This is a genomic window from Ruegeria sp. 6PALISEP08, from assembly GCF_001238295.1.
Classification (GTDB): domain Bacteria; phylum Pseudomonadota; class Alphaproteobacteria; order Rhodobacterales; family Rhodobacteraceae; genus Ruegeria.
Genome location: NZ_LGXZ01000010.1, coordinates 1 through 56,098 on the forward strand (window position 1 = coordinate 1; position 56,098 = coordinate 56,098).

The window sequence follows — 56,098 nt, forward strand, 5'->3', positions numbered from 1 at the left end:
ACCACCTTCGGTTTCGCCACCGCCTTCGGTTTCGCCGCCGCCTTCGGTTTCGCCGCTACCTTCGGCTTCTTGAGCATATGCTGCATCTACTGTCGCTATGGACAGAATGGCTACAGCAGGTACTCCGGCCAGCGCGATCACGCTCGCTGTTGTCGTCATTAATTTGGACAGAACACTCATCTTAATTCTCCGGTAAAATGACTTATGCAGTGGCTCAAGCGTAGAGCGCGCACCACAAAACAATTTTGAATTAAGAACGCGGCGCTGAGGTCAGCAGAAACTGGCCCAAAATGAGGAAAAAATGTGGCATTAATGTGCCGGATTCAGCTCATGAGTTTGCGCTTCAAAACGCCTCAACCAAAAGTCGAAATCGGAAATGAAGTTTGGTGAGTCGTTTGTTGTTATGCCTTGATCGGATAGCGGTCCGGTTCTTCAAATACATCTATGACACGTGTACCGGCCTTTATCTTGCCACCGTGTTCGACGCCTGAGGGGATCGAATAGCTGTCGCCGGGGCCGAATGTTCTGGTCTCAGTGCCGATGGTCAGTTCAACCTCGCCCTCGATTACTGTACCCCATTGAGCCCTGTGAGAGTGTGCTGGCAACTCAAAGTCTTCGAGAAACGTAAAGAACGCAACCAAACCCGCATCCGACCGGATTACGGCGGTCTGAACCACTTCTTCCGGGAACGGGACGTCGAGGCTGGGAAAGGCTGTGATGAAATCGGGATAGGTCATGAAATGGTCCTGTGTCGTCTTGGATCGGTTTTCTCCCGGCACTATGGCCTCTGGATTACCTGTCTGCAATTCCCGGCTGCTTGACCGTGGGCGGGCGCACGGCTATGGCCCCATGCATGGAAAAGCAAAAGAAACCCTCGCGTCAGCAAGTTTATACCCTTCTGGTTCAGATCGGTCGCAAGGATGGCGACGGGTTGCCCGAGGGGGCAACGGGTGCAGCGCTTATCTGTTATGCCAGCGGTGTAGATGAGGCCGAGGCCGTGCGCGAGACGGTGGCTATTTTGAAACAAGCCGATACTGCGCCTCTGGACGTCACCGGGTACGGCACCTTGGCCGAGCGAGAAGCACAGGGGCACGATATCGAGCCAGACGAACGCGCCCTGATGCAGCGTGCACTGGATGAAAACGCCGTAATTGTCGCGCAGATGACGCCGTTTTTCGGAGACGAGGCGCAAGCCTAGTTCCGGGCGCCGAACCACTTGCGGTAAATCTCGTCATAGGTTCCGTCTTCGCGCAGCGAAAGCAGAGCCTGGTTGACATCCTCGACCAGGGGCGAACCGGTCGGAAATGCGATACCGTAGTTCTCGCGCAGGAAAACACCGCCTGTCATAGACGCAATACGCCGCCCTTCATGGGATGCATAGTAGGACAGGATGGGTGCATCGAACACCACCGCGTCCAAATCCTTGGCCTGGAAGGCGTCAAGCATCTGTTCCAGCCCCGTATAGCCAGTGAATTCGATCTCGCGCCGGTTCAGAAAGCTCGCTGCGGTCGAATTCGAAATGGTGCCGACAGTCTTACCGTACAAGTCGTTCACCGAATTCACGCTGCCAGTGATCGCGTCCACGGTCATGACCGACGTAATACGGGCGGTGAAAACCGATACGATGAACAATGATGAAACGACCAGAACCACACCCAGAAGCCGGCCAAAGGGGGTGCGGGGCATCCTTTCTTCAAATCCGCCATTCACAACAAGGTTCAGCGCCCACCAGAACGAAGGAAACCAGGCCTCGTTCAGCTTGCGGTCGAAATAGGGTTGGGCGCGCCGCTCAAAGCTCCACATCAACATGCCGCCACCCAGGAGGATGGCAAAAGCCAGACCAATGGCGATGAACAACTCTCTGGAAAGCAGTGCATGCAGAAGGGACGGCTGGCGGGCGGCCTCTGATGGTACCATGATCTGTAACCCCGCCTCAAAAATCGGCTGGGTGAAATCCATCTGCGTTTCCCGCTGGGCGGTGATCGAGATATTGGCGATGGCAAGATCCGCAGACCCATCCTGCACTGCATCAAGCATATCCGGAAAGGATTCGACGCGATTGACCGTGTAATCCCAATTCAATGACTCCGCCAATGCGGACAGCAGATCCATCGAAAAGCCGGTTTCAGTGCCGTCCTCGACATAGGAAAACGGCGGGCGGGTCACCGTAGTGACCGTAAGGGACTGTGCCATGCTCTGCTGTGCTAGAACGGCGAAAGTCAGGCTGATCAGTGCGAAGAATGCGCGCTTCATATTCAATTCACCTGTTTCGCGGCCCTGTAACGCGATTGTGCTGTGCACGGCAAGATGGTCGCCGGGTAAACTGCTTTGATTTATTGGGGTGTCGTTTTGAAATCTTGTCATTCGGATGAAGGGTTTTTTTGCGGATTGGGGTTGGAAAACCGGCCAATTCGTTGAATCTGTGCGCGAACCCGCGAAAGACACTGTTCCAGAGGCCAATGCATGACCGACCCCGTTCAATTGACAGCCGATCTGATCCGTTGCCCATCGGTCACACCCGAAGAAGGCGGCGCGCTTGTTTTGCTCGAGTCGGTTCTGTCGGACGCGGGGTTCGACTGCACGCGTGTTGATCGTGGAAGCATCTGCAACCTGTTCGCCAGATGGGGCCAGAAAGGCCACGCGCGCAGTTTCGGCTTCAACGGTCACACCGATGTTGTTCCGGTCGGGGACGAGGTGGCGTGGACGATGCCGCCTTTCGGAGCAGAGGTGCGGGACGGCGTGATGTATGGGCGGGGCACCACAGATATGAAGTCCGGGGTCGCGGCTTTTGCGGCTGCGGCGATGGACTTTGTCCGCGACACGCCGCCGGACGGAGCCATCATCCTGACGATCACAGGTGATGAAGAAGGCGATGCTGTGGATGGCACCACCGCCTTGCTCGACTACATGTACAGTGCGGATGAACGCATGTCAGTCTGTCTGGTGGGAGAACCCACATGCCCGAACAAGATGGGTGAGATGATCAAGATCGGCCGGCGGGGCTCGATGACCGCGTGGTTTACAGTCACGGGCGTTCAGGGGCATTCGGCCTATCCGCATCGGGCCAAGAACCCCTTGCCTGCCATTGCGCGGCTGATGGACCGTTTGGCTAGCCACGAACTGGATCAAGGAACGGACCATTTCGATGCTTCTACATTGGCGGTGGTCACCATAGACACCGGGAACGCCGCCACCAACGTGATCCCGGCGCAATGCAGCGGAGCGGTCAACATCCGCTTCAATGACCTGCACTCAGGTGCCAGCTTGAGTGACTGGTTGAAGTCAGAGGCGGATCAGGTTTCTGCTGAGTATGGCGTTGAAGTTGACGTTAAAATCAAGATTTCAGGGGAAAGCTTTTTGACCCCGCCCGGAGCCTTGTCGGATTTGGTCGCCGATGCGGTTGAAGCTGAAACCGGAGTCACGCCAGAGCTGTCCACAACCGGTGGTACGTCGGATGCACGGTTCGTCAAGAACCATTGTCCTGTTGTCGAGTTCGGGCTGGTCGGGCGCACAATGCATCAGGTGGATGAATGCGTTGAGGTGGCGCAGATCGAGCAGCTCAAGGCGGTCTATACACGCATCCTGACGGACTTTTTTGCATGAATTTTGACATTGAAGTTACGCAAGACTTACCATCTTGTTTTGCTCTGCGGCATCAGGTTTTCGTTCTCGAGCAGGGGGTCCCCGTATCGGAAGAGCAGGACGCGCTGGACAATGCAGCGATCCATCTTTTGGCGCGGGACGTGCAAGGGCCGTTAGGAACAGCACGCATTGTCTGCGACAGGGGCACGGCCAAGATCGGTCGAGTCTGTGTTCTGGCTCGGGCTCGGGGGCAGGGATTGGGGGCTGACCTGATACGCAAAGCGGTCGACCTTGCCCGAGCCGATCCAGAGATCAATAAAGTAAAGCTCGGTGCACAAACACACGCCGTTAGGTTTTATGAAAAACTCGGCTTTACTCCTTTGGGGCCGGTGTATCTGGATGCCGGGATTGAGCATCGCGACATGGTACGGGACTTGCCGTGAGGCGTACTTTGGTGATCATGGTGAAGGAACCTCATCCAGGTCGTGTGAAAACCCGTTTGGGTCGCGACATCGGTATGGTGGGTGCGGCATGGTGGTTCCGGCACCAGACCCGGTCCTTGATCCGGCGGTTGCGTGATCCGCGTTGGCAGATTGTGCTGGCGGTGTCACCGGATGCAGAGGGTCTGAACAGCCGGGTCTGGCCTGCTGATTTGCCACGCGCGCCACAGGGGCGCGGTGACTTGGGCGACCGGATGGGACGAATGCTGCGGGGCATGCCCAAAGGTCCGGTTTGCCTAATCGGCGCCGATATTCCGGGAATTTCACGCGTTCACATTGCCCGGGCTTTTGATGGGCTGGGTCGATCTCAGATGGTGTTCGGCCCTGCGCCGGATGGTGGCTATTGGCTGGTTGGGGCGCAGCGCTACGCGACTTTGCCCACAGGTCTGTTTCGGGATGTACGCTGGTCGACGGAACACGCTTTGGCCGACACGCTGGCCTCGATTCCCGGCTGCCGTGTGTCCTTTCTGGACCACCTGCACGACGTCGATACGATCGCCGATCTGAAACCCTGAGGTTTTTTGGTCATGACGCGGTCGCAAACGCGTGATAGGCCGAAAGTATGACTCGCATTCCCACCAAGCAGGAGGTCCTCGACTGGATCTCAGCGAACCCCACCCTCACGTCAAAACGCGATATTGCCAAAGCCTTTGGCATCAAGGGCGCGGATCGGATTGATCTGAAGCGCATCCTCAAAGAGCTTGAGGCGGAAGGGCATCTGGAAAAGCGCAATCGCAGCTATCGCGATCCGGATCGCTTGCCGCCTGTCAGTGTGTTGCAGGTGAAAGCGCCGAACGCCGATGGCGATTTGTTCGCGCGTCCGCTGGAATGGCATGGCGAGGGGGTTGAACCCACCGTCCTGATCATAGCCCGCGCCAGTGATCCGGCACTGGGCGAGGGCGACCGTATTCTGGCCCGCCTGACTGTGGTGCATGAAGAAGACCACAACTACGAGGCCCGCCTGATCCGTCGCATTGGGACCAACCCGCGCAAAATCGTCGGCATCTTTCGCAAAGGAGCCGAGGGCGGGCGTATTGTGCCCATCGACAAGGCAGGTTCCACCGAGTGGCTGGTCCATGATGGCGCGGTTTTGGGGGCAAAGGACGGTGAACTGGTCGAGGCTGAACAGGCAGGACCCAAGAACCGTATGGGACTGCCCCGTGCGCGTATTGTTGAACGGTTGGGTGATCCGACTGCGCCCAAGGCGGTGTCATTAATCGCGATCCATCAACACGGTATTCCGGATGATTTCCCCGACAAGGTGATTGCAGAGGCGGACAAGGCCAAGCCAGTTGGTTTGAATGGTCGCGAAGACCTTCGGGATATGCCTTTGTTGACCATCGACCCTTCGGATGCGCGCGATCACGACGACGCCTGCTATGCGCATGCTGATGACGACCCCAAGAACCCCGGCGGTCATGTGATCTGGGTCGCCATCGCTGATGTCGCTGCCTACGTGCAGCCAGGCACGGCATTGGATCGCGAGGCGCGCAAGCGTGGCAATTCCAGCTATTTCCCTGACCGGGTTGTGCCGATGCTGCCGGATCGTCTGTCGGGCGATCTGTGTTCTCTGCACGAAGGCGTGCCGCGCGCCTGTATCGCCGTGCGGATGCAGATCGACGCGGATGGGAACAAGATTGGCCATCGCTTTGTCCGCGGTCTGATGCGGTCGGCTGCCTCGCTGAATTATACCGAGGTGCAAGAGGCTATCGACGGCAATCCGAACGACCGAACCGGGCCGTTGCTAGAGCCGGTTCTGAATCCGCTTTACGCCGCTTATGCCGCGTTGAAGAAGGCGCGTACGGTGCGGCAGCCCCTGGAGCTGGATCTGCCAGAGCGTAAGATCGTTCTGTCCGACACAGGTGAAGTGACGAGCGTCGCTTTCCGAGACCGGCTGGACGCCCATAAGCTGATCGAGGAATTTATGATCCTCGCTAATGTTGCCGCAGCTGAGACCCTGATCGCCAAGCGTCGGCCCCTGCTGTTCCGCGTGCACGAAGAACCCGCGCCGGAGAAACTGGAAAGTCTTCGGGAAACAGCGCAGGCGGCGGGCTTGAATCTCGCCAAGGGGCAGGTTTTGCAAACCCGTCACCTGAACGCGCTGCTGAACGCGGCTGCTGGGAACGAGGATGCCGAACTGATCAACCTGACCACCCTACGGTCGATGGCGCAGGCTTATTACAACTCTGAGAATTTCGGTCATTTCGGGTTGGCGCTGCGGAACTATGCGCATTTCACCTCGCCCATCCGCCGCTATGCCGACCTGATCGTACACCGGGCGCTGATCTCGGCCCATGGCTGGGGCAAGGACGGTCTGACCGAAGATGAAATTATGCGACTGGACGAGACAGCCACGCATATCTCGGATACCGAGCGCCGATCCATGATGGCCGAGCGGGACACGACCGATCGTTATCTGGCCGCCTATCTGAGCGAGCGGGTGGGCAATGAGTTCTCTGGCCGGATCAGCGGCATCGCCCGGTTCGGGGCCTTTGTGAAGATGGACGAAACCGGAGCGGACGGGTTGGTGCCAGTGCGATCTTTGGGGCGCGAGTTCTTTCATTTCGACCGCGAGGCCGGGACGCTGATGGGATCGGACTCCGGGCTGATCATCGCCATAGGCCAGCGCGTCACCGTGCGCCTGACCGAAGCGACGCCTGTTACCGGTGGTTTGGAACTGGAGCTTTTGTCAATCGATGATCAGGCGCTGCCGCGCGGGCGGGGATCTGCAAAACGGGGGACCCGCCGAAAGGCCGTCAGCACCAAGCGCAAGAAGGACAAGATCAAGCGCAAGGTGGAGCGCAAGCGCCGTCAGAGGTGATAGGTAAGCGCCCGGGCAATCAGCCAGCCATGGCGGGTTACGTCGATCTGGCTTGGGTCATCGAACAGGATGGCCCGGTTCCCGTCAATCCGATCCTCACCTGGAAAGGCCGAGGTGAAATCGCCCATCAATCGGCTCTGACAATGCACGAACAGCGCGAAGCGTGCCGACTTGTGAGCCCCAAGCCGGATCGTTGATCCTTTGGGCGCAAGGTAGGCGGGCTGGCCCCAACGCAGTTCCTCACGCAGAGGATTGGCGGCGGGCAGAGATGTCGCCGTGTCAAAAACCAGCTCTCGTAACCCCAAAACCCCCGCACGCGTGAGCGGGGGGAGGGCCTCGAATACCGCGGCGACTTGAGGATCATCAAAGGGTTTCAAACGGGTATCGCCTTTTCCATCTGGTCCACGTAGCTGTTCAACAGGTTATCCTGTTTGATGCGGCGGGTCAGCGGGGTATCTGCTGGCGTCGCGCGCATTGCAGCCAGCATTGGGCCGACACTCATGTCCGCGGAAGTTGGTCGGTCCCCCAACAGGAACGAAGATTGCCAAAGATAGGCCGAGATCGCCTCGAGATCGCGTTCAACCCGGTCCAGCCGCTCAGAGAGTGAGAACCGCCCTATCCCTTGTGATGTGATCCCTTTCAGAACAGATTTTCGGATCGCATTGGACGCCGGTTTGCGGATCAGGGCGGGTATCCCGGTAAAGAAGGTTTCCCGCAAGATCGGCCATACGTCGTCATTGCCCCAGCGATCCAGAACGATATGAAAATACAGATGCTCTTCGGCCATGCGCACCAAAGCGCGGGATTGCGCCCTTTCCACATCTGTCAGGCCCTGATCGAAATCTGCGCCATTGGTTTCCAGCCAATCTCGGATCAGGTCGCTGTCGGGGATCAGACGTTCGGGCGTGCGCAGCACAGGCAGTTTCTGATGCGGCATCTTTCGGGGATCCAGCATGTCAGAGCGCTGCCAATCCTGACCGGAGTGTTGCAGCATCAAAGCCGTTTTGACGCAGAATGGGCTGGCACTGAACAGGCCGAAGGCAGAAGGATAGGTGAGAAGGGTCAGCATCACTGTGCTCCGTTTTTGGCGATGCAAAATGTGTAATCGGGGCTAATGACAGTTTCTGTCATCAGGTTTAAGCTAGAATGCATCATGTCCCGTACCGCCCGATTGTTCCAACTGATGCAGGCCCTGCGTTCGGGCCCGTCGCCCAAAACTTCTGCGCAACTGGCGCAGGATCTGGATGTGTCTGCCCGGACCGTCCACCGCGATATCGATGCGCTGCGTGGTCTGGGGGCTGTTATCGACGGCGAAGCTGGGTTTGGGTTTACACTGATTGAGGATGCGACACTGCCCCCGCTGGGTTTCACCGACGATGAGCTTGAGGCGCTGGTTCTGGGCCTGCGCGAAGTTCAGGTCATTGGTGATCCGTCTTTGGCGGATGCCGCCGGTGCGGCCCTTCGAAAGCTTCAGGGCCGTTTGCCCCCGCGTCAGTCGCACCGGCTGAGCCACGCAATCTTGGCGGCTACCCGGTTTGACCGCCCCCCGGCGCCGACGATTGACGCGGCAACGTTGCGGCAGGCGGCTTGGGACGAGCGCGCGGTGGAGTTTTCGTATACGGATGCAAAGGGTCAGGCTACGCTTCGGCGCGTAAATCCGCTTAGCATCGTCTATATGGACCGTTCGAACGTGTTGCTAAGCTGGTGTTATCTGAGACAGGATTTCCGTGTTTTTCGCCTGGACCGGATGCAGGATATGCGTGTGACGGATCAAAGCTTTAGACCAAACCGCGTGCCGATGCTGCGCGACGTTCTGGCCCGCATCCGCGCGGACCGGGAAGCACAAGAGCGCGAAACAGGGGGCTGAGTGCTTTGTGATTTGCTGATTTTGCGCTACCCTGGGGTTGAGCAGTGATCAGGAAAATTCGGTATGCATAAATGCGTAGGCGGCGTCATGACCGTCGTATTATGGGCATCCATGGTGCAGGCGGACACAACAGAAACAGGAAATTGGTCGAGCGGCGATACGCTTGGTAAAACGGTACAACTGGCTTCGGCAGATTTGGCTGTTTCGCTTCGACCCGTTCCACGCCCATCGATTGAGGCGCTGCACGTGTCGGCAGCAGCGGTCGCGCGGTTTCAGGTCTGGCTGAGCGCGTTTCAGGGTCGTGCGCAACAGCAGGGAATTACGAAAGGAACGCTGTCTCAGGTGTTCTCGGACATTACCTTTGACGAAGACATCATAGAGCGAGACCGAAATCAGGCAGAATTCTCGAAACCGATCTGGGAGTATCTTGAGTCCGCAGTTTCAGATACGCGCTTGTCTAATGGTCGTGCAGCCATGCAACGGCATCGGCAGGTGCTGAACCGGATCGAGGCCGAATATGGCGTCGAAAAAGAAGTGGTCACGGCCATTTGGGGTTTGGAAACTTCGTTTGGATCGTATCGTGGCAGCAGCCGGACGCTCAGGTCGTTGGCGACACTGGCCTTTGATGCAAGACGGGCTCAGTTCTTTGAAACGCAGTTGATTGCCGCCCTGCAGATCGTGCAGGCAGGTGATGTAAGCGCCGCAAACATGTTGGGCAGCTGGGCGGGTGCGATGGGCCACACCCAATTCATGCCGACCTCGTATCTGGATCATGCGGTCGACTTTGATGGGGATGGCCGTCGTGATATCTGGTCAGACGATCCAACGGATGCATTGGCCTCGGCGGCGTCGTATCTGGCGCAACATGGCTGGACCAAGGGGCAACCCTGGGGTGTTGAGGTGCGATTGCCCGCAGATTTCGACTACGCTTCGGCCCGGCGAGACTTTACCCGGATGCCGTCCGAATGGGCCGCGCGCGGTGTGTTAGGGCGCGACGGAACGCCAGTCCCAGATCACGGTCGGGCCGCGATCCTGCTTCCTGCTGGAGGGCAGGGCGTTGCGCTGATGATCTTCGACAATTTCAGCGTGATCGAGGCGTATAACGGGGCCGATGCATACGTCATAGGCATCGGGCATTTGTCCGACCGGCTTACGGGTGGCGCACCGTTTCTTTCCGACTGGCCACGTGCTGAGCGGGTGTTGAGTTTCAGCGAGCAAAAGGAACTGCAATTCCGTTTGACCGAGGCTGGGTTCGACACAAAGGGTATCGATGGGCGCACCGGGCCAAACACGATCAACGCGGTGCGGGCGTATCAATTGGCACAGGGGTTGCGGCCGGACGGGTATCCGACAGTGAGGCTATTGGATCAGCTGCGATAAGAAGGAAGTAAGCTCTGATATCACTTAAATCTACAACGCATCACTCATTCAGACATTTACAAGCCAGGGCTGCGAAGCCTCCTGTCTATCGCCACTCACTTCGATAGACAGGAGGCAGACCCAGAGTAACAGCGGGCCGCGACACAGGCCGAGGTAATATGAGACCTGATTCGCATTCGAATACTTGAATCCAAAAAGAGCTAAATCAAGTTATTTGCCGCGCGGAAAATTTTTAATTTATGCGAGAATGCTTTTACTTGTTCGCATCGGACGAAAGATTTCTCGACAGCGACAATACGTTGATTCTATCTTGTTGTTTTAAAACAGTAAAATAGAATATCGAAACCAAACTGAATAAGGGACGCTTTTATGGCGTCCCTTACCTGCGTGTTTTCACGAAAGGCTTACGATGCAGCTTTCATTAGCCCCTGTGCGATGATCTCCGCCTGGGCTTCGTCCAATGACTTGTAAATCCGCACGAACATCTCGTCGATTTCCGCAGGGGTCAGGATCAGTGGCGGTGAGATGATCATCCGATCGCCGACATGGCGCATGATCAGGTTTTTGGCAAAGCATCGGTCGCGGCAGATATAGCCGACGGTGCCAGGCTCAGACGCGAATTTGGCGCGGCTGGCCTTGTCTGGTGTCAGCGCGATCGAGGCCATCATGCCGACGATCTTGGCCTCACCCACCAGCGGGTGATCGGCCAATGCCTCCCACTTTTCCTTCAGGTAAGGGGCGGCAACGTCGCGCACATGTTCAACGATCTTCTCTTCTTCAAGGATGCGCAGGTTCTCCAGCGCCACGGCAGCGGCGACCGGATGGCCGGAATAGGTGTAGCCGTGGTTGAATTCGGTACCGCCGATCACTTCGGCAATCTCGTCATTCACGATTGATCCGCCGATAGGCGCATAGCCCGAGCTGAGGCCCTTGGCGATGGTCATGATATGTGGCTTGATCCCAACGGTTTGCGAGCCAAACCAGTTTCCGGTACGGCCAAATCCGCAGATAACCTCGTCTGCGATCAACAGGATGTCGTACTTGTCACAGATGCGTTGGACTTCCGGCCAATACGTATCCGGCGCGACGATCACGCCACCTGCGCCCTGCACGGGTTCAGCGATGAAGGCGGCGACGCGGTCTTCGCCCAGTTCCAGAATGGCCTCTTCCAGTTCACGTGCGCGGGCCAGTCCGAACTCTTCCGGCGACATGTCCCCACCTTCAGCCCACCAATTTGGCTGGTTGATGTGGTGAATGTTTGGAATCGGGATGCCACCCTGAGCGTGCATGCCTGCCATACCGCCCAGGGACGCCGACCCGACCGATGAACCGTGATACGCGTTGTGGCGGCTGATGATGATGTTCTTGTCCGGCTGGCCTTTTTCAGCCCAGTAGGTGCGCACCAGACGGATATTGGTATCGTTGGCCTCGGACCCGCCCGCAGCAAAGAAGACGTGATTCAGATCGCCCGGCGCCAGCTCGGCAATTTTTGCCGCCAGCGCGATGGCCGGAACGTGGGTCGTTTTGAAAAAGGTGTTGTAGTAGGGCAGTTCACGCATCTGACGCGCGGCCACATCCGCCAGTTCATCCCGGCCGTAACCGATATTGACGCACCACAGACCTGCCATCGCATCCAGGATCTCTTCACCTTCGCTGTCTGTCAGGTAAACCCCTTTGGCCCGGGTGATCACGCGCGCGCCTTCCTGACCCAGCGCGCCATTGGCGGAAAACGGATGTATGTGATGGGCCGCATCCAGCGCCTGTAATTCGGCGGTCGGCATATGGTTGGTGATGGTAGACATCTGCGACTCTCCCATAAAAGCAGTTGATGGGTACAATATGATCAAATTTTGCACTGTCAATCAAATCGATCTGTTTTAGGCCGATGAGATGGCCTCGGATATCAGTTCCATGCCCTGTTCAATATCCTGAGCCGTGGCTTTTGCCACCTTTTCCGCGTTTCCATTGCGCAATGCGGTGATGATGTCCTTGTGCCGATCAGGAAGGCTTTGCGTCCCAAAACGACCGCACACAACACGTAGAGATGGGCCAAACCGCAACCACAATCGTTCAGCAAGATCATTGAGAATCGGAGCGTTGGCATAGGAATACAACGTTTCATGGAACGCTTGATTCAAGCGTAAGTAACCCCCTACGTCTCCATCGGCGATCATGCGGTCCAGATTCTTGTCGATACCTTCGAGATGATCAATATCATCCGCCTGCAAATTTGCAGCCGCCCGCCGAGAAAGCTCTGATTCAATTGATATTCTTGCGAATATCATCTGCTGAATATCGCCGGAGTTCAAAAGCGGGACACTGACGCGCCGATTGCCTTGGAACACCAAAGCTCCGTCTGAAATCAGTCGACGGATTGCCTCGCGCACCGGGGTCATTCCGACACCCAGCGAATCAGTCAATCCCTGGATGGTAACGGGCTGTCCTGGGACGAGTTCACCGAAAAGGATCTGTGATCTGAGGGTTTGGTAAACCTGCTCGTGCACGGGTTGTTTGCCGCCGTCGGCCAACGACAAAGATGCCTTATTTTTGATCAAATCCAATTGGTTCTTCCCATTTCGACTAACCCTGACTTGTCAGGGGACAGACCTCGTGGAACCATACGCTGGATCGAGGTAAAACGCAAAACTTGATCAAATCCAAAAAAACGGGAAAATAGCCGTACATTTGCAGGGAGAAGAAAATGACAATCAAAACGCTGACCATGACAGCGGTCATCGCATTGGGGACTTCGGCGGCCTTCGCCGAAGAGGTGCGTGTTTATAATTGGTCTGACTATATCGACGAAGAATTGCTGAGCAAGTTCGAGGAAGAAACCGGTCTGACCTTGATCTACGACGTGTTCGACAGCAATGAGGTTCTGGAAACCAAGATGCTGGCCGGCGGTTCGGGATACGACGTGGTGGTGCCATCGGGCACATTCCTTCAGCGTCAGATTCAGGCTGGCGCTTTTCAGGAGCTGGACTCTTCCAAACTTTCGAATACGGGAAATCTGTGGGACGTCATTCAGGAACGTACTGCGGGATATGATCCGAATAATGCCTATTCGATCAACTACATGTGGGGCACGACTGGCATCGGTGTGAACGTAGACAAGGTCAAAGAAGCCCTGGGCGATGACGTGGCCCTGAACAGCATGGACTTGGTTCTGAAACCAGAGAACATGGAAAAGCTGGCATCCTGTGGCGTTCACTTCCTTGATGCGCCAGCCGAAATGATTCCGATGGCCTTGCAGTACATCGGTGAGGACCCCGACAGCCATGACCCGGATGTGATCAAGAAGGTCGAAGATGTTCTGACAAGCGTTCGTCCGCACATTCAGAAGTTCCACAGTTCAGAATATATCAACGCGTTGGCGAACGGTGATATTTGCGTAGCTGTGGGCTGGTCCGGAGATATTCTGCAGGCGCGGGACCGCGCAGCCGAAGCTGAAAATGGTGTAAACATCGAGTACCATCCGTTCGCGGAAGGCTCGTTGATGTGGTTTGACCAGATGGCGATCCCAGGGGATGCGCCGAATCCGGAAGGCGCGCATAAGTTCCTGAATTTCATTCTGGATGCCAACAACATGGCTGCTGCTTCCAATTACGTCTATTACGCGAACGGCAACAAAGCCTCGCAAGAGTTCCTTGAGGAAGACGTGATTGGCGATCCGGCAATTTACCCGGATGATGCCACCATGCAGAACCTGTACATCACGACGCCATATCCCGCGAAAACGCAGCGTGTCGTGACCCGTCTTTGGACCAAGATCAAGTCAGGTACCTGATCATGTTAACGGCGCGGGGCGGTCGGATGACCGCCCCGTCGCACTCTTGTCCAAACTGACCAAGCGGGGGCTGCTTTGAATACTGACGTCTTTACGCCGTGGGATGACCCACAGGCGAAACCCTTGATCCAGTTCCAGAACGTGACCAAGCGCTTTGGCGAGTTCACGGCGATCGACAACCTGTCGCTGGGTATTTTCGAACGTGAGTTCTTTGCTCTGCTTGGCCCGTCAGGATGCGGCAAGACAACGATGATGCGGATGCTTGCCGGATTCGAGACGCCGACCGAAGGACATATCCTGCTGGGCGGTCAGGATATCGACCCGATCCCGCCGAACAAGCGGGCTGTGAACATGATGTTCCAGTCCTATGCCCTTTTCCCCCATCTCAGCGTCTGGGAAAACATCGCTTTTGGTCTGCGCCGGGACAACATTCCCAAGCACGATCTGGAAGATCGGGTTGAAGAGATGCTACGCCTGACCCGTCTGGAACAATTTGCCCGCCGCAAACCACACCAGATTTCGGGCGGTCAAAGGCAGCGTGTGGCACTAGCCCGTTCACTGGCCAAAGCACCCAAGCTTCTGTTGCTGGATGAACCGCTGGGTGCTTTGGACAAAAAGCTGCGGCAGGACACGCAGTTTGAATTGATGGATATTCAGGAGAAGACCGGCACCACCTTCGTCATCGTCACCCACGATCAGGAAGAGGCCATGACCGTCGCCAGCCGTGTAGCGGTGATGGATCAGGGGCAATTGATGCAGGTTGCCACCCCGGATCGGATCTATGAAAACCCTGCTTCTATTTATGTCGCTGATTTCATTGGAGATGTGAACATCATTGAAGGTCGGGCCACATCATCCGGAGAGGACGCCTATCAGGTTGACTGGGCCGAAGGTCAGGCCCCTTTGACGGCTTCATCGTCAACCGGATTCGCAAACGGTCAGTCTTGCCACCTTGCGATCCGCCCCGAGAAAGTGACAATCTCTGCCGAGCGACCCGCCGATGCGGTCAACGTTGTTCAGGGCAAGGTTCATGACATTGCCTATCTGGGCAATCTGTCCACCTATCACGTCGAGTTGGCAAACGGCACGATCATCAAGGCACAGACGGCCAACACCCGCCGCATCTCGCGTCGCTCCTTCACCTGGGAAGACTCAGTCTGGCTGTCTTGGACAGCGACGGCTGCTGTTCTGCTGGCCAACTGATGCGCCGCGCCGTCCTGATCGCCATACCTTATGTTTGGCTGCTGGCACTGTTTCTGGTGCCGTTCTTCATTGTTCTGAAGATTTCGCTGTCGGATACCGCGCTAGCTATTCCGCCCTATACTCCGACTTTGGACCTGTCTGCCGGTTGGGCCGGGATCAAGGACTTCTTCAGCCAGCTGGATCTTGAGAACTATGTCTGGCTGACCGAAGATGACCTGTATTGGAAAGCCTATCTGTCCAGCGTCAAAATCGCTCTGATCTCGACCTTCTTTACCCTTCTGGTCGGCTACCCCATTGCTTATGGCATGGCCAGGGCACCCCAGGAATGGCGACCAACACTGATGATGCTGGTGATCCTGCCGTTCTGGACCTCATTTCTAATCCGGGTTTACGCGTGGATGGGTATTCTGTCGAATGAAGGGTACCTGAACCAGATTTTGCTGTGGACAGGTATCATCTCGACCCCGCTGACGATCCTGAACACCTCGACCGCTGTCTATATCGGCATCGTTTACACCTATCTGCCCTTCATGATCCTGCCCATCTATTCGGCGTTGGAACGCATGGACGGGTCGCTGATCGAGGCGGCCGAAGATTTGGGTTGTTCCCGTTTGCAAGCCTTCTGGCTCGTGACCATCCCGCTTTCCAAACCCGGCATCATCGCGGGTTGCTTCCTTGTGATGATCCCCGTGATCGGTGAGTTCGTGATTCCTTCGCTTCTGGGCGGTTCGGGTACGCTGATGATCGGCAAGGTTCTGTGGGAGGAGTTCTTCTCGAATCGTGACTGGCCGGTGGCCAGTGCTGTGGCCATCGTGTTGCTGTTGATCCTGGTGATTCCGATTGTGCTGTTCCAGCGCAACCAGCAGAAACAAGCGGAGGCCGAGGGATGAACAGACTAAGCTGGTTCAATACGGTTTCGCTGACGCTGGGCTTTGCGTTCCTGTATATCCCGATGATCATCCTGATCATTTTCAGCTTTAACGAAAGCAAACTGGTCACGGTCTGGGCCGGGTTTTCTACCAAATGGTACGGAGAGCTGCTGCAGAACGAGGCGTTTCTGGATGCCGCCTGGGTCACGATTCGGGTCGCGGTCTTTTCGTCGACACTGGCGACCATTTTAGGAACAGCCGCCGCCTATGTGCTGGTCCGCAGCGGGCGGTTCTTTGGCCGGACGTTGTTTTCAGGCATGATATACGCACCGCTGGTGATGCCCGAAGTGATCACCGGTCTTTCGCTGTTGTTGCTGTTTATCGGCATCGGTCTGGATCGCGGTATTCTGACCATCGTTCTGGCTCACACGACCTTTTCGATGTGTTTCGTTTCGGTTGTTGTATCCTCGCGCCTCATCACCTTTGACCGGTCACTGGAAGAAGCGGCTTTGGACCTTGGATGCTCGCCCGCGCAAGCCTTCCGCCTTGTCACCCTGCCGATCATTGCACCCGCAGTGATCTCGGGCTGGTTGCTGGCCTTCACCTTGTCGTTGGACGATCTGGTGATTGCGTCCTTCACTTCGGGGCCGTCGGCAACGACCTTGCCGATCAAGATCTTCTCGGCGGTGCGCCTCGGCGTCAGTCCGGAAATCAACGCGTTGTCTACGATCATGATTGCCGTGGTGACGGTTGGGGTCATCGCAGCTTCGCTTGTGACCAAACGTGCGATGGTGCGTCAGCGGCAGGATGAATTGGCCGCAGCGCGCACCGAATGAAGCGGATTTTTCCTGACTACGCTTATAGCGACGCGCCACGCGACAGCTGTTGGTGGGATGAAACAATTTTCCATCCGACCTGGCCCAAGTTTCAGGGTGACTTGAAGGTTGACGTCGCCATTATTGGCGGCGGATTTACGGGGGTTTCTGCCGCTTTGCACCTGGCGGAGAACACCACCTCTGTCGCGGTGTTCGAGGCCGGTCCACCGGGATGGGGTGCGTCAGGGCGCAATGGCGGCTTCTGCTGTCTTGGTGGGTCCAAACTGAGCTCAGCTATGATGGAGCGTCGCCACGGGCGCGCTGCGGCGCGGGCCTATGCCGCAGCGGAAGAAGATGCGGTGAACTTGGTCGCCAATCTTCTTGATCAGCATGGGATAGAAGTGGACAGACATTCCAGCGGAGAAACCCGGTTGGCGCATTCGAAACACGCGATGGATGTGTTACGCAGAAATCAAGATGAGATTGGGGTGCTACATGATGTCACTGACTTACCTGGGCTCGGTATGGGCGGTTCCTTTTTCGGTGGGTACACACATCCCGTTGGTTTTGGCCTGAACCCTCGTAAGTACTTGTTTGGAATTGCCAAAGCAGCAGAAGATTCCGGAGCACAACTGTTTCAAAATAGTCCGGTACTGGGTATCGAAAAAACCGAGTCAGGATTTGTGTTGAGAACCCATACTGGGCGGGTCAACGCACAAGCGGTACTGGTCTGCACCAACGGCTATTCCAGCGAAGACATCCCGGATTGGATGTCGGGGCGTTACATGCCTGCCCAGTCGACGATTATGGTCACGCGCCCGCTTAGTCATGGCGAGCAATTGGCGCAGGGATGGACTTCGGGCCAGATGTGTTACGACGCGCGAAATCTTTTGCATTATTTCCGCTTGATGCCGGATGGGCGGCTTTTGTTTGGAATGCGAGGTGGGCTGCGGTCCTCTGTGCAGTCAGAAGTATCCATTCGGGCAAAGGTTCAGCGGGATTTCAAAAAGATGTTTCCGGCCTGGTCAGCGGTCGAGGCCACGCATCTCTGGTCCGGTATGGTGTGTATGTCGCGTGCGTTGACGCCCTTTGTCGGGCCAATACCCGAGCAACCGGGCGTGTTTGCGGGTTTCGCGTATCACGGAAACGGTGTTGCGATGGGAACTTACAGCGGGCGCGCCCTTGCTAGGCTAGCTCTGGGGCAGGACGCCGAATTGCCTTTGCCAATGACGCAAACACCGAAACGCTTTCCTTTAGGGCGCTGGCGTCGCGCGCTCATGCCGCCGGCCTACGCCCTGATGGCGCTTGCGGATCTAAGGTGAGGCCAAGGATTACAGAGCCGCAATTTCCAGCCTCAAGCCTTCTGCATAATCCGGCGCACCGTTTTCCGCGCGCCACAGGCAATAGGCTGCCATTCGCCAGGCGTACCAAGGTTGTAAGTGCCGATAACGGGCCGCGATTTCGGGATCCCCGTAGGCATTTAAAAACTGCTCTTCCTCGGCTTTTGTCAAAGGCGTCCCGCGGTACAGGCTTTGCATGGCCGGAGATAGAAACAGCGCCAAATCCTCGGTTGGGTCGCCATGGGCCGGGCACTGCCAGTCGATCAGAGTCAGGTTTTTTCCTGCAACCAGAATGTTCCCGGCTACGGGATCGCCATGAATCAGGCATGTCTGTTCCGCAGGCGCAACCGTTTGTAAGGGTTGCCGTTCCAACAACCTGTCTCGCGCCTCAGAAGAGCAGCCCTGCAGAATACGAAGCCCGTGGGCTTTTAGATCCTCACTGCCGTTGCATCCAGCGGGAGCCGGAACGGAAAGCGTGAGGTCATGCAACCTGCGCAACAACGAACCAACCTTGCCGGCTTCTTCCTGCCAGGGTGTTCCAGGGGCGTGGTCATAAAAGACCCAATGTGCATCCTTGTAGCGCCCTGCGGCGCGCAGTCTCGGCACGAACCCTTCTGGCCCGAGGGCTTTGAGGCATTGCGCCTCCAATCCCGCGTCGTTGCGAAACAAAGGATTGCGCAGGGCCGTGCTGTATAGCTTCAGCACTTTGTCGCCGTCGTCTTCCAGAACCTTCCAAACCTTATTGGTACGGCCACCATAAAGCGTTTCAAACCGCGGGTGTATGCTGACCAACCCTTCAATGTGGAGTTGGTCAACCAGATCGCGAGGAGGGAAAGGCTGATCGGACAGGGGTTTCGTCACTTCTTTTGGCGAGTCGATTTGCCAAGCTTTGGACGGTCCTGCGCGGCAGATCAAGCACCAGTTCGGACGGCGCTTACATCGCCTGCAGAAATCACCTGGCCGCCGCTTAAGGTCAACATCACAGTGTCGCCCCCAACTTGCGCCTCAACGACGCGGTTATAGGCAGCCGCAGGTGTTTGAGACAGCAAATCTCCGCCCTTGTAGTTTTCCAGCGTCGCCGTGTAGTTTCCGGCACTCATCGGATCGCCCGACGAGGTTACGCCAGCCCACACAAACTCGGATTTTGTCGAGGGCACTGTGATCCGGTCGAGAACAGTGCCGCTTTTGTCCCGGATCACCAGCTTGGTGGTGTCGGCTTGGGGGTCAGGTTGGGCAAACAGTGTTTTGGGATTGCCGGCAAAATGAAACGCGGATGTTGATCGAACATCCATGCCCACCCAACCTGCAAGCTCGTTCAGGTTGACGCTGCCCAGCGTGCTGGCCAGATTCGACAAAAGACCGTTGGTCTGAACTTGTTGTTCCACCATCGAGAATTGTGCCAACTGTGATGCATATTGGGTCGAGGCCATAGGCTCCAACGGATCCTGATTCTGGGCCTGCGCCGTGAGCATCTGCAAAAATGTCTCAAAATCCGATGTGATTGCCGATGTCTGCGAGGCTGCTGTGGATTGCTGCGCCCCAGAAGTCGGCGTGGTGGTGACGGGAGTAATCATGTGTCAAAACCTCATGTCGATGCCCCGGAGCGAGCCCGGAGTTTGCGGAAGTGAAATGGCTTGAGGGTCTGGTTCGCCCTGTCGAGGTTCGAAGGCAGGTCCGTCCTCGGTCTTATCGGTGCCGGCCCCGTGCGTGCCGGCATCGGAGGATGTACCCAGATCAAGGCTCAACTCACCGTAACCCAGATTCTGAAACTCTTCGGTAAGTACGGATAAATGGCGTCGCATAAGGTCCAGAGTTTCCGGGCGTTCCGTCGTAATGGTCAAATGCACTCCATCATCACGCCCATTCAAAATTATTGAAACACGCCCCAGCTCTTCGGGATTTAAAGCGATTTCCATTGCCCCGGATCCCGGGCGCGTCTGGACTGACATTGCAAGTTGACTGGCGATTGCACGGGCGATTTCAACACGGGCAGCTGTAGTTGGTGCCGTCGATTGTGGTGTTGGTTCTCGTGTTGCCTGATGCAATGGTTCGTCCTTGGTGATTGCCACGGCTTCAACGTCCTGACCGAGGGTCCCCTGTTCGTTCTCAACCATGGCTGCCATCAATTGAAGCTGCGCAACCGGAGGTGCACGATCCGGTACTGTCGGCTTGATCGGTGCAAGTGTGGCTTCTGGCCAAGGTGCTTTCTCGCCGCTGTTTGAGGCTGGTCCGTTTTCCAGCATGGCCACTTTGCCTTCAGGCAAGGTCATGTCCTTCACCGACAAACCATTTTCAGCAACTTTTGTTGATTGAACCTGTCGGGCGATTACGGCCTGCAATTGTCCTTCCACCGGTCGCACAACAATGGGCACGTGCGGGTTGGTGTGAGTGTCTGGATCAACAGGTATCGAAGCAAGCGCCTGTTCCGGCGCAGCGTTGGCGAATAAACTTGGAAGACCGGGTTGCGCGGACGCAGTTGGGTTCGATTCTCCTTCAGGCATTTGCACCACGCCCCCATGCGTGGGGAAATCGGCGGGATTGCTGGCCAGTTTCGAAAGAGAAAGCGGTTCGGCCATCGGGGCCGCTTCGAGTGAATCAACTTCTACAATCTCGGTTTCAGCACCCGTGTCCTCAATCTCGGGGGCTCTGGCGGACAGTTGGGCATCGGGTTGATCCTTGGCGTTCTCCTCCTGTTTCAGGATATCTTCAAAGCTTGTTCCATCGCTTGCCTGCTCCGCCTCGTGTCGGGATGACGCGGGTTTCGCAGTGGCTGGTGATGGTGTGGTGGCCAGCATAAGTGGGTTGGGCATTTTGCTCCGGCTCCGTGTGGTTGTCCGGAACTCTGCCCGCAGGAAGTTACGTTTATTTTAACCGCTTTCGCCTTTGATCAGGAAAGTTCGAAGCAAATTTCGGAGAATTCCATGCAGATTCCCACCAATCCGCAAGGGGGGCAAATACCCCCGACGCCTACCCGCCTAAAAGATGCCGCTGTTGAATTGGAGGCTGCGTTCTTAAGCGAAATGTTGAAATCTGCCGGGCTGGGAAAGACCCGCCAAAGCTTCGGGGGTGGTGCAGGCGAAGACCAGTTTTCGTCGTTTCTTATTCAGCATCAGGCGCAACAGTTAGCTCGGTCCGGGGGGGTGGGGCTGTCTGAAATTCTGCTGAAGTCACTGATGGAGAAAGCCAATGACATCTGAGACGAACATAACGCTGATCAAATCCCTGGAAGAGGTTCTGGATCTTGAGCGTGCGGCGCTTGTACAGGGCGACCTAGATCGTCTGACGCATATGGTTCCGGAAAAAGAGAAACTGATCGGCGCGATCAACGATCTTCAGGTGATGGACAGCGAGGCGTTGATTCGGGTTCAGCAGAAGGTCGAGCGCAATCAGGCATTGTTAAACAGTGCGGCCGACGGCATCCGCTCCGTGGCCAGCCGCATGGCAGAACTACGTCGGGTTCGGCAGGAATTCAGTACCTATGGCGCGGACGGACAGCGAAGTGGATTTGCCGTGCGCAGCAATGTGAAGCTGGAAAAAAGAGCATAGCCAGGAGTTTGATTCAAATCCGAAGTTTCCGGTTCGGGTGTTTTAGCACTCCGTTAGGGGATCTGGTTCAAGAGTGGTGGCGCACCTGGAAACGGCAGGTGGCGCGAACTGCCAAGCGGCGCATCGCACAGGTCAGAAAGACACCAATGCCCGCAGATCGTGTGGGTTGAACATGGGCGAAAACGACCCGAACGAAAAAGGATGAAACTATGCCAGTATTCTGACAAACAACGGCGCGATGGTTGCGCTGCAAACACTGAAGTCGGTGAACAAGAACCTGGCGATGACGCAGAACGCGATTTCGACTGGTAAGGATGTTGCGACGGCCAAGGACAACTCGGCGGTTTGGGCGATCTCCAAAGTGATGGAATCGGATGTCAAAGGCTTCAATGCCATCAAGGACAGCCTGGCGCTGGGTGAATCGACGGTTGCTGTGGCTCGGAACGCGTCGGAAACCGTGACCGATTTGCTGACCCAGATGAAAGAAAAGATCGTTGCGGCGCAGGAAGACAACGTTGACCGCGGCAAAATCAACGACGACGTGACTGCCCTGAAAGGTCAGATCAACTCGGTCGTCAGTGCGGCGCAGTTCAACGGTCTGAATCTGGTGGACGGGTCCGCAGGTTCTGCCTCGATCCTCGCTTCTCTGGATCGGGACAACCTTGGCAACGTCACGGCATCATCAATCACCGTGACCGGACAAGACTTGTCTACCGGTGGTTACACTGCGGCTCAGGTCTTTGACGGTTCGACCGGAGCGTCGACTGGCAACGACCGTGTAGGCGCGACCATCGATAACGGTGCGACATCGGCAACGGCGCTGGTTACGGATGAATCCAGCGGGGCCTTCGCAGCGGGAGACAAGGTAGTTGTCGCAATTGACGATCAGGTTGTGTCGTACACAGTGTCCGCAGCCGATGCAGCAGCGACCACGACGGGCGATCTGGTTGCCGTAGGACTGAAGGCAAAGATCGAGGAGTTGGGGATTACCGGCCTGACCGTTGACTACGATTCCGGCACTCAAGGCACCCTGTCTGTCACCAATGCGACCGGCGACGACATCTCGTTCTCGGCTCAGTATGTGAACGCTGGCTCGGGTGGTCTGGGTGCTTTGACCGGCATTGACGTCTCGACCGGCGCTGGCGCAACCGCCGCTTTGGCAACGATCGAAACGTTGATCGACACCTCGATTGACGCATCGGCTGCTTTCGGGTCGTCGCAGGGCCGGATCGAGACCCAGAAAGAGTTCATCTCGAACCTGGCTGACTCGTTCAAATCAGGTATCGGCTCACTGGTGGATGCCGACATGGAAGAGACCTCGGCGCGTCTGCAGGCGCTGCAGGTACAGCAGCAGCTGGCAACCCAGTCGCTGTCGATCGCCAATCAGGCACCGCAGTCAATCCTGTCGCTGTTCCGCCAAATCACAAAGCTGGTCGGGGCATGGTTTTCGTGCCCCGGCCTTGACCGCCTGACAACGGCCTTTTGGAAGGATTTCAAGTGACACCGCAAACGCTAGCCCAGCGCCCCTATGCGCAATCCGCCGCGCCCACCCGAACACCTCGCGATACGGAATATGAAGCGATTTCCAGAATCACGCGACGGCTCAAAGCGGCAACGGCCCAAAAAGCAACTGACTTCTCGGGATTCGTTCAGGCTGTGCATGAAAACCGTCGTCTTTGGGGTGTGCTGGCAACGGGCGTTGCAGATTCCGCCAATGCCCTTCCGAACGACCTGCGGGCACGTATCTTTTATCTTGCCGAGTTTACAGAACAACACAGCAGCCGCATTTTGGGTGACGGTGCCGCTGTTGAACCGCTGTTGGAAATCAACACTGCAGTGCTGCGCGGCTTGCGTCAGATGGGGGCAAGCTGATGAGTGGTCTGGTCCTGAAACTTGCCCCAAAAGAAAGGGTTTTGATAAACGGCGTGGTGATCGAAAACGGAGATCGCAGAAGCAGGTTTTCCATAATGACACCGCAAGCCAACGTTCTGCGGTTGCGGGATGCGATCCATCCTGACGAAGCCAATACACCAGTAAGGCGGGTCTGCTACGCTGCGCAGCTTGTCCTGTCGGGTGACTTGGAACCAGGGCAGGCACGCCAACAGCTGCTGCGCCGGGTCGAAGAGCTGAGTCAGGTCTTCACCGATACAGACAGCCGCCGAGTTCTGTCTGAGGCCACGGATGCTTTGGTGGCAGAACATTACTACAAATTCCTTAAATCTCTGCGCTCACTTCTGCCGCGAGAGGAACGGTTGATGGCCTATCAGCAATGATTTTCCAACCTGTCATTCCAACCGGCGGGATCGTGGGCTGGCGATTTCTGCAGCGAACCTATGAGGGGCAGTTTCAAAGTTATTCATCGTCGGCAGTGAATGAGAGAGAGACGAAGTATTTTCTGGAGAACATCGGCAAAGTTCAATCCGCCGAACAACTGGTTTCAGATCGCAGATTGTTGCAGGTCGCTTTGGGCGTATTTGGGTTGGAAGGCGATTTGGACAACCGGTTTTTTATCCAGAAGATCCTGGAAGACGGCACGCAGGCCAATGACGCCTTGTCCAATCGTCTGGCGGACAAACGGTATCGCGACTTCTCTGACGCGTTCGGGTTTGGACCTGGGGCCGTCTGGAAAACAGCGCTGAAAACCAACATGGAAGAGATTGCCCAGGCCAATCTGACCGCGCGTTTTGAAATCGCTGTTGGCGACTCGGAAGAAACGATGCGTATCTCGCTTTACGCACAGCGGGAGCTTGCGGAATTGGCGAACAGTGCCTCGAGCGCAGATACCAAGTGGTTTGATCTGATGGGGCTTCCGCCCCTGCGTAGCATGATGGAAATGGCGCTTGGTTTGCCCTCGTCGTTTGCTCTACTGGATATCGATAAACAACTGATCGAATACAAAGACAGGATGTTTCAGTTGACCGGGTCGGCGGATCTGGCACAGTTTTCAGATCAGGATGCTATCGAAAAACTAACCGATACATACCTTGCCAGAAGCCAGATCGCCCAACTGCAGAACACAGTCTCACCGGCGCAAACCGCGTTGATCTTGCTTGGAGCTATTTGAAACGTAAGCAGCCTGCATGTTGCCGGTTACGGGCGGCTCTTTACTCTGGATGGATGACGTGCCTTTGGTCAATCAAGGACCTCATCTGTCCAATATCTCGTCCGCTTCGGTGCGCAAAGCAAATGAAACAACGGGTTTAGACACATTGTGCAGCTCGACCGCGCCTAAAGGCAGGGCATTGGAGCAGGCCGGTTCGATGTCTTCAGACACGACAATCCGATGCCCCTTGGTCTTCCCAAACTCTCCAAGGCGCGCGGCAATATTAGCGGCCTGACCAATGACTGTGAAATCAAGGCGCTCTTGAGAACCCACATTGCCATAGGTCACACGCCCATACGCAACCCCGATCGAACAGTCGCAATGCACATCTGTTCCGCCTTTGCGCAGTTCCCCCAGAGTTTCCACGATTTGAATTGCCGAACGTTGGGCGTTCTTGCGGGCTGTACTGGCATTCTCACCTGACGCGGGGAAAACGGCCAATACAGCGTCGCCAATAAACTTCAAAACTTCCCCATCATTGTCATGAACGATGCCCGAGACCGTTTCAAAAAACGCGTTCAGCACCTGGATATAGTCGTGACGCCCCAATTTCTCTTCAAGGCTTGTCGAATTGCGGAGGTCGCAGAACATGATCGCAGCATCAATCTCATCCCCATCTCCGCGGCGGATTTCACCCCCAAGCACACGTGCGCCCGTGCGTTTTCCCACGTAAGTTTCCAGTAATACTTGCGCGTTTTCACGCTGCATGAACACTTCGTAGTACCGCGCGATAACCGATGAACACTCGAATACAAGCCCCAGGTTTTCGGTGGTGAACCCATCCGGGTGATCGCAGGTCAGGGTCAGAACATTGGTGCGTCCATCGGAAAAGGGCAGCGGCATTGCGACGTAGTCGGTCGCACCCTTGGCCCGTAAATCCTCGATGATCGGGAAGCTGTTTTGCGGGTTGTCTTCGTTCAGCCTTTGCCGCACGCCGCCCAATCCGTTCGAAACGTGCCGCAGCGGGCTGTTGATGAAGGCTGGGTGATCGTGGATTTCGTAAGTCGGAGCGTGGGTCAGAATCTCGCCTTCATCCTTTTCCCAGATATAGTGTTTGCCTGCGATCAGAGGGTGCAGGGACCAGACCAGAATGCTCAGGCGTTGGATAGCGATACCATGCTCCAGCATCTTTTCGGCCAGTGCTTTGGTAAAGGTTTCTGGTGTTGTCGCTGTTGACGCACCACGCATAAGCCAGTCGATCAGCGGTCCACTGATATTGCCGTCATCAGGCGCGCGCAGGTGATTGTCGCCCAGATCAATTCGGGTGTAGGCATTCGGCAGAAACCCGATGCAGCCTTGAATGGCTTTGCTTTCCGGCAGGGCGTCTTCATAGGCCCAGACAGAGCTTGCCAGTGTTTCGCCGGGCAGGCTGATGTCATGATAAGTGGCGGTGCCCTTGAACGGACAAAAGGTTTGAAGGGCGGTCTCTGAACTCAGATCAACGCAAATATCCTCACGCGGGACATAAATCGTGGGCGGAAGGCGCGTTTCATACATCACCTTGGCGTCGGTGCTTTCTGCCAAAAGGACGTCATCGCGGTAAATGGCTATTTTGCCGGCGAGTGGCTCAACCGAAATTCCATATCCATTCGTTTTTTTTGGTGCGGCGTGGACGTTCATAAGCGACCTCCCTTGCCTTCAATGTTTTCAGAATGGGCGTTCGCATCCAACATTCCAAGAGGCTGCAACGAGAATTTACCGCACGCGAGCGAGGAGCCGGGTAGTTAGATCATCTGAATGACGTCTTTTTCGATCGACAGCATATAGCCTTTTTTCGCGATATTCTTGACCAATAATTCGCTGACCATTTGATTTCCAAGCGCATCGCGCAACCGTTTGATCCGCGTCGCGCCCGCGGCTTCGTCGCAATCGGCGGCATTGCGACCGGAAATCATGCCCTCGATCTGGGCACCGGAAAGAACCTCGTCATCAAGCCGGGATTCCGCCAGAACGGACAGGGTTTCCATGGCCGCGGGTGTCAGCTTGAAATCCATGTTGTTGAGGTAGACTGTGTTTTCCTCGCGGCTGATCAGCAGGGACGTCACCTGAATGCCGGCGCGTTCGATCTGTGCCATGCGGCGGTTCAGCAGCACCAGCATAACCAGAAACACCAGCGCCGAAATCATCATCGCACTGGCAAAAACCAGCAGCACATAAATGACCATCCGATAGCTGGACAAGGTGTCGGCAAAGGCTGTGCCGGACTGGGCCAGAATCTCAAGCAACCGGATTTCTGTTTGCGAGGTCAGGTCGGCCTCGACAAACAGCCGCTCGACCCGCGCGTTGAACGCGTTGGCGTCCGGCAGGGTCCAGAAAAGGAAAACGGCAGCGGTGATCAGAATAACGACGATGGCGGCTATGCCCAGCACAACCAGCCGGACACCCGACCGGCGCGCATCAGAAACGGAGATAGAATTGTCCGGCATTGCCTTTCCTCTGATCCAACCCTTCCGGTCCAAAAATGGACTGAACCTCAAGCAGGGTCCAGCCTGACGCGCTCAGGCGCTGGGCGATTTCTGTTCGGGCCTTGCCCTTATCGCAGGCCGAGACCTGAATGACCCCATAATGCAGACGCAGCGGGTTGTCTTTCTTGGCCTTGTAATCCGCATAGCAATCCGCCGCAGACGCGGCAGAGCCAAGCGATATCAGGGCTGCAAAGGTCAGAGAAGATAGGATCTGTTTCATAGGCCGCATCCTGCGCATGAGTTGCCGCGATATTCAATAACCCAAGGGGTTTGCGGGTTCTGATATCCGATAACACCGGGCCGTTATTGCTTGTCTGGACCGCTCGCCCCCAGTGTCAGGGCAATTAGGACGCGGTCTGTCACACGGTCGCCCATACAATCAGAAGGACACGCATCATGCACAAGAAATTCATCGCTCTGATCATTGCGACCGCTGTTGCAATAACCGGCGTCTCGGCCTCTCAGGCGAAGGCGGCAGATGCCAAGGACATTCTGGGTGGTCTGGCGGCCATCGCAATTATCGGCGCCGGAGTTCACTACTATAACAAGGAAAAGAACAAGGATCGGGCAACACGTCATCAGACGTATAATCCGAAACCTTACAAGCCGCAGCCGGTGCGTCCGTTGCCGCCGCGCGTGGCGCGATACGATCTGCCCCAGCGCTGCCTTCGTACATTCAACGGGTATTCACAGGATCATTTGTTGCTGGGTCCGAATTGCCTCAAGAAACACTACAAACATGCCAATAGCCTGCCGAAAGAGTGCAAGGTTGGTTTCTGGAACGGCAAAAAGGTCAAGCGGGCGTATGAACCTGCGTGCCTGCGCCAGAAAGGATACCGCGTCGTTTATCAGTAACATCGGCTGAGCAGGAGCGGTGCCAAAGAAGCGCCGCGAGAGAGAGGGGGGTGTGGGCCGCCCTCTCTTTTTTCTTGCGGTGTCGCGTGAAAAACGTTTTTCCAGTGCAATGACAATGCCGAATTTCGAACTTGAGCAGGCGCTGCAGCAGCGGGGCCATATCCGTATCGCCGGAGTGGATGAGGTCGGGCGCGGTCCGCTGGCAGGGCCGGTTGTGGCCGCTGCCGCGATTCTGAACCCGCATGATATTCCCGAGGGGTTGAATGACTCCAAGAAGCTGACTGCCAAACGTCGGGCCGCACTGGACGCAGAGATTCGCAGCAGCGCCGAATTCGCCGTGGCCGAAGCCACGGTTGCCGAGATTGACGAGATGAACATCCTGCGGGCCTCGCATCTGGCGATGGTGCGCGCGGTCGAGGCACTGTCACCGGCCCCCGATTTCCTGCTGATCGACGGCAACATGATTCCGCGTGGTATGAAAATCCCGGCGCAGGCCGTTGTGAAGGGGGATGCCCGTTCGGTGTCGATTGCAGCCGCTTCGATCCTTGCGAAAAACTGGCGCGATCAGGTGATGGTGGATTTGGCGCAACAGCATCCGGGTTATGGATGGGAAACCAACGCCGGGTATCCGTCTAAAAAACACAAAGAAGCCCTGCAGAATCTTGGCGTGACCCCACACCATAGACGTTCGTTCAAGCCAGTGCACAATATCTTGTATCAAGAGTAAATCGTAAGTCGCTGATTCAAAAAAGAAATTGACGGCGAATCGTCTTTGACTCATCCTTGTCTCAACCAAATGAGCGCAAAAGCGCCGTGGATACTTGAGGCAGTGATATGACAACGACCACCAAAAAGAGCGCAAAAGCGCTCCCTTTAAACACGATTCTATCCGGGGACTGCATCGATGTGATGAACAGTCTGCCCGAGGCGTCGGTTGACCTGATTTTCGCCGATCCGCCCTATAATCTGCAGCTGAAAGGTCAGTTGCATCGCCCCGACAACAGCCAGGTGGATGCGGTTGATGATCACTGGGATCAGTTTTCCAGCTTTGGGGCTTATGACCAGTTCACCCGCGCGTGGTTGAAGGCGGCGCACCGTCTGCTTAAGCCCAACGGCGCGATCTGGGTGATCGGCTCTTACCACAACATATTCCGGGTCGGTTCGGCATTGCAGGATGCAGGATATTGGATTCTGAACGACGTTGTGTGGCGCAAATCGAATCCAATGCCGAATTTCCGGGGCAAGCGCTTTACCAACGCGCATGAGACGATGATCTGGGCCAGCAAACGCGAAGGCGCGAAATACACGTTCAATTACGAGGCGCTGAAAGCGCTGAACGAAGGCGTGCAGATGCGCAGCGACTGGGTGCTGCCGATCTGCACCGGGCATGAGCGTCTAAAGGACGAAAACGGCGACAAGGCGCATCCGACACAAAAGCCGGAATCGCTGCTGCACCGCGTGTTGATTGGCTCGACTAATCCGGGCGATGTGATTTTAGACCCGTTCTTTGGCACCGGAACCACTGGGGCTGTCGCCAAGATGCTGGGCCGAGAATTCATCGGGATCGAGCGCGAAGATAGCTATCGCAAGGTTGCCGAGAAACGCATCGCCAAGGTCCGTAAGTTCGACCGCGAGGCGCTGGAGGTCAGCGCCAGCAAACGCGCCGAGCCGCGCGTACCCTTTGGCCAGCTGGTCGAGCGAGGGATGCTGCGCCCGGGCGAAGAGCTGTATTCCATGAATCAGCGCCACAAGGCCAAAGTACGCGCCGATGGCACGCTGGTTGGGCAGAACGTCAAAGGCTCGATCCATCAGGTGGGCGCGCATCTGGAAAACGCGCCGTCCTGTAACGGCTGGACATATTGGTGCTTCAAGCGCGATGGGAAAACCGTGCCCATCGACGTGCTGCGCCAGCAGATCCGGGCCGAGATGAACTGATTTCAAGAACACCGCCGGTGCCTGTGGCCTGACACAAGGCACTAAGCCTTGCCCCGCCGATCCTACGGCGGGGTCTTTTGTTTTGGCATCAACAGTGATTGCATGGCGATAACCCTGACACTGCAAGAAAGATCACGGCCATGACCGAGACGACCGCGCAGCCCCGCCGCAGCCTGTTTTTCACGCAACCCGACACGTTCGATCTGGACAACAAGTACACCGAGGCCGCGCTAGAGCGGCACAAGCGGGAAGGGCTGGAACTGGCCGTGCGCGCGCGCTGGGTTGCGATGGCGTTGACCGGGGTGCTGTTGATTTTTCTGAATCCGCAATGGGACGTGCTCTGGTATCATTTCATCCTGCTGTTGATCTGTGGCAACGGATGGCTGATCCGTCGTGCCGGTCGAGTAGGACAATCCCGAGCCGAGCTGTTTTTGATTTTTGTCGATTTGCTGATCATGACGCTTGGGATGATCGTGCCTAACCCGTTCAGCGATGATGTTCGTCCGCTGGCGATGCAATATCGGTTCGACAACTTCCAGTATTTCTTCATCATTCTGGCAGCCGGGACTCTGGCTTATTCCTGGCGGACGGTCATTGCCATCGGATCCTGGACCGCGATTATGTGGACGGCGGGTTGGATCATTGCTTGGTGGGTGGCAACCCCCATTCCGGGAATCAGCGAAAGCGTTGCCGAGGCCTTGCAGGGCTATCCGGATGTGGCCGAATTGCTGGATCCCAACAGTTTCATGGCCCCTCAACGCATCCAGCAAGTGATCGTGTTCGTCATGGTGGCGGTGACTCTGGGCATTTCGATGCGGCGACTGAACCAACTGGTGATGAACAATGCGGGATTGGAACGGGAACGGGCCAACCTGTCGCGGTATTTTTCGCCCAATGTGGTGGATGAACTCAGCCAGAACGACGAGCCACTGAAACAGGTTCGTAAAGAGAACGTGGCGGTCTTGTTCATCGACATCGTGGGTTTCACCAAATACGCCGCCGGGCGTGATCCCTATGAGGTGATCGAGGTGCTGCGAGGTTTCCACGCCCGTATGGAAACCGAGGTGTTCCGGCACCACGGTACGTTGGACAAGTATCTGGGTGACGGTTTGATGGCGACCTTTGGTACGCCGGTGCCAACGCCCCTGGATGCAAGCAATGCCTTGGGCTGCGCGCGTGCGATGATAAAGGTGATTGACCGCTGGAATTTGGATCGTCGGCGTGCCGGTGAACCTGAAATCCATGTCGGGATCGGGGTGCATTACGGCTCGGTCGTTTTAGGGGACATTGGTGCAAACCGGTTGGAATTTGCTGTGATCGGCGATGCGGTCAATGTTGCGGCAAAATTAGAGGCGCTGACGCGCGAGTTTCAGGCGAATATCGTTGTCAGCGATGATGTGCGGGAACGGGTTGCTGAAGAAAACCCTACGGCGTCGGATGCGATGGACGGTTTCATTGCGCATCGCAACCAACCTGTCCGCGGGGTAGAGGCTCCGATGAATATCTGGGTGATGAAAGGCTGAGGGCCTCCCGCCCATCAGATCAACATCGAAGATGCCGTCCTGACAGTTGGGCCAGGCAGCGCGCTGGTGCGCGCTGCGGTCACGCTTTGGGCATCGGGTTCAAAGCCTTGTTGTAGGGATGCCAGTCAGTGACCTCAGGGTAGTAGTGGCGTCGCCATTCCCGGACACGTGGGTTCATCACCCGCCGCCACAGCGGAGGGATCATCGCCGCAACGGTCATCACCGGATAGCCGTACGGCAATTGCGGGGCCGAGTCCGGGGTATGATGTTGCAGCAGCGGAAATCGACGGTTAGGTTTGTAGTGATGGTCGGAATGGCGCTGAAGATTGATCAGCAACCAGTTTGATGCCTTATGTGCCGCATTCCAGGAATGACGCGGCAAGACATGTTCATACCGCCCGTCGCCCTGGTGTTTTCGGGTCAGGCCGTAATGTTCGACGTAGTTGACCAGTTCTAGCTGCCAGATCGCGACACCGGCTTGCAGAAGAAACAGGGCCAGACCAGACCAGCCTCCGATCAGTACTGCCAGCGCCAGCATCGCGCCTTGTAGGGCCCAGTATCGCCAAAACGGGTTGGCACGATCCGTCCAGAGACAGTCTTTGCGCGCCAGTTTATCGCGCTCGGCGTTGAAGGCCGAGACCAGGCATTGCCATAATACGCGGGGATAAAAGCGGTGGAACCCTTCGTTGTACCGGGCCGTCACTGGATCGCGCGGGGTGCCCACGTAACGGTGATGGACCAGCAGATGTTCGGACCTGAAATGAGAATACAGAACCATGGCGAGAAGGATATCGCCCAGCCAGCGCTCGCCCCGGCTTTTCTGATGCATAAGCTCATGGCTGTAGTTGATTCCGATTGTGCCTGACAGGACGCCCATACCGAAGAACAGGCCAATCTTTGCGGGCATCGACAGGTGGTTGGTGTGGGTTGCATACCAGATCAGGCCAAAGAGTGTCAGGAATTGAAGCGGCACCCAGAGTTTGGTCAGCAGGATGTACCACTGAAGCATATCGTCGGTTGTATCCGGATTCGCATTCTGCTCGTTCAGGCCGGTGATCCGGTCCAGAACCGCAAACGCCCACCAGGTCGAAAGGGGGATCAACAGGACCCACCATCCCCCGGCAAATGCTGTGAACCAGATCAACGGGATCAACAACAGAGACACCCAGAAAGGGGATGCGGATTGCCAGCGGGACAATGTGCCTGTTGCGATCATCTTCTTTGCTCCGAATTTTCGGGCATAGCCTAGCCGCGACCCGAAAGAATGCACAGCGATCTCATTGTTCTCTCCACAGATCGTAGGCTTTGCGCATCACCGTCGGCAGGTCGCTGGGCTTGAAACTGTGCTTGTCCAGCACTGTCAGGTGTTGGGGGATGCTTTGATCTTCGATATCGGCGGCCCAAACTCTGAGGATCAAATGGAAATGCGTAAAGGTGTGGCGCACCTCGGCGGGCAGGATCGTCCACTGTGCCGGGAAGGGCGCGCGTTCGGATGGGTCATCGTTCCACTGTGATCCGGGCCAGCCCAGCATTCCGCCCAGCAGACCTTTGTCCGGTCTGCGTTCCAGCACCATCGCCCCGTCTGCCCTGCGTGCAATATAGACGTGGCCAAGGCGGGTGGGTTTGGGCTTTTTCGGTGTCTTTCGGGGAAGGTCGGTCTGGGTTCCTGCGATGCGGGCCTGACAGGGGTCACGCAACGGACATATGCCGCAGGCCGGAGATTTGGGGCTACAGATCGTGGCCCCCAGATCCATAACCGCCTGAGCATAATCCCCAGGGCGGGTGGACGGCGTCAGAGCCTCGGCCTTTTCTTTCAGCAGCGGTTTGGACCCGGGCAAAGGGTCGTGAATGTCATAAAAGCGGGCCATAACCCGTTCGACATTGCCATCCAGAACCGTTTCGGGCTGATCAAACGCAATGGCCGAAATCGCCGCAGCGGTATAGGGGCCGATGCCGGGCAGTTCCAGCAAGGCGCGATAGGTGTTAGGGAACTGGCCATCGTGGTCTTGCGCAACTGCGCGGGCGCATTTCAGCAGATTGCGGGCGCGCGCATAGTATCCAAGACCGGCCCATTCCCCCATCACGTGTTCATCCTGCGCGGCGGCCAGCGTTTGAATTGTTGGCCAGCGTGTTGTGAAGCGCAGGAAATAGTCGCGTACTGCGGCAACAGTGGTTTGCTGCAACATAACCTCGGACAACCAGACCTGATAGGGGTCAGGGCATACACCTATGGCCCGATCTGCGGGGCCGACGCGCCATGGCATGTCGCGGGCGTGGCGGTCGTACCACTCCAAAAGCGCGGCGCTGACGGTGAATTCAGGGGAATCACGCAAGTTTTATTCATCTCCTTGTCGGGTTTCGCTGGCACCCGATGGTCTGCCTATTACAATAGCGGTGTAAGAGTGGGAAACCAGATGCAACGCAGACGTTCCTCGACCCGCGGGTTCAAACGCACCGCGTCTTTGCTGAACGATCAGATCCGGCGCGCCGGTGAAAGCCGGGGCTTTGCCGTGTCGCGGTTGTTGACTCATTGGGCCGAGATTGTGGGTCAGGACACCGCTGCCATCGCTCGCCCGGTCAATGTAGGTTATGGCAAGGGCGGCTTTGGCGCGACCCTGACCGTGTTGACCACTGGTCCGCAGGCCCCGATGCTGGAAATGCAGAAAGAGCAACTGCGCGGCAAGGTAAACGCGGTTTACGGATACAACGCCATCAGCCGGGTTCGCATCACCCAGACCGCTCCGACCGGATTTGCCGAGGGGCAGGCCAGTTTCGACCACAAACCGAAGCAAGCAAAACCCGAGATTGCACCTGACGTTGTTGCCGAGGCTGACAAAGTGTCACGCGACGTGAATGATGAAGATTTGCGCGCGGCCCTTGAACGTCTGGGGCGCAACGTTCTATCCAAACAGAAACGCTGAGAAAGGGCTGAGAATGAGCCGTATTGCAACCGTAATCTGTGCGGCCGTCGCCGTAGCCGCAGGCGGCTATTGGCTGTCGCTGTCAAATTCCAATTCGTCCAACTTGCTGGTGAGTACTGCCGAGGCGCAAGAGGCGGATATTGATACCTCGACCATCATCGAAATGGTGCAGGGGGCTGAGGACGCGCCGGTCGAGATCATCGAATATGCCTCGTACACCTGTCCGCATTGCGCGACTTTCCATCAGAGCGCGTATAAGCAGCTCAAGAAAGACTTCATCGATACCGGAAAGGTCAAGTTCACCTATCGTGAAGTGTATTTTGACCGCTACGGCCTGTGGGCATCGATGGTTGCCCGCTGCGCCGGACCCGAAAAATTCTTTGGCATTACCGACGTAATCTATCAGAAACAGTCCGAATGGACACGCGCGGGCGGACCGGCCGAGATCGTTGATGAATTGCGTAAGATTGGTCGTTTGGCCGGTGTCGATGGCGACCAGCTTGAAGCATGTCTGCAAGATGGCACCAAGGCACGCACGCTTGCCGCATGGTATCAGGAAAACGCTGAACGTGATGGTATTCAGGCAACCCCTTCCTTCATTGTGAACGGCAAGAAGGTCGACAATCAGTCCTACGCGGATTTCAAAAAGCTGATCGAAGCCGAGCTTGGCAGTTAATTCTTTACCGGTCGGCCTTATGTGGGTCGACCGGACCTATTTTGGCGATGGCGCTGCGTGCAGCAGCATCTCTTTTACCCTATCGCCTTCCGGTATCTGAAGCCGGACCGGTAAAGTGATCACTTTGTTACGGAAAGCTGCCGGCAGGCGCACGGCGTCTTTCTCGGTCGTGATCATCTGAGCTCCCAGCTGCCGTGCTTCGTTTTCCAGCCGTGTCATCAGGGCCTGGGTCAGGGGTTGGTGATCGTCCAGTGCTTCGGCTCGCACCAGATCGACGCCCAGACAGCGCAGGGTCTGAAAGAACTTTTCCGGGTGCCCGATACCCGCAAAGGCCAGCGCCTGCGTTCCCGCCCAGTCCATACCGGTTTGTAATGGTTCGATGGCCCCGGTGACATGAGGAATCGTCAGTTGGTCTTTATATTGTTCGGCAAAGGCCGTTTGCGCGGTCTCGTCGCCAAGTGACAAAACCAGATCGGCGCGTTGCAGGCCAACGCTTACGGGTTCACGCAAGGGGCCAGCGGGCAGGCACAGGCCGTTTCCAAACCCGCGCTGCGCATCGACAACGATGACCGAGAAATCCTTGGCGACCGATGGGTTTTGAAACCCGTCATCCAGAACGATCACCGTCGCGCCCGCTGCTGCAGCCGCACGGGCGCCTGCTGCCCGGTCCTTGGCCACCCAGACTTCGCCGAACATTGCCAACAGCAGCGGCTCATCTCCAACCTCGGCGGCTGTGTGTTTGGCCGGATCGACCTGCACCGGGCCTTCCAAAGACCCCCCATGTCCGCGTGTGACAACATGCGGTTCGTGCCATGCACTCCTGAGCTGTTCGAGGGTCCAGATCACGGTGGGTGTTTTGCCGGTTCCACCGGCATTGAGGTTGCCGATGCAGATCACCGGTACACCCGGCTTATCCCCGGTTTCCGAGGCGACCCTGCGGGCTGTCACCGCTGCATAAAGATGCCCAAGTGGTGCCAGCAGACGCGCCCTCAGGTCCGGTTGATCCGGCGATGTGTTCCAGAAGTCAGGTTCCCGCATGTTCCGCACTCCGCTGATCCAGAATATCCTGAACCATTTCGATCAGGGCATCCGCCTGCGGTGCGCCTTCGGATATCATCTGCCATCCTGCCAGTGCCATATCAGCGGCAAGATCCGGCGCGAGGAGCTGTACAAGGGCATCGCCCAGCTCGGTTGCCGTCTTGACCTCTTTGGCAGCACCCGCCTGCCGTATCTGAGAATACAAGGCGTCATGGCGATGTACAAACGGTCCGTGAATGATGGCAGATCCCAACGCAATCGATTCGGACGGATCACGCCCACCCGCTCCGCGCTCCAACGAACTGGCCAAGAAGGTCACGGAGGATACGCGGTACCACAACCCCAGATTTTCGGGGTCGGCGGTCAGAACCACCTGCGTGGTGTCTTCGATCAGACCGCCGTCGTCCCAATTGGCACATCGCAAGTCCATCGATTCCAGACGCCGTTTCAGTGGCCCAGCTTCCAATTCGTCAGCCACGTGCAGCACCAGCACCAATCGGTGCAGCATTCGAAGCGCCTGCCGGTGGGCCGTCAGAACCGAGATAAACTCCTTGTCCTGAACCCATGCTGCCAGCCAGACCGGACGCCCGGCAAGGGTGTGGTTGGTCTCGATCAGCTCATCTTCGGGCCAGGGCCGGGGGTTGGGGCTGATGCGCAAAGGGGGCGAGTCGTGGACTTTGGAGGAGTGAATGCCAAGGCGGCGAATCTGGCGGGCTGTTTCTGGCGATGCCGTCATGATTTTGTGGAAACAGTCGAACGTTGCACGGGTGATATCCGGCAACCAGCGCGCGCTTCGGGGGAGGGTGACACTGAACTGGGCATCGAACAATACCAGCGGAATGTCTTGTTCTTCGGCTCGGGTCAGGATGTTGGGAAGCAGATCGCCCCCCACCCATAGCCCCATTGAAGGGCGCCAGTGTTCCAGAAACCCACGTACTGCTCCGCTTTGGTCCTGAGGCAGGTTGATCAAAGGGAAATCACGGTGCGGCCAGGTGTCCAATTCCGCGTCCGGTGGCGCGGTGAGGACAAAACTCAGTTCGGATCGAACCTGTAACAGCCGGCGACAAAAGTCGCTCACCGCCCGCAGACGTCCCGGTGTGGCGATATGAATCCAGAGAAGCTCGCCATCAGGACGTGGTTGATCAATGCGCTGACTGGCACTGTTGCGCATTCCCCAGGACAAAACCCTGTAGGCCGCCAAACTCAGGGATCGCGGCTTGCTCATGCCCCGATCCCGGGCCCGGTCGGATTCAGCCGTTTTGACAGTTCTTCATGCAGCCACGCGTTCGCCGCGATGACGCCGTTCAGCCTTGGGCGGGCGTTGTTGAACACCAAGGGTTGCCCCGCCCGGTCGGAACACACGCCGCCTGCCTCTCGGATAATCAGGTCACCGGCGGCGATATCCCATTCCCAGCTGGGGCGCAGAGTCAGCATCGCGTCGAACCGCCCCTGCGCGACCAGAGCCATGCGATAGGCCAGAGACGGGCGATAAGCGCGTTCGAAATCGGGTACATGCCCGTCCCGCCAGTGCTGCGTGTCGAGATTTGGTTTGGCAGCCAGAACTTCCGACCGTTGCAAGTCTGCAATGGTCGAGGTCGTGATTGTCTCGCCGTTCAGCGTAGCGCCCTCTCCCTGGGCGGCGGCATAGAGCAGATCCCGCATCGGGAGATAAACCACAGCGGCCGTCACGCGACCTTCATCGGCGACGGCGATGGAATGCGCCCAAGTGCGTGCGCCCTCGGCGAAACTGCGGGTGCCGTCAATCGGATCGATGATGAAGGCATTGCGGCACTCCAGCCGCTCGGACGTGTCCTCTGACTCCTCGCTCAGCCAGCCATATCCCGGTCGTGCGGCGCGCAGCCGGTCCTCGAGCATTGCGTTCACGGCCAGATCGGCCTCGGTCACTGGACCGGCACCATCGGGTTTGTCCCAGCGCTGGGCCTGTGTCCCGGAATACTGCGTGGCGATCTTGCCGGCCTCCAGCGCCGCGTCAATCAGCAGGGACAGGTCAGTTGCCGGCAAGTGTCATTCCTTCGATCAGCAACGATGGAACCACGCGCGACAGATATGGGCGGGCGTCATTTGCGGGAATGATCCGGCGCAACATGTCCCGCAAATTACCTGCGATGGTGCATTCATTGACCGGATGTGTGATCTCGCCATTTTCCACCCAGAATCCAGAAGCCCCACGAGAATAGTCACCGGTGTTGGGGTTGATCGTCGACCCGATCATGGATGTGACCAACAATCCGGTGCCCATGTCACGCAAAAGATCAGCGCGGCTTTTGTCGCCCTGCGTCAGGCTGAGGTTCCAGTTGCTGGGAGACGGCGGGCCGGACACGCCACGCGCAGCATTGCCTGTCGACACCATGTCCAGTTTGCGCGCGCTGGACAGATCCAGCGTCCACCCGGTGAGGATACCATTTTCCACAATTGACCTGCGTTGCGTCGGCAAGCCCTCGGCATCAAAAGGGCGCGAACCCGAGATGCGCGGGCGGTGGGGGTCTTCGATCAGGGACAGATGCGCGGGCAGAACCTCTTGTCCCAGACAATCCTTGAGCCAGGACGCACCCCGTGCAATTGCCGCACCATTGCTGGCGGCCAGCAGATGACCGATCAGTGAAGACGAGATGCGCTCATCAAACAACACAGGGAAACTGCCGGTCTCAGGTTTGCACGCGCCGACCTGCTGCACCGCACGTTCGCCCGCTGTGCGCCCAATCTCTTCCGCGCTGCGCAGGTCGGACTGAAACGTCCGGCTGTCACCGTCGTAGTCCCGTTCCATCCCGGTGCCTTCGCCCGAGATCGCAACGCAAGAAACAGACCGGCTGCTGCGCTCATATCCGCCGGTAAACCCGTTTGTGGCGGCCAGATGCACGCGGTGGGTTCCGTAGCTTGCAGCCGCATCTGATACCTGAGTGACACCCGGCACAGCCAATGCTGCGGCTTCGGCCGCCAGAGCATCCTGCATCAGGGCTTCGGCGGATGGAGCAGGGGCAGGGTCCAGCAACTCCAGCGATTGCGCATCCCAGTTGCTCACCAATTGGTCGCGTTCAGCCAGCCCGGAAAACGGATCTTCCGGGGCTTCTTTGGCCATGGCCACAGCGCGCTCGGCCATTGCATGCAAGGTTTCCGGGCGACTGTCGGAACTGGATACGATTGCGGACCGTTTCCCCAGAAAGACCCGCAACCCCAGATCCGCACCTTCCGAGCGTTCCGCATGTTCCAGCGCTCCGCCCCGCACCTCGACCGCAACCGAGGAGCCATCAAGCACGATGGCATCCGCAGCTTCTGCGCCTGCTTTGCGGGCCACATCAAGCAATTGCTGGCTGATTTCTTCTGGTGTGCGGGTCATGAGGCCTCCGGGTTTATTTCCAAGGACCTAGCCTTGGACTGCCCGTCTCGCAAGACCCGTGGCCGGATTGTGTGATGAGGATCGTGATGAACCCGCCCTGGTTCAGAGATTTGGGCCGGGAACGGTGGAAAAAGGGCCGTAAGATACACGGCCCTTTTTCAAACTTTACTTGATGCGCTGGCCATTTGCCAGAATCTGACCATCTTCGGTGAATTCGATGGTTGAATTCAATGTGTCCGGTTCTTCGCCCGGAACCGCCATCAGACCCATCATCATCCGGGCACCCAAGGCGTCATTGTCCGAAATGATGCCCATGCTGATCAGGGTGTCGATCAACTGGTTGGCACCGACAAGTTTCAGGTTCGCAACGCCGCTTGGGCTGGGCAAGCCATCAAATTCTTCGGTGTTCGAGTTGTCGAACGCAAAATCGCCGTCACCTGTCAGTTTTGCACCGACCAGAGACACCAGCAGTTCATTGATTTTCAGAGAATGCAGCTCACCCGGAGCTTCTTCTGTCTCAAGGTCGATTTCAGGGTCGAAAATATTCATCAGAACTTTCGCCGTGCCGGTCGCATCCAGCGCGATTGTCGCGGGATCACGCGGCAGCGCGCCTGCAGGATCGAAAATGCCCCACAGCACGTCTGACATCGTGAAATCGGTCAGATTGAACCCCAGACCAAACGGCTGAACCTCGTCTGACTGTTGAACCGGGAACTCAAAGTTGAGCCCGGCATTGGCCATTGAGATCTCAATCGGGAAGGGCAGGTCTGCAGTCGTTACCGCCAGCGTCGTGCTGTTTTGGTCGATATCATAGACCAGCTTTTCGGCGTCGATGGCTGCAGCAAAGCGTCCACCTTCCGAGGTGCTGTTCATCGAGAACGCCTGACCTTCGCTGGTGCCGCTCAGATCAGTGCTGCCCGAAGCATAGGTAAAGATCCCGTCGAACGCAAAACCGGCTTCGTAAAACGCTTGCGGGTCAGAAAGATCAAATTCCGTCGGAAATACGTTTTCGCCCTCGAACGCCAGTTGGTCCAGTTGACCGTTAATCAGGCCAGTTTCGCCGCTTTCGGGATCCTGAAAGCTCATGTTGTAGGTCAGGCTGGCTGCGTTGAATGTCTGGGTGAGATCACGGTTTTCACCGATCTGCATCCGCGAGCTACCGGTCAGATCATCGGCCTCAACCGCCAGGTCAATGACGTCATCCGGAACTGTCTCGCCGTCAACCTCGACCGAGTCCAGTGACACACCGAGCGTATCGGCGGTGTAGTCATAGGTCATGTCTTCGGGCGTGCCCGAGGCGACCATGTTCAATTGGCTGTGAGAGTAAGTCACGGTAGCCGCAAAGTCGCCTTCTTCGGCTTTACCGGTGACTCTCATGGGAAAGTTCTCGGGCACTCCAATCGTCACGGTTCCGTCACCGTTTTCGGTCAGCGTCATCTCGGGCACGACCATCTGGAATTGCCCATCTTCTTCGGGCAGAGCCATTGAAAGCGTCATGTTTGAAATCGTGGTCACACCGCCCGCCGAGCTTTCGTCGCCAGTGATGGTGTAGCCCATCGAGGTGAAATAGCCTTGCCAGTTGGACCAGACATCATCAGCCGTCAGGTCGGCAAACGCACCCTGAGTGGCAACGGCATAGGCCAAAGCTGCACCACAGCTGCGGCGGAGGAAAACGGACATAAGGTAACCCTTCTTGATCAATTTGTGGCGCATGGTCGGGTTTGTGGCGGGTATCGTCAAGGGGCAAGGGCTGGACCCTTTCCCCGTTTCCGCGCTACGGCTGTTGCCGACAGCAATTGCAGCGCGTGAGGAGGGGCAGATGCAGGGTAAAACGGTTCTTATTACAGGGGCCAGCCGGGGAATCGGGGCCGAGGCAGGGCGCGTTTTTGCCGCAGCCGGAGCCAATGTGGCTCTGGTGGCGCGCAGCCACGATCAGATCGATGCTCTGGCAGCGGCCTTGGGCGATCGGGCTATCGCTTTGGCGTGTGATGTCAGCGACTTCGCACAGGTCGAACAGGCCGTGGCCACCTGTGTGGACCACTTCGGTGGGTTGGACGTTCTGATTGGCAATGCCGGTGTGATCGACCCGATCTTTCATCTCGCGAATGCTGATACAGAGGCATGGAGCAAGGCCATCGACATCAACCTCAAAGGTATCTTTTACGGGATGCGCGCTGCCTTGCCGATCATGCGGGCCGCTGGCGGAGGGAGCGTTCTCACCATTTCGTCCGGGGCAGCGTCGAACCCGGTTGAGGCGTGGAGCCACTATTGCACGTCCAAGGCCGGGGCCAAAATGCTTACGGAATGCTTGCATCTGGAAGAGGCCCATAATGGCATTCGCGCCATGGGTCTGTCACCGGGAACCGTGGCCACGGATATGCAGCGGTCAATCAAGGCCAGCGGCATCAACCCGGTCAGCCAGCTGGATTGGGATGTTCACATCCCCGCAGACTGGCCTGCACGAACGCTGCTCTGGATGTGTTCCGATGATGCGAATGAGTTTTTGGGCACCGAAATCTCGCTGCGGTTGGAGGATATCCGCAAACGGGTTGGGCTAATATGATCAATCTGACCAAAGAGGATGGCCTGTGGACCGTCACGATCAACAACCCGGACAAGGCCAACGCTTTGACAGGGGCCATGCTGACAGAGCTGGCCGAGATCGCCGAAGCCGCGACTGAAGCGAAGGCGTTGATCCTGACAGGTGCGGGCAAGGTGTTCAGTGCCGGTGCCGATCTTGACGAGGCGCGTGCCGGTCTGGCCACGTCGGATGTCTGGGAGCGCCTGTCTGGCGCCATCGCGGCGCTGCCCTGCCTGACCGTTGCGGCGTTGAACGGCACTTTGGCTGGCGGGGCCAACGGAATGGCTCTGGCCTGTGACCTGCGCATCGCGGTGCCCTCGGCCAAGTTTTTCTATCCGGTGATGAAACTGGGATTTCTGCCGCAACCCTCCGATCCAAAGCGGTTGGCGGCTTTGGTCGGACCGGCCCGTACCAAGCTGATTCTGATGGCGGGTCAGAAAATCACCGCACAAGAGGCGTATGAGTTTGGTTTGGTGGACCGGATTGTCGAGGCTGACCACCTGATGCAAACCGCACGCGATCTGGTGACGGATAGCGTCAACGCCGACCCGAAGATTGCCGCCGGAATTGCAAGGTTGTGTTCATGAGGATGTCAGCCTTGCGCCTTCGGGTCGGTGATCCGGACCGGCTGGCCGCGTTCTACCGTGACATGCTGGGGATGTCGGTCCGCAGTGAAGGTCTGAGCCATCGCGTAGGTTATGAAGGCCAGGATGCGGATCTGCTGCTGTTGCCGGGCGGCGGCGGGTACACCCACGACCGAGGTCAACGCTATTGGAAGATCGGCATCACCGTGCCGGATGTTGACCTTGCTGTCGCCCATCTGCGCGCGTGCGATGTTCCGGTGAGTGCGCCAAACCAGTTTCTGGATATCGGGTATATGTGCCATCTGGCCGACCCCGAAGGGTTCGTTATCGAGCTGCTGCAACAGGATTTCGAAGGCAACCGCCCTCCGCAAGCCGCTGATCCCGATGCGCCGTTTGCGCAGGCCCGGATCGGTCAGATCACCCTACGAACCGGGGATATCGCCTCCGAAGACTCGTTTTGGCGCGCGCAAGGTATGTCGTTGTTGTCGATGCAAGAGGTTGCTCCAAACGGCTTTGACCTGCATTTCTATGCCTTTACGCCGGAAACGCCTCCGAACCCCGATCTGTGGGCGGTTGAAAACCGCGAATGGCTTTGGAAACGACCCTATACAACGCTGGAATTTCAGCACGTTGCGGGGGCTCAATTCGCGCCTGTGCCTGATTATCAGGGCATTGAAATCGAAGGCATGTCTAAATCTCTGACCGATGCCTTTGGCGACCCGATCCTTCCGGGCTGATCACCGTACGCGCCGTTTTCCCGGAACTTTCGAACGAAAGCTGGGCGGGCGTTTTCGGACCCAGTTCAGGAACTTTTCAAGCCTTGGATGCGCGCGCAGGGCCTCGACCGTGTTGTAGTTGCGCGCCAGTTCGGCCTCGGTCAGGGTGGCATGGACTTCTTTGTGGCAGATCTGATGCAACAGAACCGTTGGTCCGCCCTTGCCTCCTTTGAGTTTTGGGGTCAGATGATGCAGGCTGCCGCCTCCGTCGGGGATTGGGCGGTCGCAAAGCGGGCAGATCGGATCGCTGTTCGTCATGATGGTTTGAAACTTGCGCCTAAGAACGGCGAAGGCAAGAGGATGTGAATGGCGCAGGCAGTGGTGATCGGAGCAGGCCCCGCCGGGTTGATGGCCGCCGAGCAACTGGCTGCCGCAGGGCATTCTGTGCTGGTCGCCGAGGCCAAGCCGTCAGTCGCGCGCAAGTTTTTGATGGCTGGAAAATCTGGGCTGAACCTAACCAAAGACGAGCCATTCGACACCCTGATCCAATCTTATGGCGAGGCTGCGGATTGGTTGCAGCCGATGATTTCCGCTTTCGATGCCGAAGCGGTGCAGCATTGGGCGCGTGATCTGGGCCAGCCCTTGTTCACTGGCTCAACCGGTCGGGTTTTTCCCGAGGCTATGAAAGCCTCACCCCTATTGCGGGCCTGGCTGGCCCGGTTGGGCGTTGCAAGGGTCGATGTCAAAACCCGCTGGCGCTGGACAGGCTGGGAAGGTGAGGCGCTGATGTTCGACACCCCGGACGGGAAGCAAGGCGTTTCGGCAGATGTCACCGTGCTGGCGTTGGGCGGGTCAAGCTGGGCGCGCCTTGGTTCGGACGGTCAATGGGCCCATGTTCTTGCCAGCAGAGGTGTAGCTCTGGCTCCTTTCGAGCCTGCAAATTCAGCTTTATCCGTTGAATGGAGCTCCCACATGCAGCCGCATTTGGGGGCAGCGTTGAAATCTGTTTGGTGGATGGCAGGCGATTTTGAAAGCCGCGGGGAAGCCGCGATTTCTGCAAAAGGGCTGGAGGGCGGCGGGCTGTATACACTCACCCCGGCCTTGCGCGCAGGGCTGCCGTTGTTTGTGGATTTGGTGCCCGATTTGGATCAGCAGATTCTACAAGCGCGCTATGCCGCGAAACGGTCGAAAGCCACCCTGTCGCAGTGGTTGAGGAAGTCGCTGAACCTATCCCCTCAGAAAGTCGCGTTGTTTCACGAGATGGCGAAACGCAGTGGCGTAACTCAGTCCGATCAGGTTGCCGCGTTGAAGAACCTTCCCATCCTGCACTCCGGTCTGCGTCCGATGGACGAAGCAATCTCGACGGCAGGGGGCGTGAAGAGGGCGTCGTTGGATGATGGGTTAATGCTGACCGCGTTGCCGGGTGTGTTCTGCGCCGGAGAAATGCTGGATTGGGAGGCCCCCACAGGGGGCTATTTGCTGACGGCCTGTCTGGCCACCGGACGATGGGCCGGTCTTGCAGCCGCAGATTGGCTGGATAAGAAGTAGTTCAACGTGATCGGGCCAGCATCGCAAGGCGGATCATGGCGCGTTCCACCAGGGCCATGGCGGGTGCAGTTTGCCCTGCGGACCGAAGCGACAAATCCGTGTCTGTCAGAACTGTCAGCGCAGTTTGCAGTTTAGGTGCACCCCACCCCTGCGCCTGCCGCAGAATACGGTCCCGTCGCTTGCCATAAACCGGTGGGCGCAGTTTTCCGATGCCCTGTGCCGCACCGCCCGGATCAGAGGCGCAGGCATAAAGCGTGCGAAAGTGTCGGGTCGCGCCAATGCACAGTGTCACGCCGTTGGTCCCCTGTGCCTGCAAGCGCCGGATCAACGGTCCGATCTCGCCCGCGCGACCATCGGCCACCACGTTTAGAACATCGTCCAACGCGGCCTCGGTCGAGCGCGGGGCGCAGGCTTCGATGTCTTCTATAGTCAAATCTGAACTGTCCCCACGTTTGTAAAGCGACAGTTTCTCAACGGTTTGGGTGAAATCACCGGGGCTAAGGCTGACGGCCAGCTCGCTTATGACAGACATGACTTCGTGGGGTATGTTCTTCAGCCCCGCCGTGGCCAGAACCCGTTCCACCTCGGCGCGGGAGGGCGGGTCGTCATAGATGCCCACCGCATAAGCTGCGGGGTGTCCTTCAAACGCTTTGCGAATTTTCGAGCTGGGTTTCAGCTGTCCGGCCGTCACGATGATCTGTGCGTCTCCGGGTGCCCAATCCTCAAGCGCGGTCAGAATCGAAGGTGCTGCGGTTTCGGTGGCGTCTTCGACAAATACCGCGCGGGGGCCTGGGAAGAAACCAACGGCTTTGACCGCGTCCAACAGCAACGCGGGGTCACCGCGCAATTCGCCACCCGGCAGGCGAGTCAGGCGCATTTCCTCTTCGGCACCGGGACCAAGCAATGCAGCCAGAACCTGCTGGCGTTTGAGTGCGACCCGCATCGCATCCGCGCCATAAATCAGCAACCCGGTCTTGTCCGCGTCCGGTTTGGTAAAATACCCATCAGCCTCGCGCGGGCTCAGCTTCATGTGGCCAGATCCGGCGTTGAATTCAGACGGTTCACGATCTGGCTCGACAGAATCACCATCAGGCGTTCTTTGGCGTCACGCTCGTCAGCCAAGGTAGAAACGGTTGAACCTGCAGCGGAATAGGCCACAAAGTCGGTCGCAGTGCCCGAAGCCACGATCTGTCCGGTTGCGTTGGACCGCAGCGTATACTGGGCCCGCCCGTCAATCGTGTACCGTTGTGTTTCATTCGTCGTGGTGATCGCAGCCCCACGCGTCACGGTCGAGACCCGCACGTCCAGTTTGTACGCGCTGACCGCGTCGGCGCTGCGGCCCAGTTGCTGTTCCAGATTCTGCACCAGAAGGTAGCTGTCGACCGTGTTCGGCTCGGACACAGCAACTTTGCCGTACAACTGCGAACCCGTTCCCCCGGGCGCATAGACCGGTTGAAAGCCACAGGCTGCGCCAAGAAAACAGGCGGCCAGCGGCATCAGCATAAGGGTTCTGCGGTTAAACAACGACATTTACGATCCGACCCGGAACTACGATCACTTTTTTGGGCGCGTTGCCATCCAGCGCCTTTTGCACAGCTTCGGTGCTGAGCGCGATTTTTTCAACCTCGTCCTTTGCCAGATCCTTGGAGACGCTGATTTCCGCGCGGCGTTTTCCGTTGATCTGGATCGGTAGGGTTACCGTGTCGTCAACCAGCATCGCCTCATCGGCGACGGGCCATGGGGCAACGGCCACCAGACCTTCGCCACCCTGATGTGCCCAGATATCTTCAGCCAGATGCGGCGTCATCGGCGACATCAGCTGTGCCAGTGTTTTGATGGCCTGTTTCTGAGCCGCAGCACCCGCCTTGGATTTGGCCAGCGTATTGGTGAAGGCATAGAGCTTGGCGATAGCTGCGTTGAAGCCAAAGCTTTCAACACCCAGCGTCACGTCGCGGATGGTTTTGTGCATCTCGCGCAGCAACTCCTGATCCCCTTCGCCCTTGGCATCGGGGTCCATCGCGCCGATTTTGTCGCACAGGTTCCAGACCCGGTTCAGGTGTTTAAATGCAGCTTCAGCACCTGCGGCAGTCCATTCCACGTCACGCTCAGGCGGCGAATCGGACAGCACGAACCAGCGCGCGGTGTCGGCACCGAAGGCTGAGATGATGCTGACCGGGTCGACCACGTTCTTCTTGGATTTCGACATCTTGGCCGAGGGGATGATCTCGACCTCTGTGCCGTCAGCCAGTTTACCGTCGGTCACGTCCTCGGGCAGGTGATAGACCGGGCGACCGTTTTCGTCGCGCGTCTGGTAGATCTCATGCGTGACCATGCCTTGGGTGAACAGGGCATCAAATGGTTCAATGGCTTTTTTCGGCAGGTGGCCAGTGATGTTCATCGCGCGTGCAAAGAATCGCGAATAAAGCAGGTGCAGAATCGCATGCTCAATACCGCCGATGTACTGATCGACATTCATCCAGTATTCGGCCTCGGCCAGATCAGTGGGCGATTCCGCGCGCGGTGCAGTGAAGCGGGCGAAATACCACGACGAATCGACGAACGTGTCCATCGTGTCGGTTTCGCGCTTGGCCGGGGCACCGCAGGAAGGACATGAACAATCCCGCCAGGTCGGGTGGCGGTCCAGCGGATTGCCAGGGATCGAGAAGTCGATGGGTTTGCCGTTGCCTTCGTCATAGGGCAGCTCGATCGGCAGGTTTTCTTTCTTCTCAGGGACCGTGCCGCATTTCTCGCAGTGAACAACGGGAATCGGGCAGCCCCAATAACGCTGGCGGCTCAGGCCCCAGTCGCGCAGGCGGTATTTGGTGACGCCTTCGCCCCAGCCAGCCTTTTCGGCGAAATCAACGGTTGCGTTAATCGCCTCGTCACCCGTCGCCTCGGTCAGGCCCGCGAAATGATTCACCCAGCGGACTTTTTCAGTTTTCGGCGGGACAAAGGCGATCTTGTCGGCCGGCGTGTCATCATCCAGCGCAAAGAATGTATCGACCACAGGCAGGTCATACTTGCGGCAGAAGTCGAGGTCACGTTGGTCATGCGCCGGGCAGGCAAAGATCGCGCCGGTGCCGTAATCCATCAGGATGAAGTTCGCGATCCAGACCGGCAGTTCCCAGTTCGGGTCCAGCGGGTGCTTGACGCGGATGCCTGTGTCATATCCCAGCTTTTCGGCGGTCTCGATGGCTTCTTCGGTGGTGCCGCCCTTGCGGCACTCCGCAACGAAATCAGCAACTTCCGGGTTCTCAGCCTCAAGCTTTTTGGCAATCGGGTGATCCGGCGAGATACCAACAAAGGATGCGCCCAGCAGCGTGTCGGGGCGAGTCGTATAGACGGTGATCGGCGCGCCGCCATCGGTCCGTTCAAAGCCAAATTGCAGGCCACGCGACTTGCCGATCCAGTTTTCCTGCATCAGACGTACTTTGGCGGGCCAGTTGTCCAGCGTGTCCAGCGCGTCCAGAAGTTCTTCGGAATAGTCGGAAATCTTGAAGAACCACTGTGTCAGCTCGCGCCGTTCCACCAACGCGCCCGAGCGCCAGCCGCGTCCGTTTTCCACCTGTTCGTTGGCTAGAACGGTCATATCCACCGGGTCCCAGTTCACCACGGCATTCTTGCGGTAAACCAGCCCGGACTTGAGCATATCCAGGAACAGCGCTTGCTGTTGGCCGTAATATTCCGGGTCGCAGGTGGCGAATTCGCGTGACCAGTCAATCGACAGGCCCAAGGGTCTCATCTGCCTGCGCATTTCGGCGATGTTGCCGTAAGTCCAGTCTTTCGGGTGGCCACCTATGGCCATCGCAGCATTTTCCGCAGGCATACCGAACGCATCCCAACCCATCGGATGCAGAACGTTGTGGCCGGTTGCCAGTTTGTGCCGCGCGATCACGTCACCCATAGTGTAGTTGCGCACATGCCCCATATGGATTCGGCCAGATGGATAAGGGAACATCTCAAGCACATAATACTTTGGCTTGTCCGCCTTATGGCTGGCGGTGAAGATTCCAGCCTTGTCCCAGGCCTCTTGCCATTTTGCTTCGATTTCGTTGGCCGAATAGCGCGACATTGTGCGGTCCTTCGTGAATGAAAACGCCGGGTGTGAACCCGGCGTGGTAATATTGTGATTTTCGGCGGGTTGCTAGAACTTGTTGTCCGCGATGCGCAACTGGCGCGCGCGAGAGAGGATCGCATCCTCGACCGCACGGGTGGTTGACGCGCTTACGGGAGCTCCGCCGCTGGATTGCAGCGCAACGGACAAGGATCTTGCAGCCAACGCCGGGTCGCTGATGTGGACAGTGGCGCGATACGAGCGCCCGCCGCCCGGAGGGGTGCCGTAACCCGTTACAATGACACCGGTAAACGGATCGACCTCTTGTACGGGCAGGAAGCTCAGCACATCCAGAGAGGCCGCCCATATATAGCGGTTCACATTTGTAACCTGCTCGGCTGTGCTGCGGTCGAAAATGTCCCAAATGGTCGAACGGTTGGGGTCGTTCAGTTCACGCTCGTCAGAGTTGCCGCCAGCAAGATTGGGGGTGTAGGTCGTCGAGGCGCTTTGATTCTGTCCACATGCCGAAATAGCGGCGGTCAACATGATCAATCCCAAAATCGTCGGCAGGCGCATTGTAAACAGGTCCTGTTTCACTTGTTGTGCAGTATTCAAGGGATACTCCTAGCCAAGGACCCCCGCTGCAACAACCCTATTCTTCTGAATTCCCGGTGTACTGCTGGTTTGGCGAGAAAACCGACTGTGGCATCCTTGCACCAATCTGACCTCAATGAGGCGGCAGCGTTTATGCCAAGCTTGCGCTTTGGGGGCAAAAAGAGCGAAACGGTGTCCGTGCTGAGACATATGCTGAGGCATGTGTCGAGTAGATAACTCTTTTTGAAACCGAGGGAAACAAGATGAAAAAAGTTCTCTTCGCATCGACGGCGCTGATCGCGACCGCAGGCGTTGCAGCAGCTGAAGTTAACTTCAGCGGTTACGGCCGTTTTGGTATTGGCTACGTAGAAAACCGTAGCGGTACCATTCCGAACATCTCCACTTCGGGTGGCGTGATCACCACCGTCAACTCCGCATTAGTTCAAACTGACGACGCGATCCTGGTCTCGCGTTTCCGTCTGAACATCGACGGCATCGTTGAAACCGACGGCGGCGTCCGCTTCGAAGGCCGTGTTCGTCTGCAAGCTGACGAAGACAGCAGCACAGGTGAAGCAAATGCTGCTGGCCTGAACGGCGCGCGCTTCTCGGTCATCTACGGTGGTCTGCGTGTTGACGCGGGCAACGTTGCAGGTTCGTTCGACAACCTTGCAAACTACTACGGCAACGAAGTAGGTCTGGAACTGTTCGCAGGTCAGTATTCGGGTGTTAACTATAACTTCCTGGCTTACTCGTCGACCGGTTCGGGTGCGAACGCTGTGTTCTTCCAGTACGCCGTTGGTGACTTCGCCTTTGGCGCATCTTACGATCAAGCGACCGTAGGTATTAACGGTGCACCTGTTGACGCTGACCGCTGGGATATCAGCGCGACGTATACCTTCAACAACATCACCGCTGCTATCGCGTACGGTCAGACCGACGCTGGCATTGCTGGTGTTAGCGATCCGAGCCTGACCGTTCTGACCCTGGGTGGTGAATGGGGTGACTTCGGTGGTACTCTGTTCGTTGCAGACGACGCAACTCAGGTTGCAGCAACTGACGGCACCGCATGGGGTCTGTCGGCAACCTACAACGTTGGCGCCGCAACAACCCTGATCTTCGCCTACGGCGACGGTAACGCATCTGCTGACCTGCAGCAGGTTGCTCTTGGCGCCATCTACGACCTGGGTGGCGGTGCATCGCTGCGCGGTGGTATCGGTGTAAACGACTGTGACAGCTGCGTCGACTCGACCGTCGTCGCTGACTTCGGTGCTCAGTTCAACTTCTAAGCTGATCTGAACCGCAAGGTTTAAGGGCGGGTCTTCGGACTCGCCCTTTTCTTTTGCGCCGACTTGGTGTTTTGCTGCGCCAAAGACAGATTGAGGATCCCATGTCGCTGCAAGACATCACCGCACGTATCGCCAAAGCAGAAGCGAAATCAAAGCGCCCATCGGGCTCTGTCAAACTGATCGCCGTGTCCAAAGTGCAGCCCAATGAACGGGTGCAGGCAGTTTTGGAACAGGGGCACAGGTGTTTCGGTGAGAATCGAGTGCAAGAGGCCGCTGGCAAATGGCCAGCCTTCAAGGAACGGTTCGAAGGAATTGATCTGCACCTTATTGGCCCATTGCAGACCAACAAAGCCCGGCAGGCGATGGAGTTGTGCAACGCGATTCATTCAGTGGATCGGCCCAAACTGGCCCAAACTCTGGCACGTTTGGCACAAGAGATGGGAACCTGCCCGGACCTGTTCATTCAGGTCAACACAGGTGAGGAAGAGCAGAAGGCTGGTATCCTTCCGGCCGAAGCGGATAGCTTTTTTGCTGAATGCACGGCTTTGGACCTGCCGGTGCGCGGTCTGATGTGTATCCCTCCTCTCGACGAAGAACCCACGTTGCACTTTGCGCTTCTGGCGAAGATCGCGGCGCGCAACGGGCTGGAAGGATTGTCGATGGGCATGAGCGGCGATTTCGAGCAGGCCATAGCCTTGGGTGCGACCCACGTACGCGTGGGTTCGGCCATCTTTGGAGAACGGGTCAAACCTCAGGAATAATCAGACGCGTTCCAAGGGCAATGCGCCCCGCGATCCAGTATAAATGGTTCCGGCGAAAGGCAATGCAGCCTTCGGTCGGATATCCGGGCCTGCGCCATTGGTGCAGAAAGATCGCTGATCCCCTGCCAGGAACGGCGTTCGGCCAGTTCCAATCTGTCAACAGGACCAAATCGTAAAGCGGATCAGCCCGGCGCAGTCTTTCGTGACTGAAGGCATGCGGGACGGACACCATTTGATTGTAGTGGCTGTCCGAAACGTCGTCTGACCACAAGTCCTGAGGTCCAATCGGACGCGCCCAGGAACTGGGCGTCACAATCCTGTCAGCACGGTAGAGCATCCCAACAATTCGATGGCATCCGGTGGGAGTCGCCCCATCACCTTCACGCTTTGAATTGCTCAATCCCCCTTTGCCAATGGAGCAGGGGAAGGTCCTGCCCAGAAACCGAACGCCGCGCGGGGTCAGCACCAGATCGCCTGGTGTCACAGCAGATGCCCTGATTTCGCTGCTTTTGTGGCCAGATACTCCCGATTGTGGGCAGTTTCGCCCACTTTCAAAGGCACACGTTCGGTCACAGCAATCCCCGTCCGCTCCATCATTGCGATCTTGGCGGGGTTGTTGGTCAACAGGCGTACCGAATTGAAACCCAGGGACGTCAAAATGTCGGAGCCCAATCTGAAATCCCGTTCGTCATCCTCAAAACCCAACCTGTGGTTCGCCTCGACCGTGTCAAAGCCCTGATCTTGCAGGAAATAGGCTCGCATCTTGTTGGCAAGCCCAATGCCGCGGCCTTCCTGATTGAGATACAGAAGAACGCCAGCACCCTCAGCGCCCATCTGCGCCAGAGCTCCGCGCAATTGCGGACCGCAATCGCATTTCAGGCTGCCCATCAGATCGCCCGTGAAACAGGCCGAATGCAGTCGGGCCAGCACCGGCTTGTCGCGATCCGGGCGACCGATTTCGACCGCGTAGTGTTCCTCGCCGCCATCTTCGGGGCGGAATATGTGCAAGCGACCCGCCTCGGACACTTCCATTGGAAGGCGCGCGGCCACCACCTCGTGCAGAGCACTTCGGTCTGCCAGATGAGGTACGGCGCGTGTATGATCGATGCATGTCAGGCCATGTGAGGCGGCAAATGCCCGCCCGTCCTCGACCGGTACGACGACTGCCGCAGGAAGAATGCGCGCGGATTTTGCCAGCGCAATCGCAATGCGATGCAGGTTGGCGTTGCCTTGCCGCTCGGTCATTAACGGGCCTTTCATCGGCGCGTTCAGATCGTCCGAGGGATCGGCCACCGCCTGAACCCAATTGATATCTGCATCCGCCGGAAGCGAAACCCGCGCCAAATCTCCGTCATAGGCCCGTGCCTTGAGGGTTTCGGCTCTCCGTCCTGTAATGGCCACTACCGGAGCCCCGAGGTTTTTCAGATCAGCCAGGCGCTGCGGGGTGAGAGTTTCCGCTGAAACAGCAAGAACACTAAAGCCGCTATCATCGGTCAGCGCTACTGGTACACCCATGCGCAGATCAGCCCGGGCGCGGGCCAGCAATTCAGTGATATCGGGGATGAGACTCATCTATGTTACCCTGTAACGTTCAGCCATTCTCCTAGCTCTTTCGAAAGGAAATGTGAAACATTTCTGTTAACTCTGACACGAACGCGTGAAACCGTTGCAGCAAATCTTGTTGATTGCGTATTCCACGCGCAAGTGATGGAAAAGCGTTTGGAGGACCGGGAAATGGCTCAACTCAAGAAAATCCTGTTGGTGGATGATGACGAGGATCTGCGCGAGGCGCTCAGCGAGCAACTTGTCATGACCGAGGATTTCGATGTGTTCGAAGCCTCTGACGGAAGCTCGGCGATGGAACGTGCGCGCGAGGCGATTTATGATCTGGTCATTCTGGACGTGGGCCTGCCGGACACCGACGGGCGAGAGCTGTGCCGCCTGATGCGTAAACAAGGCGTAAAAAGCCCTATCCTGATGCTGACCGGTCATGACAGCGATGCTGACACAATTCTGGGACTGGATGCAGGCGCGAATGATTATGTCTCGAAACCCTTCAAGTTTCCGGTGCTTTTGGCCCGCATCCGCGCTCAGCTTCGCCAGCATGAGCAATCGGAAGATGCCGTCTTTGTGCTTGGCCCGTATACGTTCAAACCAGCGATGAAGATGCTGATCACCGAAGAAGATCGCAAAATCCGTTTGACCGAGAAGGAAACGAATATTCTCAAATTCCTGTATCGCTCGACCGACGGGGTTGTGGCACGGGATGTGCTCCTGCATGAGGTTTGGGGATACAATGCCGGTGTCACCACGCATACGCTGGAAACTCACATCTACCGCCTGCGTCAGAAGATTGAGCCTGATCCATCCAATGCGCGCCTTTTGGTCACAGAATCTGGTGGATATCGGCTGGTGTCTTAACTCGTTGTGGATTGATGTGGATCAAAGTGATACTCTTAAGTCATAATTAGGTTACTCCCAACCCGCGCATGTCCGGGTTATGACATGCACCTCCCTGTTGGACTGCCGGGCCGAATGGCCCGGCTTTTTTTGTCAGGGGTGGCGAGTTGAAGTCCGCTTTGAGCCCAATGTTACCGATGCTGCGCCTCGAAAGAATGTCTGCAATAGTGATGGGATCATCTGATCCGACAATTCCGGCAGGACACACCATGAAGTTTGTGAACCCGTTTCCCTTTGTGAAAGACATAGAGAAGTTCGAATGCTTCCAGCCCGCTTTCGCCATATCTGCTAGTTCTTCGATGTCGCATGTCCCGGGATAGGTTTGCCGCGATGAAGTCGCTCAAAATCCGACAGGCAACTGTTGCCGATGTAGTTCCGCTCAGTGGGCTGATCCGGCGCACAATTCGCGTTTCAAATTCCAAGGACTACGATCAAAAGTCAATCGATATGCTGTGCGCGATTTTTGAGTCGGAGCCGGTCGCCGGAAGAATTGAAAACGAGCTAATTCTTCTTTGCTTCATGGGCACCGAACTCGTTGGAACGGTGGGGCTGAGAGATAACTATCTGCGTTCAATGTTCGTGGACCGTGGGTATCAGGGGCGAGGGTTGGGCAAAATGCTGGTTTCAAAAATTGAAGAGGAGGCGCGACAAAGGGCAATCCCGGAAATGATGCTTCATTCCTCACTGACCGCGCGGGAGTTTTATTTGGCTCTCGGCTATGAATTTGTGGAATTGCAAACGTACCCGGAAGGACCATTCGTCTTGATGAGAAAGCCGCTCGAATAGAAACTTCTGGGAATCAAAAGGAAGGCACGAAGCGCGATGGCCAGACAGCTCAACGAGCGCCTGAGAAAGACCTTGCAATACGAAACGTTGGCAAAAAAGTTTGCCCGATGTGTTGCGACCACCCGTTGAATCATCAGCATAGAGCAGACATTCGTTTCCGCGATGCCGACGGCTGTTTTGTCCCGCAAAGCTGACAATAAACAATCCGCATCTGTTCTGCGCCCTTTTCTCGTGGCACCCGGTTCCGCACCACGCTAACCTGCGCCAATCGCGACAGAGGAATCCCATCCCATGCCCTTTACCCTTGCCACCTGGAACATCAACTCGGTCCGCCTGCGTGAGCCGATCGTGCTGAAATTGCTGCAGGAAGAGGCACCGGATGTTCTGTGCCTGCAGGAATGCAAATCGCCAGTGGAAAAGATTCCAACCGAGGGGTTTGCCGAACTGGGCTACACCCACATGGTTGCACGGGGGCAAAAGGGCTATAATGGCGTTGCCATCCTGTCGCGTCTGCCGATGGAAGAAGTCGGTGACAAGGATTTCGCGAATCTGGGCCATGCGCGTCACATTGCCGGGCGGTTGGAAAATGGTGTCACGATTCACAACTTTTATGTTCCGGCGGGCGGCGATGTGCCAGACCGCGAAGTGAATGAGAAATTTGGCCAGAAGCTGGATTACCTCACCGACATGCGCGATTGGTTCCATGCGGAAAAGCCGGAAAAATCCGTTCTTGTTGGCGATCTGAACATCGCCCCGCGCGAGGATGATGTCTGGTCGCATAAACAACTGCTCAAGGTAGTTTCGCACACTCCAATCGAAGTCGAGCACCTAGCCGAGACGCAGGATGCAGGCGGTTGGGTCGATATCACCCGGCAGGATATTCCCGAAGGCCAACTGTATAGCTGGTGGTCCTATCGCGCGCGCGACTGGGACGCGGCGGATAAGGGGCGGCGGCTGGATCATGTCTGGGCCACGCCGGATATTTCCAACGCGGGCCATTCCAGCCGTGTTCTGCGGGATGCGCGCGGGTGGGAAAAGCCCAGCGATCACGCCCCGGTCTTTGCGACCTTCGACATCTGAGATGAAACTCTGCCCTTGGTTTCTGCCACAAGCGACTGCATATAGGGCGCGAGTTCGAACGAAAGAG

General features: G+C 57.2%; 60 protein-coding genes. 33 read left to right on the forward strand and 27 right to left on the reverse strand.

Going from position 1 to position 56,098, the window contains the following annotated elements:
• A partial coding sequence (locus ALB80_RS14885) for a hypothetical protein (protein WP_157054224.1) occupies positions 1-180 on the reverse strand: 180 nt, incomplete at its 3' end.
• 221 nt (positions 181-401) lie between these two features.
• Entirely contained in the window at positions 402-737 is a 336-nt protein-coding gene (locus ALB80_RS14890) for a cupin domain-containing protein (protein ID WP_050604885.1), read from the reverse strand.
• 116 nt (positions 738-853) lie between these two features.
• On the opposite strand from ALB80_RS14890, the gene ALB80_RS14895 reads away from it, so the two are divergent.
• Complete coding sequence (locus tag ALB80_RS14895; RefSeq protein WP_083445326.1) at positions 854-1,198, forward strand: hypothetical protein; 345 nt, start codon at positions 854-856, stop codon at positions 1,196-1,198.
• On the opposite strand, the gene ALB80_RS14900 is transcribed toward ALB80_RS14895, so the two are convergent.
• Complete coding sequence (locus tag ALB80_RS14900) at positions 1,195-2,253, reverse strand: transporter substrate-binding domain-containing protein (RefSeq protein WP_050605028.1); 1,059 nt, start codon at positions 2,251-2,253, stop codon at positions 1,195-1,197. The genes ALB80_RS14895 and ALB80_RS14900 overlap by 4 nt on opposite strands.
• 210 nt (positions 2,254-2,463) lie before the next feature.
• On the opposite strand from ALB80_RS14900, the gene dapE reads away from it, so the two are divergent.
• From dapE to rnr, 4 genes are read left to right on the forward strand one after another with little or no spacing between them, the layout of a single operon-like run.
• The gene (gene dapE / locus ALB80_RS14905; protein ID WP_050604886.1) at positions 2,464-3,603 is read left to right on the forward strand and encodes a succinyl-diaminopimelate desuccinylase; all 1,140 of its coding nucleotides are present in this window, start codon (positions 2,464-2,466) and stop codon (positions 3,601-3,603) included.
• Positions 3,600-4,025, forward strand: coding sequence for a GNAT family N-acetyltransferase (locus ALB80_RS14910; protein WP_050604887.1), 426 nt, complete (start codon positions 3,600-3,602; stop codon positions 4,023-4,025). The genes dapE and ALB80_RS14910 overlap by 4 nt, the downstream gene beginning before the upstream one ends.
• Positions 4,022-4,597, forward strand: coding sequence for a TIGR04282 family arsenosugar biosynthesis glycosyltransferase (locus ALB80_RS14915; RefSeq protein ID WP_050604888.1), 576 nt, complete (start codon positions 4,022-4,024; stop codon positions 4,595-4,597). Before ALB80_RS14910 ends, ALB80_RS14915 begins: the two co-directional genes overlap by 4 nt.
• Before the next feature lie 47 nt (positions 4,598-4,644).
• Positions 4,645-6,903, forward strand: a complete 2,259-nt coding sequence (gene rnr, locus ALB80_RS14920; RefSeq protein WP_050604889.1) for a ribonuclease R — start codon at positions 4,645-4,647, stop codon at positions 6,901-6,903.
• Here the strand turns inward: rnr and ALB80_RS14925 are convergent.
• Positions 6,894-7,280: a DUF1801 domain-containing protein gene (locus tag ALB80_RS14925; RefSeq protein WP_050604890.1), complete on the reverse strand. Its 387-nt coding sequence runs from the start codon at positions 7,278-7,280 to the stop codon at positions 6,894-6,896. The two genes, rnr and ALB80_RS14925, sit on opposite strands and share 10 nt — an antisense overlap.
• Positions 7,277-7,972 (reverse strand): glutathione S-transferase family protein, encoded by a 696-nt coding sequence (locus tag ALB80_RS14930; protein ID WP_050604891.1) that lies wholly within the window; start codon positions 7,970-7,972, stop codon positions 7,277-7,279. The genes ALB80_RS14925 and ALB80_RS14930 overlap by 4 nt, the downstream gene beginning before the upstream one ends.
• Positions 7,973-8,056: 84 nt before the next feature.
• Between ALB80_RS14930 and ALB80_RS14935 the strand changes: the two genes are divergently transcribed.
• Positions 8,057-8,770 (forward strand): YafY family protein, encoded by a 714-nt coding sequence (locus ALB80_RS14935; RefSeq protein ID WP_050605029.1) that lies wholly within the window; start codon positions 8,057-8,059, stop codon positions 8,768-8,770.
• A gap of 87 nt (positions 8,771-8,857) precedes the next feature.
• A complete protein-coding gene (locus ALB80_RS14940; RefSeq protein ID WP_050605030.1) occupies positions 8,858-10,150 on the forward strand; it encodes a lytic murein transglycosylase in 1,293 nt (430 codons plus the stop codon).
• A 404-nt stretch (positions 10,151-10,554) separates the two neighbouring features.
• Here ALB80_RS14940 and ALB80_RS14945 read toward each other — a convergent pair whose 3' ends face one another.
• Both ALB80_RS14945 and ALB80_RS14950 read right to left on the reverse strand, forming a co-directional pair.
• Positions 10,555-11,952 carry an aspartate aminotransferase family protein gene (locus ALB80_RS14945; protein WP_050605031.1) on the reverse strand — a complete coding sequence of 466 codons (1,398 nt, stop codon included), beginning with the start codon at positions 11,950-11,952 and terminating at the stop codon, positions 10,555-10,557.
• A gap of 75 nt (positions 11,953-12,027) precedes the next feature.
• Entirely contained in the window at positions 12,028-12,711 is a 684-nt protein-coding gene (locus ALB80_RS14950) for a GntR family transcriptional regulator (protein WP_050604892.1), read from the reverse strand.
• A gap of 140 nt (positions 12,712-12,851) precedes the next feature.
• On the opposite strand from ALB80_RS14950, the gene ALB80_RS14955 reads away from it, so the two are divergent.
• From ALB80_RS14955 to ALB80_RS14975, 5 genes are all read left to right on the forward strand, one after another.
• Positions 12,852-13,937: a polyamine ABC transporter substrate-binding protein gene (locus tag ALB80_RS14955; RefSeq protein WP_050604893.1), complete on the forward strand. Its 1,086-nt coding sequence runs from the start codon at positions 12,852-12,854 to the stop codon at positions 13,935-13,937.
• Between the two features lie 75 nt (positions 13,938-14,012).
• Positions 14,013-15,140 (forward strand): ABC transporter ATP-binding protein, encoded by a 1,128-nt coding sequence (locus tag ALB80_RS14960; RefSeq protein ID WP_050604894.1) that lies wholly within the window; start codon positions 14,013-14,015, stop codon positions 15,138-15,140.
• A complete protein-coding gene (locus ALB80_RS14965; RefSeq protein ID WP_050604895.1) occupies positions 15,140-16,030 on the forward strand; it encodes an ABC transporter permease subunit in 891 nt (296 codons plus the stop codon). Before ALB80_RS14960 ends, ALB80_RS14965 begins: the two co-directional genes overlap by 1 nt.
• Positions 16,027-16,845: an ABC transporter permease gene (locus tag ALB80_RS14970; protein ID WP_050604896.1), complete on the forward strand. Its 819-nt coding sequence runs from the start codon at positions 16,027-16,029 to the stop codon at positions 16,843-16,845. Before ALB80_RS14965 ends, ALB80_RS14970 begins: the two co-directional genes overlap by 4 nt.
• Positions 16,842-18,146 (forward strand): FAD-binding oxidoreductase, encoded by a 1,305-nt coding sequence (locus ALB80_RS14975; RefSeq protein ID WP_050604897.1) that lies wholly within the window; start codon positions 16,842-16,844, stop codon positions 18,144-18,146. The genes ALB80_RS14970 and ALB80_RS14975 overlap by 4 nt, the downstream gene beginning before the upstream one ends.
• 9 nt (positions 18,147-18,155) lie before the next feature.
• Here ALB80_RS14975 and ALB80_RS14980 read toward each other — a convergent pair whose 3' ends face one another.
• Genes ALB80_RS14980 through ALB80_RS14990 form a run of 3 tightly spaced genes read right to left on the reverse strand, consistent with a single transcriptional unit; the run spans position 18,156 to position 20,974 of the window.
• A complete protein-coding gene (locus ALB80_RS14980; protein WP_253276889.1) occupies positions 18,156-19,025 on the reverse strand; it encodes a phosphotransferase family protein in 870 nt (289 codons plus the stop codon).
• A 50-nt stretch (positions 19,026-19,075) separates the two neighbouring features.
• Positions 19,076-19,738: a flagellar hook capping FlgD N-terminal domain-containing protein gene (locus tag ALB80_RS14985; RefSeq protein WP_050604898.1), complete on the reverse strand. Its 663-nt coding sequence runs from the start codon at positions 19,736-19,738 to the stop codon at positions 19,076-19,078.
• Between the two features lie 3 nt (positions 19,739-19,741).
• A complete protein-coding gene (locus ALB80_RS14990; protein WP_083445321.1) occupies positions 19,742-20,974 on the reverse strand; it encodes a flagellar hook-length control protein FliK in 1,233 nt (410 codons plus the stop codon).
• 111 nt (positions 20,975-21,085) lie between these two features.
• Between ALB80_RS14990 and ALB80_RS14995 the strand changes: the two genes are divergently transcribed.
• The 6 genes from ALB80_RS14995 to ALB80_RS15020 all read left to right on the forward strand — a co-directional run bounded on the left by ALB80_RS14995 (position 21,086) and on the right by ALB80_RS15020 (position 24,774).
• Complete coding sequence (locus ALB80_RS14995) at positions 21,086-21,361, forward strand: rod-binding protein (protein ID WP_050604900.1); 276 nt, start codon at positions 21,086-21,088, stop codon at positions 21,359-21,361.
• Positions 21,351-21,710, forward strand: coding sequence for a flagellar biosynthesis protein FlgN (locus ALB80_RS15000; protein ID WP_050604901.1), 360 nt, complete (start codon positions 21,351-21,353; stop codon positions 21,708-21,710). Before ALB80_RS14995 ends, ALB80_RS15000 begins: the two co-directional genes overlap by 11 nt.
• Before the next feature lie 238 nt (positions 21,711-21,948).
• On the forward strand, positions 21,949-23,211 hold the full coding sequence (locus ALB80_RS15005) for a flagellin (RefSeq protein WP_083445322.1): 1,263 nt from the start codon (positions 21,949-21,951) through the stop codon (positions 23,209-23,211).
• On the forward strand, positions 23,208-23,582 hold the full coding sequence (gene flaF / locus ALB80_RS15010; protein WP_050604902.1) for a flagellar biosynthesis regulator FlaF: 375 nt from the start codon (positions 23,208-23,210) through the stop codon (positions 23,580-23,582). The genes ALB80_RS15005 and flaF overlap by 4 nt, the downstream gene beginning before the upstream one ends.
• On the forward strand, positions 23,582-23,983 hold the full coding sequence (gene flbT / locus ALB80_RS15015) for a flagellar biosynthesis repressor FlbT (RefSeq protein ID WP_050604903.1): 402 nt from the start codon (positions 23,582-23,584) through the stop codon (positions 23,981-23,983). Before flaF ends, flbT begins: the two co-directional genes overlap by 1 nt.
• A complete protein-coding gene (locus ALB80_RS15020; protein ID WP_050604904.1) occupies positions 23,980-24,774 on the forward strand; it encodes a DUF1217 domain-containing protein in 795 nt (264 codons plus the stop codon). Before flbT ends, ALB80_RS15020 begins: the two co-directional genes overlap by 4 nt.
• An 81-nt stretch (positions 24,775-24,855) precedes the next feature.
• On the opposite strand, the gene ALB80_RS15025 is transcribed toward ALB80_RS15020, so the two are convergent.
• The 3 genes from ALB80_RS15025 to ALB80_RS15035 all read right to left on the reverse strand — a co-directional run bounded on the left by ALB80_RS15025 (position 24,856) and on the right by ALB80_RS15035 (position 27,498).
• Positions 24,856-26,433, reverse strand: coding sequence for a DUF427 domain-containing protein (locus tag ALB80_RS15025; protein ID WP_050604905.1), 1,578 nt, complete (start codon positions 26,431-26,433; stop codon positions 24,856-24,858).
• 104 nt (positions 26,434-26,537) lie between these two features.
• Positions 26,538-27,239, reverse strand: a complete 702-nt coding sequence (locus ALB80_RS15030) for a helix-turn-helix domain-containing protein (RefSeq protein ID WP_050604906.1) — start codon at positions 27,237-27,239, stop codon at positions 26,538-26,540.
• Entirely contained in the window at positions 27,211-27,498 is a 288-nt protein-coding gene (locus ALB80_RS15035; RefSeq protein WP_050604907.1) for a hypothetical protein, read from the reverse strand. Before ALB80_RS15035 ends, ALB80_RS15030 begins: the two co-directional genes overlap by 29 nt.
• 176 nt (positions 27,499-27,674) lie before the next feature.
• Here ALB80_RS15035 and ALB80_RS15040 point away from each other — a divergent pair, with 176 nt between their 5' ends.
• The 4 genes from ALB80_RS15040 to ALB80_RS15055 all read left to right on the forward strand — a co-directional run bounded on the left by ALB80_RS15040 (position 27,675) and on the right by ALB80_RS15055 (position 31,591).
• On the forward strand, positions 27,675-28,133 hold the full coding sequence (locus ALB80_RS15040; protein WP_050604908.1) for a hypothetical protein: 459 nt from the start codon (positions 27,675-27,677) through the stop codon (positions 28,131-28,133).
• Between the two features lie 109 nt (positions 28,134-28,242).
• Entirely contained in the window at positions 28,243-28,860 is a 618-nt protein-coding gene (locus ALB80_RS15045; protein WP_050604909.1) for a ribonuclease HII, read from the forward strand.
• Between the two features lie 107 nt (positions 28,861-28,967).
• Entirely contained in the window at positions 28,968-30,068 is a 1,101-nt protein-coding gene (locus tag ALB80_RS15050; protein WP_050604910.1) for a site-specific DNA-methyltransferase, read from the forward strand.
• A 140-nt stretch (positions 30,069-30,208) separates the two neighbouring features.
• Positions 30,209-31,591, forward strand: coding sequence for an adenylate/guanylate cyclase domain-containing protein (locus ALB80_RS15055; RefSeq protein ID WP_050604911.1), 1,383 nt, complete (start codon positions 30,209-30,211; stop codon positions 31,589-31,591).
• Positions 31,592-31,670: 79 nt separating this feature from the next.
• Here ALB80_RS15055 and ALB80_RS15060 read toward each other — a convergent pair whose 3' ends face one another.
• Positions 31,671-32,807, reverse strand: coding sequence for an alkane 1-monooxygenase (locus tag ALB80_RS15060; protein ID WP_050604912.1), 1,137 nt, complete (start codon positions 32,805-32,807; stop codon positions 31,671-31,673).
• Positions 32,808-32,868: 61 nt separating this feature from the next.
• Positions 32,869-33,924 carry an A/G-specific adenine glycosylase gene (mutY, locus tag ALB80_RS15065; protein WP_050604913.1) on the reverse strand — a complete coding sequence of 352 codons (1,056 nt, stop codon included), beginning with the start codon at positions 33,922-33,924 and terminating at the stop codon, positions 32,869-32,871.
• 81 nt (positions 33,925-34,005) lie between these two features.
• Between mutY and ALB80_RS15070 the strand changes: the two genes are divergently transcribed.
• Complete coding sequence (locus tag ALB80_RS15070) at positions 34,006-34,512, forward strand: DUF721 domain-containing protein (RefSeq protein WP_050604914.1); 507 nt, start codon at positions 34,006-34,008, stop codon at positions 34,510-34,512.
• Between the two features lie 13 nt (positions 34,513-34,525).
• The gene (locus ALB80_RS15075; protein WP_050604915.1) at positions 34,526-35,188 is read left to right on the forward strand and encodes a DsbA family protein; all 663 of its coding nucleotides are present in this window, start codon (positions 34,526-34,528) and stop codon (positions 35,186-35,188) included.
• A gap of 36 nt (positions 35,189-35,224) precedes the next feature.
• On the opposite strand, the gene lpxK is transcribed toward ALB80_RS15075, so the two are convergent.
• The 5 genes from lpxK to ALB80_RS15100 all read right to left on the reverse strand — a co-directional run bounded on the left by lpxK (position 35,225) and on the right by ALB80_RS15100 (position 41,261).
• Entirely contained in the window at positions 35,225-36,226 is a 1,002-nt protein-coding gene (gene lpxK, locus ALB80_RS15080) for a tetraacyldisaccharide 4'-kinase (RefSeq protein ID WP_050604916.1), read from the reverse strand.
• A complete protein-coding gene (locus ALB80_RS15085) occupies positions 36,213-37,451 on the reverse strand; it encodes a 3-deoxy-D-manno-octulosonic acid transferase (protein WP_050604917.1) in 1,239 nt (412 codons plus the stop codon). The genes lpxK and ALB80_RS15085 overlap by 14 nt, the downstream gene beginning before the upstream one ends.
• Positions 37,448-38,248: a 3'(2'),5'-bisphosphate nucleotidase CysQ gene (locus ALB80_RS15090; protein ID WP_050604918.1), complete on the reverse strand. Its 801-nt coding sequence runs from the start codon at positions 38,246-38,248 to the stop codon at positions 37,448-37,450. Before ALB80_RS15090 ends, ALB80_RS15085 begins: the two co-directional genes overlap by 4 nt.
• Positions 38,235-39,581, reverse strand: coding sequence for a TldD/PmbA family protein (locus ALB80_RS15095; RefSeq protein ID WP_050604919.1), 1,347 nt, complete (start codon positions 39,579-39,581; stop codon positions 38,235-38,237). Before ALB80_RS15095 ends, ALB80_RS15090 begins: the two co-directional genes overlap by 14 nt.
• Positions 39,582-39,746: 165 nt before the next feature.
• Entirely contained in the window at positions 39,747-41,261 is a 1,515-nt protein-coding gene (locus ALB80_RS15100) for a hypothetical protein (protein WP_050605033.1), read from the reverse strand.
• A gap of 139 nt (positions 41,262-41,400) precedes the next feature.
• Here ALB80_RS15100 and ALB80_RS15105 point away from each other — a divergent pair, with 139 nt between their 5' ends.
• From ALB80_RS15105 to ALB80_RS15115, 3 genes are read left to right on the forward strand one after another with little or no spacing between them, the layout of a single operon-like run.
• On the forward strand, positions 41,401-42,144 hold the full coding sequence (locus ALB80_RS15105; protein WP_050605034.1) for an SDR family oxidoreductase: 744 nt from the start codon (positions 41,401-41,403) through the stop codon (positions 42,142-42,144).
• A complete protein-coding gene (locus tag ALB80_RS15110; RefSeq protein WP_050604920.1) occupies positions 42,141-42,749 on the forward strand; it encodes an enoyl-CoA hydratase/isomerase family protein in 609 nt (202 codons plus the stop codon). Before ALB80_RS15105 ends, ALB80_RS15110 begins: the two co-directional genes overlap by 4 nt.
• Entirely contained in the window at positions 42,746-43,483 is a 738-nt protein-coding gene (locus tag ALB80_RS15115; RefSeq protein ID WP_050604921.1) for a VOC family protein, read from the forward strand. The genes ALB80_RS15110 and ALB80_RS15115 overlap by 4 nt, the downstream gene beginning before the upstream one ends.
• Here the strand turns inward: ALB80_RS15115 and ALB80_RS15120 are convergent, their stop codons facing one another.
• Positions 43,484-43,780 (reverse strand): hypothetical protein, encoded by a 297-nt coding sequence (locus ALB80_RS15120; RefSeq protein ID WP_050604922.1) that lies wholly within the window; start codon positions 43,778-43,780, stop codon positions 43,484-43,486.
• Positions 43,781-43,828: 48 nt separating this feature from the next.
• Here ALB80_RS15120 and ALB80_RS15125 point away from each other — a divergent pair, with 48 nt between their 5' ends.
• Complete coding sequence (locus ALB80_RS15125; protein ID WP_050604923.1) at positions 43,829-45,010, forward strand: TIGR03862 family flavoprotein; 1,182 nt, start codon at positions 43,829-43,831, stop codon at positions 45,008-45,010.
• 1 nt (position 45,011) lies between these two features.
• Here the strand turns inward: ALB80_RS15125 and holA are convergent, their stop codons facing one another.
• From holA to ALB80_RS15145, 4 genes are all read right to left on the reverse strand, one after another.
• Complete coding sequence (holA, locus tag ALB80_RS15130; protein WP_050604924.1) at positions 45,012-46,040, reverse strand: DNA polymerase III subunit delta; 1,029 nt, start codon at positions 46,038-46,040, stop codon at positions 45,012-45,014.
• Positions 46,037-46,540: an LPS assembly lipoprotein LptE gene (lptE, locus tag ALB80_RS15135; protein WP_050604925.1), complete on the reverse strand. Its 504-nt coding sequence runs from the start codon at positions 46,538-46,540 to the stop codon at positions 46,037-46,039. The genes holA and lptE overlap by 4 nt, the downstream gene beginning before the upstream one ends.
• A complete protein-coding gene (leuS, locus tag ALB80_RS15140) occupies positions 46,527-49,082 on the reverse strand; it encodes a leucine--tRNA ligase (RefSeq protein ID WP_050604926.1) in 2,556 nt (851 codons plus the stop codon). The genes lptE and leuS overlap by 14 nt, the downstream gene beginning before the upstream one ends.
• A gap of 72 nt (positions 49,083-49,154) precedes the next feature.
• Positions 49,155-49,640, reverse strand: coding sequence for a DUF3576 domain-containing protein (locus ALB80_RS15145; RefSeq protein ID WP_050604927.1), 486 nt, complete (start codon positions 49,638-49,640; stop codon positions 49,155-49,157).
• A gap of 281 nt (positions 49,641-49,921) precedes the next feature.
• Between ALB80_RS15145 and ALB80_RS15150 the strand changes: the two genes are divergently transcribed.
• Complete coding sequence (locus ALB80_RS15150; protein WP_050604928.1) at positions 49,922-50,944, forward strand: porin; 1,023 nt, start codon at positions 49,922-49,924, stop codon at positions 50,942-50,944.
• 101 nt (positions 50,945-51,045) lie between these two features.
• Entirely contained in the window at positions 51,046-51,705 is a 660-nt protein-coding gene (locus tag ALB80_RS15155) for a YggS family pyridoxal phosphate-dependent enzyme (protein ID WP_050604929.1), read from the forward strand.
• Here the strand turns inward: ALB80_RS15155 and ALB80_RS15160 are convergent.
• On the reverse strand, positions 51,689-52,189 hold the full coding sequence (locus ALB80_RS15160; protein ID WP_172677902.1) for a L,D-transpeptidase: 501 nt from the start codon (positions 52,187-52,189) through the stop codon (positions 51,689-51,691). The two genes, ALB80_RS15155 and ALB80_RS15160, sit on opposite strands and share 17 nt — an antisense overlap.
• Positions 52,186-53,277 (reverse strand): GTP cyclohydrolase II, encoded by a 1,092-nt coding sequence (gene ribA / locus ALB80_RS15165; RefSeq protein WP_050604930.1) that lies wholly within the window; start codon positions 53,275-53,277, stop codon positions 52,186-52,188. Before ribA ends, ALB80_RS15160 begins: the two co-directional genes overlap by 4 nt.
• A 162-nt stretch (positions 53,278-53,439) precedes the next feature.
• On the opposite strand from ribA, the gene ALB80_RS15170 reads away from it, so the two are divergent.
• The 3 genes from ALB80_RS15170 to ALB80_RS15185 all read left to right on the forward strand — a co-directional run bounded on the left by ALB80_RS15170 (position 53,440) and on the right by ALB80_RS15185 (position 56,031).
• Positions 53,440-54,126, forward strand: coding sequence for a response regulator transcription factor (locus ALB80_RS15170; RefSeq protein WP_050605036.1), 687 nt, complete (start codon positions 53,440-53,442; stop codon positions 54,124-54,126).
• Between the two features lie 369 nt (positions 54,127-54,495).
• On the forward strand, positions 54,496-54,951 hold the full coding sequence (locus tag ALB80_RS15180) for a GNAT family N-acetyltransferase (RefSeq protein ID WP_050604932.1): 456 nt from the start codon (positions 54,496-54,498) through the stop codon (positions 54,949-54,951).
• 291 nt (positions 54,952-55,242) lie between these two features.
• Positions 55,243-56,031 (forward strand): exodeoxyribonuclease III, encoded by a 789-nt coding sequence (locus tag ALB80_RS15185; RefSeq protein ID WP_050604933.1) that lies wholly within the window; start codon positions 55,243-55,245, stop codon positions 56,029-56,031.
• Positions 56,032-56,098 lie beyond the last annotated feature (67 nt).

Coding starts and splice junctions, on each gene's coding strand:
- ALB80_RS14890 (WP_050604885.1), bottom strand. CDS start 737: ATGACCTATCCCGATTTCATCACAGCCTTTCCCAGCCTCGACGTCCCG.
- ALB80_RS14895 (WP_083445326.1), top strand. CDS start 854: ATGGAAAAGCAAAAGAAACCCTCGCGTCAGCAAGTTTATACCCTTCTG.
- ALB80_RS14900 (WP_050605028.1), bottom strand. CDS start 2,253: ATGAAGCGCGCATTCTTCGCACTGATCAGCCTGACTTTCGCCGTTCTA.
- dapE (WP_050604886.1), top strand. CDS start 2,464: ATGACCGACCCCGTTCAATTGACAGCCGATCTGATCCGTTGCCCATCG.
- ALB80_RS14910 (WP_050604887.1), top strand. CDS start 3,600: ATGAATTTTGACATTGAAGTTACGCAAGACTTACCATCTTGTTTTGCT.
- rnr (WP_050604889.1), top strand. CDS start 4,645: ATGACTCGCATTCCCACCAAGCAGGAGGTCCTCGACTGGATCTCAGCG.
- ALB80_RS14930 (WP_050604891.1), bottom strand. CDS start 7,972: ATGCTGACCCTTCTCACCTATCCTTCTGCCTTCGGCCTGTTCAGTGCC.
- ALB80_RS14935 (WP_050605029.1), top strand. CDS start 8,057: ATGTCCCGTACCGCCCGATTGTTCCAACTGATGCAGGCCCTGCGTTCG.
- ALB80_RS14940 (WP_050605030.1), top strand. CDS start 8,858: ATGACCGTCGTATTATGGGCATCCATGGTGCAGGCGGACACAACAGAA.
- ALB80_RS14945 (WP_050605031.1), bottom strand. CDS start 11,952: ATGTCTACCATCACCAACCATATGCCGACCGCCGAATTACAGGCGCTG.
- ALB80_RS14955 (WP_050604893.1), top strand. CDS start 12,852: ATGACAATCAAAACGCTGACCATGACAGCGGTCATCGCATTGGGGACT.
- ALB80_RS14965 (WP_050604895.1), top strand. CDS start 15,140: ATGCGCCGCGCCGTCCTGATCGCCATACCTTATGTTTGGCTGCTGGCA.
- ALB80_RS14970 (WP_050604896.1), top strand. CDS start 16,027: ATGAACAGACTAAGCTGGTTCAATACGGTTTCGCTGACGCTGGGCTTT.
- ALB80_RS14975 (WP_050604897.1), top strand. CDS start 16,842: ATGAAGCGGATTTTTCCTGACTACGCTTATAGCGACGCGCCACGCGAC.
- ALB80_RS14985 (WP_050604898.1), bottom strand. CDS start 19,738: ATGATTACTCCCGTCACCACCACGCCGACTTCTGGGGCGCAGCAATCC.
- ALB80_RS14990 (WP_083445321.1), bottom strand. CDS start 20,974: ATGCCCAACCCACTTATGCTGGCCACCACACCATCACCAGCCACTGCG.
- ALB80_RS14995 (WP_050604900.1), top strand. CDS start 21,086: ATGCAGATTCCCACCAATCCGCAAGGGGGGCAAATACCCCCGACGCCT.
- ALB80_RS15000 (WP_050604901.1), top strand. CDS start 21,351: ATGACATCTGAGACGAACATAACGCTGATCAAATCCCTGGAAGAGGTT.
- ALB80_RS15005 (WP_083445322.1), top strand. CDS start 21,949: ATGGTTGCGCTGCAAACACTGAAGTCGGTGAACAAGAACCTGGCGATG.
- flbT (WP_050604903.1), top strand. CDS start 23,582: ATGAGTGGTCTGGTCCTGAAACTTGCCCCAAAAGAAAGGGTTTTGATA.
- ALB80_RS15020 (WP_050604904.1), top strand. CDS start 23,980: ATGATTTTCCAACCTGTCATTCCAACCGGCGGGATCGTGGGCTGGCGA.
- ALB80_RS15025 (WP_050604905.1), bottom strand. CDS start 26,433: ATGAACGTCCACGCCGCACCAAAAAAAACGAATGGATATGGAATTTCG.
- ALB80_RS15030 (WP_050604906.1), bottom strand. CDS start 27,239: ATGCCGGACAATTCTATCTCCGTTTCTGATGCGCGCCGGTCGGGTGTC.
- ALB80_RS15035 (WP_050604907.1), bottom strand. CDS start 27,498: ATGAAACAGATCCTATCTTCTCTGACCTTTGCAGCCCTGATATCGCTT.
- ALB80_RS15040 (WP_050604908.1), top strand. CDS start 27,675: ATGCACAAGAAATTCATCGCTCTGATCATTGCGACCGCTGTTGCAATA.
- ALB80_RS15045 (WP_050604909.1), top strand. CDS start 28,243: ATGACAATGCCGAATTTCGAACTTGAGCAGGCGCTGCAGCAGCGGGGC.
- ALB80_RS15050 (WP_050604910.1), top strand. CDS start 28,968: ATGACAACGACCACCAAAAAGAGCGCAAAAGCGCTCCCTTTAAACACG.
- ALB80_RS15055 (WP_050604911.1), top strand. CDS start 30,209: ATGACCGAGACGACCGCGCAGCCCCGCCGCAGCCTGTTTTTCACGCAA.
- ALB80_RS15060 (WP_050604912.1), bottom strand. CDS start 32,807: ATGATCGCAACAGGCACATTGTCCCGCTGGCAATCCGCATCCCCTTTC.
- ALB80_RS15070 (WP_050604914.1), top strand. CDS start 34,006: ATGCAACGCAGACGTTCCTCGACCCGCGGGTTCAAACGCACCGCGTCT.
- ALB80_RS15075 (WP_050604915.1), top strand. CDS start 34,526: ATGAGCCGTATTGCAACCGTAATCTGTGCGGCCGTCGCCGTAGCCGCA.
- lpxK (WP_050604916.1), bottom strand. CDS start 36,226: ATGCGGGAACCTGACTTCTGGAACACATCGCCGGATCAACCGGACCTG.
- ALB80_RS15085 (WP_050604917.1), bottom strand. CDS start 37,451: ATGAGCAAGCCGCGATCCCTGAGTTTGGCGGCCTACAGGGTTTTGTCC.
- ALB80_RS15095 (WP_050604919.1), bottom strand. CDS start 39,581: ATGACCCGCACACCAGAAGAAATCAGCCAGCAATTGCTTGATGTGGCC.
- ALB80_RS15100 (WP_050605033.1), bottom strand. CDS start 41,261: ATGTCCGTTTTCCTCCGCCGCAGCTGTGGTGCAGCTTTGGCCTATGCC.
- ALB80_RS15105 (WP_050605034.1), top strand. CDS start 41,401: ATGCAGGGTAAAACGGTTCTTATTACAGGGGCCAGCCGGGGAATCGGG.
- ALB80_RS15110 (WP_050604920.1), top strand. CDS start 42,141: ATGATCAATCTGACCAAAGAGGATGGCCTGTGGACCGTCACGATCAAC.
- ALB80_RS15115 (WP_050604921.1), top strand. CDS start 42,746: ATGAGGATGTCAGCCTTGCGCCTTCGGGTCGGTGATCCGGACCGGCTG.
- ALB80_RS15120 (WP_050604922.1), bottom strand. CDS start 43,780: ATGACGAACAGCGATCCGATCTGCCCGCTTTGCGACCGCCCAATCCCC.
- ALB80_RS15125 (WP_050604923.1), top strand. CDS start 43,829: ATGGCGCAGGCAGTGGTGATCGGAGCAGGCCCCGCCGGGTTGATGGCC.
- holA (WP_050604924.1), bottom strand. CDS start 46,040: ATGAAGCTGAGCCCGCGCGAGGCTGATGGGTATTTTACCAAACCGGAC.
- lptE (WP_050604925.1), bottom strand. CDS start 46,540: ATGTCGTTGTTTAACCGCAGAACCCTTATGCTGATGCCGCTGGCCGCC.
- leuS (WP_050604926.1), bottom strand. CDS start 49,082: ATGTCGCGCTATTCGGCCAACGAAATCGAAGCAAAATGGCAAGAGGCC.
- ALB80_RS15145 (WP_050604927.1), bottom strand. CDS start 49,640: ATGCGCCTGCCGACGATTTTGGGATTGATCATGTTGACCGCCGCTATT.
- ALB80_RS15150 (WP_050604928.1), top strand. CDS start 49,922: ATGAAAAAAGTTCTCTTCGCATCGACGGCGCTGATCGCGACCGCAGGC.
- ALB80_RS15155 (WP_050604929.1), top strand. CDS start 51,046: ATGTCGCTGCAAGACATCACCGCACGTATCGCCAAAGCAGAAGCGAAA.
- ribA (WP_050604930.1), bottom strand. CDS start 53,277: ATGAGTCTCATCCCCGATATCACTGAATTGCTGGCCCGCGCCCGGGCT.
- ALB80_RS15170 (WP_050605036.1), top strand. CDS start 53,440: ATGGCTCAACTCAAGAAAATCCTGTTGGTGGATGATGACGAGGATCTG.
- ALB80_RS15180 (WP_050604932.1), top strand. CDS start 54,496: ATGAAGTCGCTCAAAATCCGACAGGCAACTGTTGCCGATGTAGTTCCG.
- ALB80_RS15185 (WP_050604933.1), top strand. CDS start 55,243: ATGCCCTTTACCCTTGCCACCTGGAACATCAACTCGGTCCGCCTGCGT.